The following is a 46556-nucleotide window of genomic DNA, read 5'->3' on the forward strand; positions in this document are numbered from 1 at the left end:
GTGGATGGAGTCGAGGGCCCCCTGCGGATCCCCGTAGGGGCGCGGGGCGCGGGGCGCGGGGGCGCGGGGCGGTTTGTGGTCTGTGCCTGTGTTCATCAAGTCGTGATCGTCTGGGCCGTGTAGTCGGTTTGGATTTTCGGTGGGTCGGGCAATTAACGGTCACGACAGGAAGCACACGCACCGTGTGTTAGACATTCTTTGAAGGAGGGTGGCCGTGGAGCTCACCGTGTGGGGCATCATCACTGCGATCGTTGTTGGTCTCATCGTCGGCGCGCTCGGCCGCCTGGTCGTCCCGGGTCGGCAGAACATGCCGATCTGGCTGCACCTGCTGATCGGCATCGGCGCCGCGCTGCTGGGCACCGTCCTGGCGCGGGCTATCGGCATCGCGACCGAGACGAGTGGCATCGACTGGGCCGAGCTGCTGGTGCAGGTCGTGGTTGCCGCGATCGCTGTCGCGCTGGTGGCCGGTGTGGGTGGCCGCCGCCGCGTGACCCGGTAACGACCTGGCATCATCTGGCGACACAGCACCACCGCTAGGACAGTACGACTGAAAGAGCGCCCGGCTGAGAGCCGGGCGCTCTTTCGTGCTGATAGGCCCAACTTCGGACGGATGTTGGAGTGCCGGTCGTCGGGCCGCTGCGGTACGGTCGCCACGCTTCGGCCAGTCCCGCCCACTGTCGTAAAGGAATTCGCCGTACTAGGGTGCGGCGGAGAAGGTTAGTTCCAGGCGGCGCGAGGGGAGAAGTGGCGTGAACAGGTGGAAGCGGCTGGCCCCGGTCACCGCCATGGTGGCCTCGGCCGCGATGGTGCTGACCGGCTGTGGAGGGTCCGGCGACGACGCGGCCGACGACAGCAAGCTCACGGTCTGGATGATGGGTGAGGGCGGGGACGCGCAGAACTCCTTCCTCGACGGGGTCGAGGCCGAGTTCCGCCAGAAGCACCCCGACACCGATGTGGTCGTGCAGTACATCCCCTGGCTGGAGGCGCCCAAGAAGTTCCAGGCGGCGCTCGCCGGCGGTGAGGGGCCGGACATCACCGAGCTTGGCAACACCGAGACTCAGGGTTGGGCCGCCCAGGAGGCGCTCGCCGACGTGAGTGGTCGGATGGGCGGCTGGGCCGACGGCAAGGATCTGCTGCCCGACCTGGTGCGCAACGCTCAGCTCGACGGCAAGCAGTACGGCGTGCCCTGGTACGCGGGTGTGCGCGCGATCTACTACCGCACCGACTGGTTCGCCGAGGCCGGCGTGCAGCCCCCGAAGACCTGGGACGACCTGGTCACCGTTGCCAAGGCTGTGCAGGCGAAGAAGAAGGGCACCTACGGCATCGCCCTGCCCGGCAACTCCGAGCTGCCCTTCTACTCCTTCCTCTGGGGTGCCGGCGGCGAGATCGCCAGCAACCAGGGCGGCACCTGGAAGTCCGGTTACACCACGCCCGAGGCGCAGCGGGCCGTCAAGTTCTGGACCGATCTGGTGACTGTGCACAAGGTCGCCCCGCCGGCGGCGGCGGGTTGGAACGAGATCGACGCGCGTACCCAGTTCGCCACCGGCAAGGCCGCGATGGCCTTCGCCGGTAGCTGGCAGCAGGGCGCCATCAAGAAGGACAACCCCGAGATCGAGAAGGTCTGGGGTACGTTCCCGATCCCCGGCCCGGACGGCACGGCGGCGCCCGGTTTCGCGGGCGGCTCGGACGTGGCGATCTGGAAGGACAGCGAGCGGCAGGACCTGGCCTGGGACTACCTGACCGTGCTGCTGAACAAGAAGAACGCGCAGAGCTTCGCGAGCAGCCTCGGCTTCTTCCCCGTCTACCAGGACCTGGTCTCCGGTGACGCGTACGCGAACGACAAGGTGATGGCGTCGTTCGCCACCACGATGCAGAACACCAAGCTCACGCCGCTCACCCCGAAGTGGGTGGAGGTCAGCCGGACGAAGACGGTGACCCAGGCGATGAACAGCTCGGTCATGAAGGGCCAGAAGACGGTCGAGAAGGCTACCGCCGACGCGGCCGCCGAGATGGAAGGCATCTTGAACAGCAAGTGAGCCTACAGACCAAAAACCCGGAGACGTCCGCCGCGCGGGAGACCCCCGCGCGGCGGCGTCGCCGGGTGGACCGACTGCCCTACCTGCTGCTCCTGCCCGCCCTGCTGATCATCGGAGTGCTGCTGCTCTGGCCGCTCGGCCAGGTGGTGGGGATGTCCTTCTACAGGCTGAACAGCGTCCGGCAACTGCGCGGCGATCGGGAGTGGCCGTGGGTGGGGCTCGGCAACTACGCCGACATCCTCTCCGACCCGTTCTTCCTGACCGTGCTGCGCAACACGGTCCTGTTCGCCGCGGCGAACGTGCTGCTCACCATGGTGCTCGGCACCCTGGTGGGGCTGCTGCTCAACCGGCTTGGTCGAAAGATGGCGACGTTCGTGGCCAGCTGCGTGATGCTCGCCTGGGCCACCCCGGCGCTGACCGGCACCATCGTCTGGAAATGGATCTTCGACGATACGAGCGGCCTGGTCACGTGGCTGTTCAATGCGTTGCCGGACGGGCTCTCGACCAGCCTGTTCGGGCGCAGCGACTGGACCGGTTACGGCTGGTTCAACTCGCCGCTGCTCTTCTTCGCCATCCTCACCCTGGTGGTGGTCTGGCACTCGTTCCCGTTCATCGCGGTGAGTGTGCTGGCCGGTCTCAAGAGCGTGCCGAGCGAGTTGCACGAGGCGGCCCGGGTGGATGGTGCCAGCCCGTGGCGGGTCTTCTGGAAGATCACGTTCCCGCTGCTGCGTCCGGTCTTCGGGATCCTGATCGTGCTCTCCACCATCTGGGACTTCAAGGTCTTCACCCAGCAGTTCGTGCTGGCAGGCGGCACCCAGGACCGGCCGACGTTCATGCTCGCCATCTACTCGTACGCCGAAGCCTTCTCCCCGCCGCCCAAGTACGGGCTCGGCGCTGCCATCGCGGTGATCCTCACGCTGATCCTGCTCGTGGTCACCGGCTTCTACGTACGGATGGTGCTCAGGCAGGAGGACGAGTCGTGAAGAAAATCGCCCTCAACGGCGCCGGGCTGCTGGTCGCGCTCTTCGCGGCGTTCCCGGTCTACTGGATGATCTCCACCTCGCTGAAGCCGAGCAACGAGATCTTCTCGGCCACCCCGCAACCGGTGCCGACCCATCCGACGTTGGCGCACTACCGGGAGATCCTGACCGGCAACCTGATCCCCGGCGTCAGCTTCCTGGACTTCTTCCTCAACAGCGCGCTGGTCGCCGTCTCCACTGTGGTGCTCAGCGGCCTGGTGGCGTTGCTCGCCGCGACCGCTGTGGCCCGGTTCCGCTTCAAGCTGCGGACCAGCTTCCTGATCATGCTGCTGGTGGTGCAGATGATCCCGCTGGAGGCGTTGGTCATCCCGCTGTTCCTGATGATCCAGCGGCTCGGGCTCTACAACACCCTGCCCAGCCTGATCCTCACGTACCTCGGTTTCTCGCTGCCGTTCGCGGTCTGGATGCTGCGCGGTTTCGTCGCCGCGGTGCCGAAGGAACTGGAGGAGGCGGCGGCGATCGACGGGGCCAGCCGGGCCCAGATCTTCCGCCGGGTGCTCTTCCCGCTGGTCGCGCCCGGCCTGGTGGCGACCAGCATCTTCTCCTTCATCACCGCGTGGAACGAGCTGATCTTCGCGTTGACGTTCATCAACGACCAGGGCAGTTACACCCTGCCGGTGGCGATGACCTTCTTCTTCGGTCGGGACGACACCAACTGGGGGCCGGTGATGGCCGCGTCCACCCTGTTCACCCTGCCGGTCATCATCTTCTTCCTGCTGGTGCAGCGCCGGATGGTCTCCGGCCTGGTGGCCGGCGCCGTCAAGGGCTGACCCCGCGTCGGACGGGCTGGGCGGTGCCGAACCCGTAGCCGGGCGGACTGCTCGGCGGCGAACCGCCACTAGGCTGGCCGTCATGACGGGCAGGGTGGCAGCGGTGAACCTCGGCGTGGTGACCGAGGCGGAGTGGGCCGGCGATGCGAGCGGCCGCAGCGGCATCGACAAGCGGCCGGTGGACGGCCCGGTGCCGATCCGCTTCGACGGGGTGGTCGGCGACTTCATCGGAGAGCGAGCCCATCACGGCGGCCCCGACCAGGCGGTCTACGCCTACGCGGAGGAGGACGCCGCATGGTGGGCGGCGGAGCTGGGCCGCGACGTCCGGCCGGGTGGCTTCGGGGAGAACCTGTCCACCTACGCGGTCGACGTGACCGGCGCGGTGATCGGTGAGCAGTGGCTGGTCGGTTCAGCGCTGCTCCAGGTCACCAAACCGCGTACGCCGTGCACCACCTTCGCCGGGTTCTGGGGCGTACCGGATCTGATCAAGCGGTTCACCACCCGGGCGCTGCCCGGCGCCTACCTGCGGGTGCTGCGCGAGGGGGAGGTCGGCCCGGGCGACCCGGTCGAGGTGGTGGACCGGCCGGCGCACGGTGTGACCATCGGCGAGGTGTTCCGGGCGACCAGCCTGGAGCCGGAGTTGCTGCCTCGGTTGCTCGAGGCGGAGGAGCTGCCGGAGTCGATCCGGGAGAAGGCCCGCCGCCGCCTCGCCGCCCGTGGCTAGCTGGCCGGCGTAAGCCCACGCGGCCGGCGACCACCGGCGTCGACATGTGGAACGGCCCCCCGCCATCGCTGAGCGTGACGGGGGGCCGTTCCACGAGCAGGGATCAGCGGAGCCAGGGGATGTTGCGGTCGAGCAGACCGCGCTCCTTGAGCTCCTTGCGCAGCGGGATCTCGTCGTCGACGTACCCGTCCCAGTTGATGCCCCAGTAGTTGGCGGTGTGGGTGCCCTCGCCGATCAGCTGGCGCTGCACCGGGGTGCGGTTGCGGTACCACTCGCCGTTCACGTCGGGGTGCAGCTCGTCCAGCGGACGGATCCAGCGGTAGGTGTAGCCGACGAAGAGCATCTTGCGGGTGATGGTCGACAGGTTCGTCGACCGCGAGTGCCACTGCCGGCGGTCGAAGATGAAGGCGTCGCCCGGGTTGGCGGTGATCTCCACCGTGCCCTCCGGGTCGGGGTTCTGCACGGTCAGGTCCGCCGGCCGGGGCAGCGAGTTCTTCAGGTGGCTGCCCGGGATGACCTTGGTGGCACCGCGGCCGGTCTCGGAGAGGTCCGACAGCACGTACGCGACCTTCAGCGAGAACATCGGCCGAGGCAGGTTCGGGTCCATCGTCTCCGGGTCGGAGTTCTGCCGGTACCCGTCCTGGTGCCAACCCCAGTACGGCTTCTCCGGCTCGGCGGCCGGCGGGGTGACGTCCAGGTGGTTGTGGTGGGTGTAGATGTTCCAGCCGGCCAGCCCCCACATGTACGGAAAGGCGATCGGGTGGGTCAGCAGCTCACCGAAGAGCTCGTCGCGCTCCAGGAAGCCCAGCAGGTGCAGGGTGCCGTCCTTCTTGGTGGTGCCCTTGGCCTGCTCCTCCGCGTAGACGCGGTCGACAGCCGCCTCCAGCGCCGCCCGGTGGTCCTCCGTCAGGACGTTGCGCAGCAGGAGGAAGCCCTGCTCGTGGAACTCCTTGCGGTCAGTGTCGCTGATCGGTTCGTAACCGGTCCGGTCGCCGTAATCGAACACCGCGTCGTACCCCTCCCCATGAGGTGAAACCTTTTCTGGCACAGGCCGCCGATCGTAACGCGGCTGTCCAGGCCTCGGGGAGGGCGTGGTGCGGGATTGGGCCACGGCGGGACCCCGCGCAGCGAGAGAAACGCACAGAGTGAGATCTGCGTGATCAATAGTGCGATTCAATGCGCATTGCCCGATTGTGCGGTGACTGCCGGTTAAGAGATCCGGGTCGGTCAACCCTCGTTGAACACCTCGGCGACCACCTGGCCGGCGGGGTTCTGGCGGCCGTCCACCCGGCCCCACGAGCCGCCGCGGGCGGTCCACTCCAGGTCGCCGAAGCGGACCCGCTTCACGCCGTGGTCCTGGGCGTGTGAGACCAGCCAGTGCGCGTACCGCCAGCCGTCGCGCTGGTCGCCCGGAGTCACCGCCAACCCGGTCTGGTCGGTCGGGTCGGTGCCCTTGAGCCCCCAGTCCAGCACCAGATTGCGGGTCAGTTGCGCGGCCGCGGCCGCACCGTGCATCGCCGGGGTGCGCCCCACGGTGCAGGCGACCGCGCCGCTGGCGTCGCCGAGCAGGGCCCGGCTGAGCACCTCGGAGTCGTCGGCCCACTTCTGGTACGCCTCGGGGAACGCCGAGCGCTGCACCCGCTGGGCGGCGTCGGTGACGCGCATCTTCTCCCAGCCGCGCACCTTCTTGAGGGCCGCGTAGAACCGGTTCGCCGCGTACCGCGGGTCGCGGATCTGCGCCGGGGTGCCCCAGCCCTGGCTCGGCCGCTGCTGGAACAGGCCGACCGAGTCGCGGTCGCCGTCGGCGAGGTTGCGCAGCCCGGACTCCTGGTACGCGGTGGCGAGCGCGACCACGACGGCCCGCTCGGGCATTCCGCGCTTCGCGCCGATCGCCGCGATGGTCGCCGCGTTGGCCATCTGGTCGGCGTCCAGCGCGACACGTCCGTCGGCCTGCACCGTGCACTTGCGTGCCACCAGCGGCAACCTGAGGTTGTCGCCGACCTGTCGTACGACGAGCCAGATCGCGATCACGGCGACGAGGATGAGCACCACTCCACCCGCCACGGTTGCCCGAGTTCGCACCCACACCCCCAGATCGACAGTCCGACAAGCGTACGTCCCCGCAGGCCCCTTCCGGGTCGTCCGAGCGGTTCGGGCCCGGCCTGGCCGACTCCGACCGGTTCGGGGCCGGCTCCGCTGCCGCGTACCGGTTGGCGACGTTCCCGCTCCGGTCGCGATCTCACCTGCCACGCCCCTCCGACCCGCAGGGCTGTCGTGCGCGTCACCGGGTACGCGGTATCGGGAAGCGATTGACCGGTCAAGGACTTAACTCGGTTGACATATCAATCCGACCTACCGCCGCAAAGCCGGGCGCGTTGGTCATTGAACGAGGAGGAGTTCCATGGGAACGCTTGATGGCAAGGTCGTGCTGATCACCGGCACCGGCGGGGGCCTGGGCCGCGTCGCGGCGCTGACCTTCGCCCGCGAGGGCGCGAAGGTCGTCGGGGCCGACCTCCAGGTCGCGGGTAACGACGAGACCGTCGAACTCGTCCGGCGCGCGGGCGGCGAGATGACCGGCATCGCGCCGGTCGACCTCACCGACCCCGAGCAGGTACGCAAGCTGGTGGACGACGCCGCGGCCGCCTATGGCGGGCTCGACGTGGTCTACAACAACGCCGCCGCGCTCCGCTTCGGCCCGATGCCCGACTTCTCCGTGGAGGACTGGCGCTACACCATCACCGGAGAACTCGACATTCCGTACTTCGTGTCGAAGTTCGCCTGGCCGCACCTGGTCCGACGCGGCGGCGGCGTCATCATCAGCGCCGCCTCCATGGCCGGAATGATCGGCGGCCACGTCCCGCCGATGGTCGGTCACACCGCCGCGAACGCCGGCATCATCGGCATGACGCGACAGCTCGCCCTCGAAGGTGCGCCCCACGGCATCCGCGCGGTGGCGGTCAGCCCCGGGCCCACCCTCACCCCGGCCAGCGAACGCGACCTCGGTGACAACCAGGAGGCGCGGGACGCCATCACGGCCAAGACGCTCCTCAAGCGCTTCGCGCGCCCCGAGGAGGTCGTCGAGCTGGTGGTCTTCCTCGCGTCCGACCGGGCGTCGTACATCACCGGGGCGAACTACCCGGTCGACGGCGGCGCGACCGCCTGGTGACCCGACCCGCGCTGACCGAATCGGAGTCCGGGGCGCCGCCAACCGAAGGCGGCGCCCCGGACGCCCTAGTCGGAGTCGCCGTCCAGGGCGGGCACCCATCGAGCCGGCCGACGTTCGCGGAACGCGGAGACCCCCTCGAGCCCCTCGTCGGAGAGGAAGTAGCCCGTCGAGACGGCGGAGAGTCGGGCGAGGTCGGCGCGCAACTCGGCGGTGCCCGGTCGACGCAGCAGTTCCTTCGCGCCGGCCAGCGCACCGGGGGCGCCGCGCACCAGCGAGTCGCAGTAGCCCCGTACCGCGTCGTCCAACCCGTCCGCCGGGACCGAGGCCGTCACCAGGCCGACCTCGACGGCGCGGCGGCCGTCGAAGGTGTCCCCGGTCAGGTACAGCTCGGCGGCGGCGCGCGGGTGCAGCCGGGGCAGCACGGTCGCCGAGATCACCGCCGGGATCACCCCGATGCGCACCTCGGTGAACGCGAAGGTCGCCTCGTCGGCGCAGACCGCCAGGTCGGCGGCGGCGATCAGGCCCAGCCCGCCGGCCCGCGCCGGTCCGCCGACCCGGGCCAGCACCGGCTTCGGGCACTCCCAGAGCGCCGCGAGCACGTCACCCAGCATCCCGGCCGGCACCGTCCCGCTGGCGTATGCAGCAGCGGTCTCCTTCAGGTCCGCGCCGGAGCAGAACACCGGGCCGGTGTGGTCGAGCACGATCACTCGCACCGCCTCGTCGGCGACCGCGTCCGCCAGCCCGGCCAGCAACTGGGTCATCAGGGCGGTGGAGAGGGCGTTGCGGTTGTGCGGGCTGTCGAGCGTGAGGGTGGTCACCCCACGGGCCGTGGCGACCCGCACGAGGACGTCGGGAGAGGTCATGCCGGGCACACTAGTGGCCATGCCCGGCGTCCTTCCAGATGGTGAGACCGTCCCCGTCGACGGATCGTTGCCCGCCACCGCCACCGCGGCGGTCGGCGCGCGCGGCTTCGGCGTGTACGTGCACGTGCCGTTCTGCGCCAGTCGCTGCGGATACTGCGACTTCAACACCTACACCGCGGCCGAACTGGGCGGCGGCGCGAGCCGCGAGGGGTACGCGGACACGGTGCTGGCCGAGCTGAGGCTCGCCGCCCGGGTGCTCGGCGACACTCCGCCGCCCCGGGTCGACACCGTCTTCGTCGGCGGCGGCACGCCGACCCTGCTCCCCGCCGACGACCTGGCCCGCATCCTCGACGGCATCGACAGCACGTGGGGGCTGGCTGCCGACGCCGAGGTGACCACCGAGGCCAACCCCGAATCGGTCACCCCGGAATCGTTGAAGCTGCTGCGGGCTGCCGGCTACACCCGGATCTCGCTGGGCATGCAGTCCGCCTCCCCGGGGGTGCTGGCGATCCTGGACCGCAAACACAGCGCCGGCCGGGCCACCGCCGCCGCCCTGGAGGCCCGCGACGCCGGGTTCGAGCACGTCAACCTGGACCTGATCTACGGCACCCCGGGGGAGCGTCCCGAGGACTTCGCCGCCTCGCTGGAGCAGGTCGTCGCCGCCGGGGTGGACCACGTCAGCGCGTACGCCCTGATCGTCGAGGACGGCACCCGGCTCGCCGCCCGGATGCGGCGCGGCGAGCTGGCGTACCCCAGTGACGACGTGGCCGCGGACCGCTACCTGGCCGCGGAGGCCGCGCTCGACGCGGCCGGGCTCTCCTGGTACGAGGTCTCCAACTGGGCCCGGACCGAGGAGGCCCGCTGCCGGCACAACCTGCTCTACTGGACCGGCGCGGACTGGTGGGGGCTGGGGCCGGGGGCGCACAGCCACGTCGGCGGGGTCCGCTGGTGGAACGTGAAGCACCCCTCGGCGTACGCCAAACGGTTGGCCGCCGGGGAGTCTCCCGGCCTGGCCCGGGAGGTGCTCACCGTCGACGAGGCGCACATGGAGGACGTGATGCTCCGGCTGCGGTTGGCCAGCGGTCTCCCGCTGGCGGTGCTCGACGCGGCCGGCAGGGCCGGCGCCGAGCGGGCCCTGGCCGGCGGTTTGCTGGCAGCCGACGACTACGCCGCCGGCCGGGCGGTGCTCACAGTGCGCGGGCGGCTGCTCGCCGACGCGGTCGTCCGCGATCTGCTGCCCTGAGTGGCCCACCGCTCCGGGACCGGGACGGCGGTGAATCGGGCCGGCCGGGGGAGCGGCCGGCCCGGTTCACTTGATGAAGCTGGCAGTCATCGGGTAGCGGTACGGGGTGCCCTCGTTGGCCTTCATGCCGGCGATGATCCCGAACAGGATCTGGATCACCACGACGGCGATGCTGGGCAGGAAGAGCAGGCACCAGCTCACGAAGAGCAGTACGAACGCGATGATCGACCAGAGGATCTGGAAGTTCAGGGCGGCGAGGGCGTGCGCCCGGACGGTCGGCGACTGCTGGCCACGGGCCAGGTAGGCGATCAGCGGGGCAACGAAGCCCAGCGGACCGAAACTGACCAGCGCGCCGAGCGCGCCGCCGAAGTGCGCGACCAACGCCCAGGTCTTGTCCTCGTTGTTGGCGTAGCCACCGCCGGGGCCGCCGTAGGCCCCACCGGCCGGGTAGCCACCGGGCGGGTAGCCGCCGGGCGGGGGATAGCCCCCGGGCGGGGGGTAGCCGCCTGCCGGAGGGTAGCCGCCTGACGGCGGTTGGTCACCGGTGGGCGGCGGATAGCCACCGGGCGGGGGATAGCCGGCCGGGCCGGGCGCCCCGGACAGTGGTGCGGTGGGCGGCTCGGCCGACGGGTACGGCCCGGGGGAGGTGGGCTCCGGCGGGTAGTTGCCGGGGTCGCCCGACCCGGGAGGGCGAGGAGGTTCAGTCATGGATGTCACGGTAGGTGCCGGTGGCAACGCCGCACCAGAGCGACTTCGCCTCCCAGTGCGGGCCGATCGGCCCAACAGGGTGTCGTGGGCCGCACCGAAGGGTGGCCGTTGATCATCGCGTGGGCGGGCCCGCCGACGTAGACTGGCACTCGCTACAGTCGAGTGCCAGGACGGCCCGGCCGGCCCAGAGCGCCGGCGGCCGACGTGCGACAGGAGGTGCGGAGGATGGGTCTCGACGACCGGAAACTCGCCGTGCTCCGCGCCATCGTCGAAGACTACGTCTCCACCCAGGAGCCGGTCGGCAGCAAGGCGCTGGTCGAGCGGCACCAGCTCGGGGTCTCCCCGGCCACGGTCCGCAACGACATGGCCGTGCTGGAGGAGGAGGGCTACATCCGGCAGCCGCACACCAGTGCCGGCCGGGTGCCCACCGACCGCGGCTACCGCCTCTTCGTCGACCGGTTGTCCCGGGTCAAACCGCTCAGCCCGGCCGAGCGCCGGGCCATCGAGCGCTTCCTGGTCGGCGCGGTCGACCTCGACGACGTGGTGCACCGCACGGTGCGGTTGCTCGCCCAGCTGACCCGACAGGTCGCCGTCGTGCAGTACCCGAGCCTGGCCCGCTCCTCGGTGCGTCACCTGGAGCTGGTGCCGATCTCCACCACCCGGCTGATGCTCGTCATGATCGCCGACACCGGGCGGGTGGAGCAGCGACTCGTGGAGCTGCCCGGCCCGGTGCCCGCCGACGACGTCACCGACCTGCGCCGACTGATCAACGAGAAGCTCGCCAACGCCCGGCTGTCCGAGACGCCCCCGCTGGTGCAGGCGCTGGTCGAGGAAGCGCCGCCCGGCCTGCGTCCGACCATGACCACGCTCGCCACCGTCCTGCTGGAGACGCTCGTCGAGCGGCACGAGGAGCGGATCGCCCTCGCCGGCACCGCGAACCTCACCCGGGGCGGCCTGCTCGACTTCCAGGGCTCCCTGCGGCCGATCCTCGAAGCTCTGGAGGAGGAGGTCGTGCTGCTCAAGCTCATCGGTGAGACAGAGCCGAGCACGACCCGGGTGCTGATCGGCGACGAGAACGAGTTCGACAACCTGCGAGCCGCCTCGGTGGTCAGCACCGGGTACGGCCCGGGTACCACCATCCTGGGCGGCCTGGGGGTGCTGGGGCCCACCCGGATGGACTACCCCGGCAACATCGCCACGGTCCGCGCCGTGGCACGCTACGTGGGCGAGTTGCTGGCCCAGAACTGATTGGTCAGGGCCGATGCGGCCGGCTGCGGCCGCCGACCGGCGCAACGCGAGACGAACATGAGGACACGGAACGCAGTGGCCAGGGACTACTACGGCATTCTCGGTGTGAGCCGGGAAGCCTCCGATGACGAGATCAAGCGCGCCTACCGCAAGCTGGCGCGCCAGTTCCACCCGGACGTCAATCCGGACCCGGAGGCTCAGGAGAAGTTCAAGGACATCAACGCCGCGTACGAGGTCCTCTCGGACGACCGTAAGCGGCAGATCGTCGACCTGGGTGGTGACCCGCTCGCCCCTGGTGGCGGCGGTGCCGGCGGCCCGGGTGGCCCCGGAGGCGCTGGCCCGTTCGTCGGTTTCCAGGACATCATGGACGCGTTCTTCGGCGGTGCCGGAGGTGGCGCCCGTGGCCCCCGGCCGCGTACCCGCCCTGGGGCCGACGCGATCCTGCGGCTCGAACTCGACCTGCACGAGACGGCCTTCGGCGTGGAGGCCCCGATCACCGTCGACACGGCGGTGCTCTGCACCACCTGCTCCGGCGCCGGCACGGCCGCCGGCACGCACCTGGCGACCTGCGAGGCGTGTGGTGGTCGGGGCGAGGTGCAGTCGGTGCAGCGCACCTTCCTCGGCCAGGTGGTCTCCGCCCGGCCGTGCACCGTGTGCCAGGGCTACGGCACCACCATCCCGCACCCCTGCCCCACCTGCGCCGGCGACGGCCGGGTGCGGACCCGCCGTTCGCTGACCGTCAAGATCCCGGCCGGTGTCGAGGACGGCATGCGGATCCGGCTGGCCCAGCAGGGCGAGGTGGGCCCCGGCGGCGGCACCGCCGGCGACCTCTACGTGGAGATCCACGAGCGCCCGCACGACGTGTACTCCCGCAAGGGCGACGACCTGCACTGCCGGGTCACGGTGCCGATGACGGCGGCGGCGCTGGGCACCCGGCTGACCATCAAGACGCTGGACAGCGAGGAGACCGTCGACGTCAAGGCCGGCACCCAGCCGGCCAGCACGCTGCGACTGCGCGCCCGGGGCGTGCCGCACCTGCGCGGCACCGGCCGGGGCGACCTCTACGTCCACCTGGACGTGCGGACGCCGACCAAGCTCGACCCGGACCAGGAGAAGATGCTGCGCGACTTCGCCAAGACCCGTGGTGAGGAGGTCGCCGAGCTGTCCAAGCAGGGCGGCTTCTTCTCCCGGATGCGCGACGCGTTCAACGGGCACGCCTGAGGTGTCCGCGCCGCTGTTCCTGGTGGAGGCGCTGCCCACCGGCGACGCGCTGACCCTGGACGGCCCGGAGGGGCACCACGCCGCGACAGTGCAGCGGTTGCGCGTCGGCGAGGAGCTTCTGCTCGCCGACGGCCGGGGTGGCACGGCCGCCGCCGTGGTCACGGCCGTCGGCCGGGGCAGCCTGGAGGTCACGGTCACCTCCCGGGGGTACGCGGACGCGCCAGTACCCCGACTGGTGACGGTGCAGGGCATCGCCAAGGGCGACCGGGGTGAGCTGGCCGTGCAGGCGATGACCGAGGTCGGGGTGGACGAGATCGTGCCCTGGGCGGCATCGCGTTCGGTGACCCAGTGGCGCGGCGACCGGGGCGTACGCGCCCGGGAGAAGTGGGTGGCCACCGCACGGGAGGCGGCCAAGCAGGCCCGCCGGCCGTGGCTGCCGGTGGTGGCGGGTGCGCCGGACGAGTCCACCGCCACCGTTGCCCGCCGGATCGCCGGTGCCGCCGTCGGGTTCGTGCTGCACGAGGAGGCCGACGACCGGCTCACCACCGCCGAGCTGCCCTCCACCGGCGAGATCGTGCTGGTGATCGGCCCGGAAGGTGGCATCGCCCCGGCCGAGTTGACCGCCTTCGTCGAGGCCGGCGGGCGACCCGTACGCCTCGGGCCGGCCGTGCTGCGCACCTCCACCGCCGGGGTGGCGGCCCTCAGCGTGCTCGCCGCCCGCCTCGGCCGCTGGTGACCGTTCAGGGCCTCGGGAACACCGGTACGACCTCCTCCTCCGGCCCCAGGTCCAGCCCAGCGTTTCCGATGATCTGCGGGTCCGGTGCGCCGACCACAGCGGGGTCCTTGCCGGTGTAGTCGAAGCGGTGCAGCACGTGCCGCATCGCCTCGAGCCGGGCCCGCTTCTTGTCGTTGCTCTTCACCACCGTCCACGGCGCGTCGGCCGTGTCGGTCCAGAAGAACATCGCCTCCTTGGCCTCGGTGTAGTCGTCCCACCGGTCGAGTGAGGCGATGTCCATCGGAGACAGCTTCCACTGCCGGACCGGGTCGACCTGACGGATCGCGAACCGGGTGCGCTGCTCGTTCTGGGAGACGGAGAACCAGAACTTGACCAGCCGGATGCCCGAGCGCACCAGCATCCGTTCCAGCTCCGGGGCCTGCCGCAGGAACTCCAGGTACTCCTTGCGGCTGCAGAAGCCCATCACCCGCTCCACGCCGGCCCTGTTGTACCAGGAACGGTCGAACAGCACGATCTCGCCGGCCGCCGGCAGGTGTGCCAGCCAGCGCTGGAAGTACCACTGGGCGGCTTCCCGCTCGTCCGGCTTGGCGAGCGCCACCACCGACGCGCCACGCGGGTTGAGGTGCTCCATGAAGCGTTTGATGGTGCCGCCCTTGCCGGCCGCGTCCCGGCCCTCGAAGAGGATCACCAAACGCTCGCCCGACTCCTTGATCCAATCTTGGAGCTTCAGCAGCTCGATCTGGAGCAGCCGCTTGTCACGGTCGTACTCGTCGCGGTCCAGTCGCTCGTCGTACGGGTAGTCCTCGCGCCAGGTCTCGACAGGGGTGCCGTCGGGGCGGAGCAGGACAGGGTCGTCGTCGTGGCCATCGGCCACCCGGTAGTCGGCGGTGAGGTCCAGCAGCGCGGAGTCGGCCATGTCGGTGAGACTTACCCGCCCACGAACCGTCAACCACATCCCTGGCCAGGTGATTTGCCGCTGGCGTTGACCTCAGCTGCGCAGGTAGGAGGCGCCGTTGAGGTCGACGATCGTGCCGGAGGCCCACTCGGCCTGCGGCGAGGCCAGCCAGTGCACGGCCGCGGCGATCTCCTCCGGTCGGCCCACCCGGTCGAACGGGCTCTGCGCCCGGATGGCCACGCCCTCCTCACCGCGCAGGTACTCGGTGACCATGTCGGTCGCCACGAAGCCCGGCGCGACGGTGGCGACCGCGATGCCGTACGGCGCGAGCGCCACAGCGAGGGACTGGCCCAGCGCGTTGAGCCCCGCCTTGCTGGCCCCGTACGCCGGCTGGTGCGGCTCGCCGCGGAACGCGCCACGGGACGAGATGTTGACGATCCGCCCTCCGCGTTCGCGCATGTGCTGGGCGGCGCACCAGATGGCGTTGCCGGCGCCGGTCAGGTTGGTCTCCAGCACCTGCCGCCAGCGCTGCTGCCACTCCTCGTACGAGGCACCGAAGATCGGGTGCGGGTCGTCGCGGTCGCCGTACGTCCCGGCGTTGTTGACCAGCACGTCCAACCCGCCGAGCAGTTCGGCGGCCCGGTCGACCATGACCCGGACCGCGTCCGGATCGGTGAGGTCGGCGCGAACCACCACGTGCCCGGTGCCCGGAAGCTGCGCGCGCAGCTCCTCGGCCGCCTCGGCGGAGTCCCGGTGGTGGATGGCCACCCGGTCACCGCCGGCTGCGAACGCCTCCGCCACCGCGCGGCCGATCCCGCGCGAGGCCCCGGTCACGAGTACCGCCCGATCCGTCATGCCGGCCATCCTGCCTCAGCGTGCCTTCCCCGCGAACAGGCCGGTGGCGGTCCCCGCGCCGGAGTGTCCCCGGCCCGTTGGTCCCTACACTGCTCCGATGGGATCCGACTGCCTGTTCTGCCGCATCGTCGCCGGGGAGATCCCGGCCACAGTGGTCCGGGAGACCGACACCACGCTCGCCTTCCGCGACATCGACCCGAAGGCGCCGGTGCACATCCTGGTCATTCCGAAGGAGCACTACGCCGACGTCGCCACGCTCGCCCAGGGTGACCCGGCGCTGGCCGCCGACGTGCTGGCGACGTCCGCCGCCGTGGCCGAGGACGAGGGGCTGCTCGGCGACGGTTTCCGGCTGATGTTCAACACCGGCGCGTACGGCGGACAGGAGGTGTTCCACGTGCACGCGCACCTGCTCGGTGGTGCGCCGCTCGGCCCGATGCTCGCCCGGGACCTGGCGTGACCCCAGGGGCGGTACCCGGCTCACCGGTGGATGAGCACCTGGCCCGGTTGGTCCGGCGGGTGCAGGCCGAAGCGCGGGTGCCGGCGGTCTCCGCGGCCCTGCACCGGGCCGACCGACCGCTCTGGAGCTGCACCGTCGGCGAGACCGGCACCGACAGCCCTCTGGGCGCGGGCACCCAGTTCCGGATCGGCTCGATCACCAAGACGTTCACCGCGGTGCTGGTCCTGCAGTGCCGCGACGACGGGCTGCTGGACCTGGACGACCCGGTGGGCCGGCACCTGGACCTCCCGGCGCACGGCGAGCTGACCGTACGCCGGTTGCTGTCGCACACCGGTGGCCTGCAACGCGAGCCATTCGGCGATGTGTGGGACAGCCTGCGCGCACCGGACGACGACCAACTGGTCGCCGAGCTGGACCGGGCCGAGAGGGTGCTGCCGACCGGCCGACGGTTCCACTACTCCAACCTGGGCGTGGCCGTGCTCGGCCAACTCGTCGCCCGGCTCCGGGGCGGCAGCTGGGCGCAGGCGCTCACCGAGCGGATCCTGACTCCGCTGGGGCTGACCGACACCACGGTGACCCCACGCCCGACGGCGGCCACCGGGTTCCTGGTCGACGCGTACTCCGACGAGGCGCACCCGGAACCGCCGACCGACTTCGGCGCGGTCGGCCCGGCCGCCCAGCTCTGGAGCACCGCCACCGACATGGCCCGCTGGGCGGCGTTCCTGGCCGACCCGGCGGCGCTGGACCCGGCCGGCACGGTCCTCGCCCCGGCCACCCTGGACGAGATGCGCTGGCCGCTGACCACCACCGACGAGACGCTCTGGGGCGCGGGCTTCGGGCTCGGGCTGATCCTGATCCCGCAGGGGGAGCGGGTGATGCACGTGGGGCACGACGGGGCGATGCCCGGGTTCCTCGCCGGGGCGTACGGCCGCCGCGGCGGTGACGGCACGCCCGGGGCGATGGGCGCCGCCGTGCTCGGCTCGTCCGGCACGGCGACCGATCTGTTCGATCTGTCGCACCGGCTGCTCGCCGCGGCGGTCGAGCGCGACCCGGCCGAGATCGAGCCCTGGCGACCCGGCGCACCCGCGCCGGCGGCCCTGCGGGGTGTGCTCGGCCGCTGGTGGGGCGAGGGCTCCGAGTACGTCTTCTCGTGGCACGACGGCACCCTGCGGGCGCGCGGGGTCGGTGACCCGACCGGACGTCCGCCGGCGATCTTCACCCCGCTGCCGGACCAGCCGGACGTGTTCCGGGTGGTCTCCGGTCGGGAGGTCGGGGAGCTGCTGCGGCTGACCCGGGACGAGGCCGGCGCGGTGGTCCGGATGCACTGGGCGACGTACCGGTTCACCCGCCACCAGGAGACCTTCGACCGGTACGACTTCCGGGCCGGGAGTTGATCGCGGCCAGCGGAAATGGGCGCGATGCGGCCCGCGTTGAACCGATACGATGGGTGTAACGTCCGCACGCCAGGCCAGCAGGCCGGCGCCGAGATCGAGAGCAGGTGCGCAGGGCCCTTCGGCCCAACCTATGACCGGCACCCCACCTCCCGGCCCGCCCCGGGTGCAGACCAGGATCACCGTGCCCGACCCGAAGATCATGGTCAATCTGCTCGGCGCAGGCGACGAGATCCTCAGGCTCGTCGAACGCTCGGTCACCAGTGACGTGCACGTTCGCGGCAACGAGATCACCATCACCGGTGACCCCGCGGACAACGCCCTCGCCGAGCGGGTCTTCAGCGAGCTCCTCGAACTCATCGAGAAAGGCGAGACCCTGACCAGTGACGCCGTCCGGCGTACCGTCGGCATGCTCGAGCAGGGCAGCGCCGAGCGGCCCGCCGAGGTCCTGACACTCAACATCCTCTCCCGGCGCGGGCGCACCATCCGCCCCAAGACGCTCGGGCAGAAGAAGTACGTCGACGCGATCGACACCCACACCATCGTCTTCGGCATCGGCCCCGCCGGCACCGGAAAGACCTACCTGGCGATGGCGAAGGCCGTCCAGGCGTTGCAGGCCAAGCAGGTCAACCGGATCATCCTCACCCGACCGGCGGTCGAGGCGGGTGAGCGGCTGGGCTTCCTGCCCGGCACGCTCAACGAGAAGATCGACCCGTACCTGCGCCCGCTCTACGACGCGCTGCACGACATGCTCGACCCGGAGACGATCCCGAAGCTGATGGCCGCCGGCACGATCGAGGTCGCCCCCCTCGCCTACATGCGGGGTCGGACGCTCAACGACGCGTTCATCATTCTGGACGAGGCGCAGAACACGACGCCCGAGCAGATGAAGATGTTCCTCACCCGACTCGGCTTCAACTCCAAGATCGTCGTGACCGGTGACATCACCCAGGTGGACCTTCCCGGCGGGACGAGCAGCGGGCTCCGGGTGGTCCGGGAGATCCTGGAAAACGTCGATGACGTGCACTTCTCCCAGTTGTCCAGCTCCGACGTGGTCCGCCACCAGCTGGTCGGGGAGATCGTCGACGCGTACGCCCGCTGGGACGCCGAGCGGGAGAACCAGCAGGCGCAGGGCGTTCACGCCGTGCCTGGGCGACCCGCCCAGGGCGGCCGGGCCGCCCGCCGCCGCTAAAGCAGAGGAAAGCAGTTGTCCATCGAGATCGCCAACGAGTCCGGTGTCGACGTCGACACCGACGCCGTGCTCGCCGTCGCCCGGCACGCCCTCGACGAGATGGGGGTCAACCCCCTCGCCGAGCTGTCAGTGCTGCTGGTCGACATCGACTACATGACCGAGCTGAACCACCGCTGGATGGGTGGCGACGGCCCGACCGACGTCCTCGCCTTTCCCATGGACGAGGGCAGCGTCGACCACGGCCCGGGTGAGTCCGCACCGGCCGGCGGCGAGCCCGCCCTGCTCGGCGACATCGTGCTCTGCCCGGAGGTGGCGGCCAAGCAGGCGGCGACCGCCGGGCACGCGCCCGCCGACGAGCTGCACCTGCTCACCGTGCACGGGGTGCTGCACCTGCTCGGTTACGACCACGCCGAGCCGGAGGAGGAGCGGGAAATGTTCGCACTCCAGGCTCGGCTGCTGGCGAGCTGGCGGTCGACCCGCACCCAGTGATGTCCACTCCTCCGTTACTCGCGGCCGGCGCCACCGCCGGCCTTCCCGACTTTCAGCTGATCGTCTTCGCGGCCGGTCTCGTGGTGCTGGCCGGCCTGATCGCGATGACCGAGGCGGCCCTCGCCGCGGTCTCACCGGCCCGAGCCGCCGAGCTGGCCCGCGACGGCGTGCGTGGCGCCCGTACCCTCCAGGTCGTGGCCGGCGACGTCGTCCGGCACCTCAACCTGCTCCTGCTGTTGCGGCTGCTCGCCGAGCTGACCGCCACCACACTGGTGGCGCTCGTGGCGGTGGACAGCTTCGGCGCCGGCTGGCGGGCCGCACTGGTGACCGCCGGCGCGATGACAGTGGTCAGCTTCGTGGTCGTGGGCGTCGCCCCGCGCACCATCGGCCGGCAGCACGCCTACGCCGTGGGCCGTGCGGTGGCACCGCTGGTCCGCTGGCTGGGCCGGGCGCTCAACCCGCTCGCGTCGCTGCTGATCCTGATCGGCAACGCGGTCACCCCGGGGCGTGGCTTCCGGGAAGGCCCGTTCGCCACCCAGGTGGAGCTGCGGGAGCTGGTCGACCTGGCCGAGCAGCGCGGCGTGGTCGAGCACGGCGAACGCCAGATGATCCACTCCGTCTTCGCGCTCGGCGACACCATCGCCCGTGAGGTGATGGTGCCGCGTACCGAGATGGTGTGGATCGAGGAGGGCAAGACGCTCGAGCAGGCGCTGGCGCTCTTCCTGCGCTCCGGTTTCTCCCGCATCCCGGTGATCGGCGAGAGCGTCGACGACGTGCTGGGGGTGCTCTACCTCAAGGACCTGATCCGGCGCTCCCGTGGCGGGGACCCGAGGGCCGAGCAGTTGCCGGTGGCCGAGCTGATGCGCCCGGCGACCTTCGTACCGGAGTCCAAGCCGGTCGACGACCTGCTGTCCGAGATGCAGGCGGCCCGCAACCACCTGGTCATCGTGGTCGACGAGTACGGCGGCACCGGCGGTCTGGTCACCATCGAGGACATCCTCGAGGAGATCGTCGGTGAGATCACCGACGAGTACGATGTCGAGCGCCCGCCCGTCGAACGTCTGGCGGACTCCTCGGTGCGGGTGACCGCTCGCCTGCCGGTGGAGAATCTGGGCGAGATGTTCGACACCGACCTGCCCACCGACGAGGTGGAGACGGTCGGCGGTCTGCTCGCCCAGTCGCTGGGGCGGGTGCCGATCCCGGGCGCCGAGGCCGAGGTAGCCGGTCTCCGCCTGGTCGCCGAGGGCACCACCGGCCGGCGCAACCGCATCGACACCGTCCTGGTCAGTCGGGTGGAGCCGGGCGATGAGCAGGACACCGCGGGGCGCGGCGAGCACGCCGGCCCCGGGGACGACACGGACAACTATCGAGACGACGAGAGGCAATCCGCCGATGCCTGACACACCCGCCGTGCCTGCCGCCCGGCCCACCCCCACCGCGTCGGGCGCGCTGAGCGCCGAGGACGGCAAGCTCGTCGTCCTGGCCCGGGGAGCCCGGGCGCGGGTCGGTGCCGTCGAGGGCGCTGCGGTCCGCGACCAGGACGGCCGGACGTACGCGGCGGCCAGTGTCGCGCTGCCGTCGCTGACGCTCACCGCGTTGCAGTTGGCGGTGGCGTCGGCCGTGGCGGCCGGCGCGAGTCGGTTGGAGGCGGCGGTGGTGGTGACCGAGGCGTCGACGCTGGATGGTGCCGGGCACGCGGCGGTACGGGACCTCGCGGCGGACGCACCGGTCCACGTGGCCGCTCCGGACGGCACGGTCCTCGGCACGGTGACCCAGTGAGCCCGGTGCAGGATCCGCAGGCGCGTCCGTACCGGGCCGGGTTCGGCTGTTTCGTCGGTCGCCCCAACGCCGGCAAGTCGACGCTGACCAACGCCATCGTCGGCACCAAGATCGCCATCACCTCGAACAAGCCGCAGACCACCCGGCACGTCATCCGGGCGGTGCTGCACCGACCGGAGTCGCAGCTGGTCCTCGTCGACACACCTGGCCTGCACCGCCCCCGTACGCTGCTCGGCGAACGTCTCAACGATCTGGTCCGCTCCACCTGGACCGAGGTCGACGTGATCGGCCTCTGCATCCCGGCGAACGAGCCGGTTGGGCGCGGTGACAAGTTCATCACCGGCGAGCTGGCCGAGTTGAAGGCGACAGTGCTGGCGGTGGTCACCAAGACCGACCTGGTGGACAAGCGCCAACTGGCGGAGCAGTTGCTCGCGGTCAGCAAGATGGGGGAGTTCGCCGAGATCGTGCCGGTGAGCGCCGTGTCCGGGCACCAGGTGGACACCCTCGTCGACGTGATGACCAAATACTTGCCGCCGTCGCCGCAGCTCTACCCGGACGACATGCTCACCGACGATCCCGAGCAGGTGCTTGTCGCCGAGCTGATCCGGGAAGCCGCCCTGGAGGGGGTCCGCGACGAGCTGCCGCACTCCATCGCCGTGGTGGTGGAGGAGATGATCCCCGAGGGTCAGGTCATGAAGATCTACGCCGACCTGTACGTGGAGCGGCCCAGCCAGAAGGCCATCGTGCTCGGGCACAAGGCGAGTCGGCTCAAGGAGGTCGGCACCACCGCCCGCAAGCAGATCGAGGAACTGCTCGGCGGTCGGGTCTACCTCGACCTGCACGTGCGGGTCGCGAAGGACTGGCAGCGCGACCCGAAGCAACTGCGCAAGCTGGGCTTCTGACCCGTTTCGTCGGCGGTGCCCGACCGGCGGCACCATCGCCGTCGGTCGGGCAGCCGGGGATGTTCACGCATGGCCGGGACAGCGGTCGTTTGGTGCGGGCGCCACGCAGGGTAGGAAAGTCGTGCCCCGCGTCCCCGACCGAGATGCAGGCTGATGCGCAACAGGTACCTCGACCTCCTCCGTGCCCTGGCCATCATTCGAGTGGTCGTTTACCACGTCACCGGATGGGCGACCCTCACCCTCGTCTTCCCCGCCATGTCGGTGATGTTCGCGCTGGCAGGCTCACTGATGGCCGCGTCGCTGACCCGGGTCGGCCCGGCGGCGGTCGGGCGTCGGCTGCGTCGGCTGCTGCCGTCGCTGTGGGTGCTCGCGGTGGTTTTCGTGCCGGCCATGCTGTTCAGCGGGTTGTCGGTGAGCCCTCGGGTGCTGCTGTGGCTGTTCCCGATCGCCGACCCGCCGGCCAACCACTGGGGCGCGCTGGCCCTGAGCACCATCTGGTACCTGCGCGACTATCTCTGGTTCTTGCTCGCCTCGCCTGTCGCGATCTGGCTGTTCCGGCGTGCCCCGCTGATGACGGTGCTCGCCCCGTACCTCCTGCTGGTGACCATCGAGGTGGGGATCTACCCGGCACCGCCGGTGCTGCGCGAGTTCGGGCTCTACTTCGGCGCGTGGCTGCTCGGCTTCGCCCACCACGCCGGGATGCTGCGCCGGCTCTCCGGCCGGCTGCTGTACCCGCTCGCCCTCGCCCTCGCCGTGGGCGGCGGCGCCTGGATCGTCGAGCATCCCGGTCCGCGTGGGTACGACCTGAACGACAACCCCCTGGGCAACGCCCTCTGGTCGGCCGCGTTCATCCTGATCGTGCTGGGCCGGGCGCCGGCCGGGGTGGCCTGGCTGAGCCGGAGCCGACCGGCCGACCGGGCGGTGACAATGCTCAACCGGCGGGCGCTCACCGTCTACCTCTGGCACATGCCGTTCGTGGTGGCGCTCACCCCACTGGTCGACGTGGTGGGCTGGTCCCACCAGGACCCGGTGGGCCTGGCCATCCGGGTGCTGCTGGTCTTCGCCCTGGTCGGGCTGGTCACCCTGGCCGTCGGGTGGGTCGAGGACGTCGCCGCCCGTCGCCGCCCGGAGCTGATCCCCGGTGGCCCGACGCCGTCCGTCGACGCGACGGCCCGGCCGGGTGCCGAAGCCGCGGGCGGGGCGACCGTCGGACGAGCGGTGGTGCCGGCGCAGCGGACGGCCGGGGAGCCGGCCGACGTCGAGATCAACGCTCGCTGATCGTGAGGTTGCCGCTGTTGGCCGAACCGTCGAGCACCAGGGACGCCGCCGGGTTGTCAGCGACGGTCACGGTCTCGTCGCCGGAATCGGCGTTGGACCGGACCCGGTAGCTGCCCTGCGGCACCACCAGCGTGACGTCACCGCTGGAGGCGTGGACCCGGGCCGAGGCGGGCTTGTCCAGCTCCACGTTGACATTGCCCGAGCTGGCCTCAGCATCGACAGTGCCGCCCAGCCGGCGCGCGGTGATGTCTCCCGACGAGGCGCGCAGCCGTACCGCCGCGGCGGCCTCGTTCACCTCGATGTTGCCCGACTGGGCCTCCACGCCGACCGCGCCCGACGCACCGGAGATCCGCACGTCGCCCGAGCGCACCTGTAGCTCCACGGTGCCGACCCGGCTCAGCTCGACGTTGCCGGAGCTGGTCTCGCCCTTTACCGCCACACCCTCCGGCACCGTCACCTCGTAGGAGATGCTGCATCGCGAGCCACAGTCGGTGTCCAGCACCAACTCGCTGCCCTTGATCTCGTAGCGGGTGTTGTCCGGTTCACCGCCCTGGTAGCGAACCACTCGCTTGATCCGCACCTCGGACGCCGCGCCGGTGCCGCGGATCACCACGTCGCCCGAACCCCCGGAGACCCGGACCGTGGTGATCCGGGCCGCCTCGGTGTTGTCGTAGTCGAGCCGACGGAACGACAGGTTGTCGCACCCGGCGAGCACGATGAGGGTGGTGGCGAGCCCCAGCGCGACGGGAGCGGCGACGCGACGACGGCGGGCGGTGGTGGTCAGGTGCAGGGCCATGACCAGCACGCTACGGCCGGGCACGAGGCCGACGCATCGGGGTTCAACCGCGCTTGCACCCCGAACCAACCCTGATTTCACACCCCGAGGGAGAATGGCCCGATGGCCGGGTATCGCCGACAGCTCTACCGCGACGACGCGGTGGTGCTGCGTGTGCAGAAGCTCGGCGAGTCCGACCGGATCATCACCCTGCTCACCCGCCGGCACGGCCGGCTACGCGCGGTGGCTCGAGGCATCCGCCGCACCACCAGCAAGTTCGGTGCCCGGCTTGAGCCGTTCGGCCACGTCGACCTCCAACTCGCCGGCGACCCGAAGGGCAACCACGGCAGTTCACTGCACACCGTGAGCCAGGTCGAGGGCATCGACCTGTACGGCAAACGGTTCCTGGGCGACTATCCGCGCTACACGGCGGCCAGCGCGATCGCCGAGACCGCCGAGCGGCTGACCCCGGTGGAACGGGAGCCGTCGCTGCGGCTGTTCCAGCTCACAGTCGGCGCGCTGAAGGCGCTGTCCCGGGGCGAGCACGCCACCACCCTGGTGCTCGACGCGTACCTGCTGCGCGGGATGTCCCTGGCCGGCTGGGCGCCGGCGCTGGTCGCCTGCGCGGTCTGCGGCACGCCCGGGCGGCACCGGGCGTTCTCGGTTCCGGCCGGCGGCGCTGTCTGTCCGGACTGCCGGCCCCCCGGGGCGGCTCATCCCGCCCCGGCCACCATCGACCTGATGTCCGCGCTGACCTCCGGCGACTGGGTGATCGCCGACGCCACCGACACCGCCGTACGTCGAGAGTGCAGTGGGCTGGTCGCGGCTCACCTGCAGTGGCACCTGGAGCGCGCGCTACGCTCGCTGCCGCTGGTCGACCGGGGTCCCTCGGCGGCCGGCACGGCCCCTCCGCCGGAAGGCACCGGGGCCGTGGTGCTCCGGCCACGCGGCGACGTCGAGGCCGGGGCGGACGGCGCGAACAGGGAGTGACCGAGTGATCCGATCGAAGAAGGCCGGCCGGCGCGAGCCGACCCCGCCGGTGCCACACCCGTCCGGGGCCCGACCGCCGGCGCTGCCCACCGACGCGGTGCCGAAGCACGTGGCGGTGGTGATGGATGGCAACGGCCGCTGGGCCAAGGACCGCGGGCTGCCCCGCACCAAGGGGCACGAGGCGGGGGAGCACAGCCTCTTCGACACCATCGAAGGCGCCATCGAGATGGGCATTCCGTACCTGTCGGCGTACGCGTTCTCCACCGAGAACTGGCGGCGCTCGCCCGACGAGGTCCGGTTCCTGATGGGGTTCAACCGGGACGTGATCCGTCGCCGCCGTGACCAACTGGTCGACCTGGGCGTACGGGTGGTGTGGTCGGGCCGGCCCGGTCGGCTGTGGAAGAGCGTCATCACCGAGCTGCAGACCGCCGAGGAGATGTCCCGCGACAACTCGACGCTGACCCTGCAGTTCTGCGTCAACTACGGCGGGCAGGCCGAGATCGGTGACGCCGCCGCCGCGATCGCACGGGACGTGGCGGCCGGCCGGCTGGATCCGGCGAAGGTCACCGAGAAGACCGTGGCGAAGTACCTCTACCACCCGGAGATCCCGGAGGTGGACCTGTTCCTGCGCCCTTCCGGTGAGGAACGGATCTCCAACTTCCTGCTCTGGCAGACGGCGTACGCCGAGTTGGTCTTCCTGGACACGCTCTGGCCCGACTTCGACCGCCGCCACCTCTGGTACGCGTGCGAGCTCTACGCCCAGCGGGACCGACGCTTCGGCGGCGCGTTGCCCAACCCGGTCGCCCCGGTTATCTGAGCCGACGCGCTTATCCGCACGTCACTCTGGGTATCAGAGTCGTCAGAAGCCACTGACGGAGGTGAACCCACATGATCCAGAAGCGCATTGCCCAGTGGGCGGTGATGGCTATCGCGGTGCCGCTGGCCGCGGCCGGCGCCCGCCGACTCAGCCACACCCTGGAGGCCCGGCGTGGTCCCTCCGGGGCGACCCGGCTGCTGACCAAGGGTGCGGACCTGATGCGTCCGCAGAAGGCCAAGCGCCGCCGCTTCTTCTGACCGATCCCTTAGCTGTCCTCGGCGCCGCCCGCACTCCCGTGCGGGCGGCGCCGTCGCGTCCCCACCAACTCACCCCGCCTGTGAGGGTGGGTGCGCTCGTTTCGGGGTCCTGCGCAAAGGCGGCGGGTAGGGTCCGGAGGTGGTGGGACGACGGCGGTTGGGGGCCAGATGCGGGATCTCCGCTTCAAGATGATCATGGCGTTGAACGCCGCCGACCTGGGCGACCCGATCTGCGAGCAGGTAGCCGACATCTGTGCCGAGATCGCCGAGCAGCACTGTGCCGAGTTCGGCCACACTCCCCAGTTGCGCACCGGTGAGATCGCCGAACTGGCCAGCGGCGAGCCGGCCCTGACCTGGGCGCCGTCGACCTTCGACGCCGGGCAGCGTGCCTGGTGACCGGGCCAGCGCCCGCCGTCGACATCCGTCGTGCCGATGATCGATTCGCCACCCGGATCTCCTGGCTGGACTCCAAGCACTCCTTCTCGTTCTCCCGGCACTACGACCCGGCCAACACCCACCACGGCCTGCTGCTGGTCAACAACGACGACGTGGTCCGACCGGGCGCCGGCTTCGAGACCCACCCGCACCAGGACATGGAGATCGTGACCTGGGTGCTGCGCGGTTCCCTGGTGCACCAGGACTCCACCGGGCACTCCGGGGTGATCTACCCGGGTCTGGCCCAGCGGATGAGCGCCGGCACCGGCATCCTGCACTCCGAGAAGAACGACGCCTGGCGGCTCAACAACCAGGAGCCGCACACCGACCCGGTGCACTTCGTGCAGATGTGGGTGCTCCCCGACGAGCAGGGCGTAGACCCCGGCTACGAGCAGTTGGAGATCGAGGACGAGCTGCTCCGCGGGGGCCTGGTGCCGATCGCGTCCGGGATGGACCGCTACGACGGCGCGTCCGCGATCCGGATCCGCAACCGGTACGCGACCCTGCACGCCGCCCGTCTCGCCCCCGGCGACGAGGTCACCATCCCGGACGCGCCCTACGTGCACCTCTACGTGCCCAACGGCACGGTGACCCTGGAGGGCAGTGGTCCGCTCGGCAGCGGCGACGCGGCCCGGCTCACCATGACCGGTGGCCGGCGGGTGACCGCCGACGAACCAGCCGAGATCCTCGTCTGGGAGATGTACGCCACGGTCGCCTGACCACTACCGGTTCGCACCTGCCGTCTCCCTCGATCGCGCTTGAACATGGATGTAGTGGCCTCCACGGAGAGGGAGGCCACTACATCCTGGATCAAGCACGATCTAGCAGGGCGCAGGGCGCAGGGCGCAGGGCGCAGGGCGCTGGGCGCTGCGAACCGGGCGCCGCGCCGGCTACGCCGGCGACTCGGTGCGGTCGGCGGCCCAGGTGGTGTGGAACGAGCCCTCGCGGTCCACCCGCTGGTAGGTGTGCGCGCCGAAGTTGTCCCGCAGACCCTGGATCAGCGCTGCGGGCAGCCGCTCCGCGCGCAACGCGTCGAAGTACGCCAGCGACGACGAGAACGCGGGCGTCGGCACACCGGCCCGGGTCGCGTCGGCCACCACCCGCCGCCAGCTTGGCACGCCGGCGCTGACCGCCTCGGCGAAGTACGGCGCCACCAGCAGCGTCGGCAGGTCGGGCTGCTCGTCGTACGCCTCACGGATCCGGTTGAGGAAGCGGGCCCGGATGATGCAGCCGCCCCGCCAGATCGTCGCGGTGCCGCCAAGGTCGATGTCCCAGTTGTATTCCTGGCTGCCCGCGCGGATGTGGTCGAAGCCCTGCGCGTACGCGACGATCTTGGAGGCGAGCAGCGCCCGGCGGACGTCCTCGACGAAGGTCTCCCGGTCGGTCACCTGCCACTTCTCACCCGCGTCGGGGAACGCCCGGCGGGCCGCCTCGCGCTGGTCGACGTGCCCGGAGAGCGAACGCGCGAAGGTCGCCTCGGCGATCCCGGTGATCGGGATGCCCAGGTCCAGGGCGCTCTGCACGGTCCACCGACCGGTGCCCTTCTGCTCGGCCCGGTCCTGCACGATGTCCACGAACGACCGGCCGGTCGCCGCGTCGGTGTGCGCGAGCACGTCGGCGGTGATCTCGATGAGGAACGACTCAAGCTCGCCGTTGTTCCACTCCCGGAAGATCTCCGCGATTTCGGCCGGCGTCGCGTCCAGGCCGGCCCGGAGCAGGTCGTACGCCTCGGCGATGAGCTGCATGTCGGCGTACTCGATGCCGTTGTGCACCATCTTGACGAAGTGCCCGGCGCCGTCCGGCCCGACGTGCATGCAGCACGGCACGCCGTCCACCTGGGCGGCGATCTTCTCGAACATCGGCCCGAGCTTCGCGTACGACTCGGCGGAGCCGCCCGGCATGATGCTCGGCCCGCGCAGCGCGCCCTCCTCGCCGCCGGAGACACCGGTGCCGCTGAAGTGCAGCCCCTGGGCCCGCAGCGCCTCCTCGCGGCGACGGGTGTCGGCGAAGTGGGCGTTGCCGCAGTCGACGATGATGTCGCCCTCGTCGAGCAGCGGCACCAACTCATCGATCACCGCGTCGGTGGGCGCGCCGGCCTTCACCATCACGATGACCGCGCGGGGTCGTTCCAGTGACGCCACGAAATCGGCCATCGTCTCGCCGGGCAGGAACGTGCCCTCGTCGCCGTGCTCGGCGACCAGGCTGCGGGTGCGCTCCGGCGAGCGGTTGTGCACTGCCACCGTGAAGCCGTTGCGGGCCAGGTTGCGGGCCACGTTGCGACCCATCACCGCCAGCCCGGTCACACCGATTTGTGCCCTCGCCTGATCAGCCATTCGTGCCGCCACCTCTCGTCACACCACTATCAGCGCTTGGAAACTTACCGTGATGTGAGCCGATACGGACCAGTGATCGACGTCCCGTTACTGCACGTGATGCGGACGTTGCCCCTGGCGGCTCGGGCCCTCGGCGCTGGTCGGTGAGCCCCGCGCAGGGAAACGTGTCGTCATTCCGCGCCGCGCGCGTCAGCCTTCGGCGAGACGGGCTTCGATTCGGGCGATCTTCCCGGTCAGCGCGTCGGTGACCCCGGGCCGGACATCGGCCTTGAGCACCACACTGACCCGGGGCGCCTGCGCGGCGACCACGTCGACCGCCTGCTTCACCACCGCCATCACCTCGTCCCACTCGCCCTCAATGGTGGTGAACATGGCATCGGTCCGGTTGGGCAGGCCGGACGCACGGACCACCCGCACCGCCTCGGCGACCAGGTCACCCACGGAGTCGTCACCGCCGAGCGGGGTGATCGAGAACGCGATCAGCATCTGCCGATCGTGCCAGTAAAAACGGATGCGCGTCGGTCGGGCGGTGGCTACGGTACGAACATGCGTAACTGACGCCCCAATTCCGAGCCGGCCCGCCGCCCCGCGTCGCGGTCCGTGCGCTCCCGGGCGTCCCGCATTCCCTCCCCGCCGTTCGGTGGCGATGGCCCTGCCTGGCCCGGTGAGCAGTCCCTTCCCCACTCGACCGCCGCGCAACGGCGGTTACCAGCCGATCCGACCGACCGCCGCAGCGCGGGACCGGCCGTGCCGGTCGGCATTGAAGGAGGCCCGGATGCCTGCCAGGCGTAACCCGAAGAAGACCCGTACCCCGAGAGTGACGCCGCTCGGCGTCGACCCGGCAGCCGGCCACGGCCCGCTGCCAACCACCCTCCCGGCCCTCGACCTCGCGGTCGAACCGGCCCTGCCGGCGCTGCCGGCGGCACTGGTGGAGCCTGCGCCGCGGGCAGATTTGGCACTGCCCGCGGTACTGGTGGAGCCGGCGCTGCGGGCTGAGTCGGCGTTACCTGCGGCACTGGTGGAGCCGGCGCTGCCAGCCTCCGCCCCGGGCGAGGTGGCGGTCCCGGACGAGGTGGCCGTGCCGGCAGCGGTCGATGTGCCGGCGGTTGTCGACGCGCCTTCGGTGGGTGATCTACCGAAGGCGACCGGCCGACCGAAGGCACCGACGGCAGGGCCACCACAGGGCGGCGGCAACCGCTCCGGCGGCGGCCGCAGCCAGCAGGCCGGCCAGGCCCGCCGCTACGCCTTCCGCCGCAGCTGACCAAGCCACCCCACCCCACCCACCCCACCCCACCCCACCCACCCCGCCCCCGTCCCGCCCCGTCCCACCCCGCGATCTTGCACTTTCTGCGCTCACATAACTGGCATACATGAATGAATCGACGACAGAATTCGCAAGATCGACGGGGGTGGCGCGTGTGCGCCGGATGGTGACAACAACATCAGGGATGTAGTGGCCTCCTTCGCCAGCGAAGCCACTACATCCCTGATGTTGTGCGGATCTTGCCGGCGGCGGCGGGCGGGGGCAGGCAGCGGGCGGGCCGCGGGGGCGGGGTCAGCTGATGAGAGGGCGGAAGGTGCCCAGGATGACGCTCGTGGTCAGGGCGGCTGCGGCGAGTACGGCAGCTCCGGCGACGAGGAGGACGTCGGCGCGGGTGAAGTGCTGGTGGCGGGCGACGGTACGGGGTGTGCCGGCGTCGAAGCCGCGCGCGTCCATCGCCACCGCCAGTCGGGTGCCTCGGCGGATGGCCCCGACCAGCAGCGCGAACCCGGTGGAGGCGAAGAGTCGTAGCTTGGCCACCGGATCGCGGCCGGCGTCCACCCCGCGCGCCCGGCGGGCCATGGTGATCATCTGCCACTCCTGACCGAGTAGCGGCACCAGTCGGAACGCGGCCAGCGCCCCGATGGCGAACCGGGCCGGCGCCTTCGCGTTCTGGATCAACGCGTCGGCCAGGTCGGTGGGGTCGGTGGTCGCGAAGACGATCACACCGGGCAGGGCCACCGCGAACACCCGCAGCACCAGGCCGAGCGCGGTGAGCAGGACGCCGGTGCTCACCAGCACCGGTCCCACGTCCAGCAGGACCCGGCCGGACCGGTCGGCGGCGAACAGCACCAGGGTGACCAGGATGCCGGCGGCACTGAGCAGCAGTGGCCAGGCCCGCCGGGCCAGCACCCGGTAGCGGATGCCGAACAGCGGCAGGACGGCCAGTTCGAGGGCGATGGCGATTGCCGGGGCCACCGGGTCCAGGGTCGCCAGCAGGGTGAACGAGAAGACCAGTGCGGCGGCGACCTTCGCCACCGGGTTGCGGCGGGCCAACGGCGCGTCCGGCGCGGCGACCGGCTCGATGCTGATCATCGCTGGTCGTCCGGGGTCTGGTGCAGGGTGACGGTGCGGTCGGCGAGCGCGGTGACGAAGTCCGCGTCGTGGGTGACGGTGACCACGGCGTGCCCGGCGTCGCGCAGGTCGGCGAAGAGGTCGACCAGCTCCCGCCAGGTCCGCCGGTCCTGACCGAAGGTGGGTTCGTCGCAGATCAGCAGGCGTGGCGCGGTGGCGAGGGCGGTCGCCACGCTCAGCCGCCGCGCCTCGCCACCGGAGAGGGTGTACGGGTTGGCGGCGGCGAGTCGGGCCAGCCGTAGCCGTTCCAGCAGCCCGGCCACGGTCTCCTTGACGGCTGCTTCGGGTTGACCGGTGCGGCGCGGGCCCAGCGCCAGCTCGTCGAAGACGGTGCTGGTGACGAACTGGTGCTCCGGGTCCTGGAAGACCGACCCGATGCGTCGGGCCAACGCGGGTGCCCGCCACCGGTGCGGGGGAGTGCGGTGGTCCGCGCCGGCCAACTCGGCGGTCGCGGTGACCTGCCCGCTGCCCGGCCTGAGCAGACCGCCGAGCAGCAACGCCAGGGTGGACTTGCCGGCACCGTTCGGTCCGCGTACGGCGAGTGCTTCACCGGCGCGTACCGCCAGGTCGGTGGGGCCCAGCCGGGGCGGCAGGCCGAGCCGGTCGGCGGTGAGCAACAGCTCCCCGGGGCTGGCGGTCGCCGGTCGGGGCGCGATGGGGTGACCGGGCACCCAGACCCCCTCGGCGGCCAGGGCGGCGCCGTGGGCGGCGAAGACCGCCTCGGGCGGGCCGTCCGCGCGGACGCCGCCACCCGGTTCCAGGACGACCACCCGGTCGACAAGCGGCAGTGCCTCGGCGACCCGGTGCTCGACCAGGATCAGCGTGGTGTCGGCGTCCAGTGCGCCGGCCACCGCGTGCCGGACCAGCTCGGCCCCGGCCGGGTCGAGGTTGGCCGTCGGCTCGTCGAGCAGCAGCAGGGCGGGGCGCAGGGCCAGCGCGCCGGCCAGGGCGAGGCGTTGCTGCTCGCCGCCGGAGAGCGCGGCGGTATGGCGGTCCCGGGAGTACGGGAAGCCGACCCGGTGCAGGGCCTCGTCCACCCGGGGCCAGATCTCGTCGGCCGGTACTCCCCGGTTCTCCAGCCCGAACGCGACGTCGTCGCCGCAGCGCGCCATCACCAGTTGGGTCTCCGGGTCCTGGAAGACGATGCCGACCCGTTCCCGCCCCTTGCGGGGGTCGAGCCCGTCGATCTCGACGGTGCCCTCCTGCTCGCCGGAGTCCTCGGGCAGCAGTCCCGCCAGGGCGCTGAGCAGTGTGCTCTTACCGGCCCCGGACGGCCCAAGAAGCAAAACCCGTTCCCCAGCCTCAACCCGCAGATCAACCCCGCGCAGAGCCCAGGCCCGCCGCCCAGCGTGCCGCCACCCGAACCCCCGCAGCAGTACCCCGCCCACCAAACCCACCCCCTCCCACCCACCTCGCCTACCCCTGTTGATCAAGAGGTTTGCGTCAGGAAATGGGCTTCTGTTGACGCAAACCTCTTGATCAACGCCGTTGGGTGGGGGTTAGATCAGGGCTCGGTTTCGGCCTGCCGGGAAGCGGTCCAGGACGCCGGTGTTGGCCAGGGCGTTCGTCAGCAGCCAACCGCCCAGGCCGGCGATCACTGTGGCGCTGACGATGGTGAGCAGCGCGTACGGGATGCGGTAGTCGGTCAGCGCGTAGTCGACGTTCCAGACGAAGAAGTCGAACAGCGCGGCGCTGAGGCCGGTGAGCGCGCCCGCGAACACCGCGGTCGGCAGGCGGAACGACCGGTACCGGAAGGCGGCGAAGGCCAGCTCGGCGCCGATGCCCTGCACGATGCCCTGCGGAATGACAGTGCCGGCCCACTGGCTGCCCAGCAGCGCGGACAGGACCGCGGCCACGGTCTCGCAGTAGAGCGCGGCGCCGGGCTTGCGGATGACCAGCCCACCGATCACCGCCGGCATCAGCCAGACGCCGTAGAGCAGCGTCTGCGCCGGCGGGAAGAAGGCGAACGCGCCCTCGGTGGCGCTCCAGACCAGGCCCCAGGCCCAGAAGATGACGCCGAAGGCGACCGCGATCACCGAGGCGACCACGATGTCGATGGTGCGCCAACGGTGTGTGTCGGTGGTGGATGTCATGTGGTGCTCCCAGTTCGTGAGTGCGAACCAGGAGAAGACGCACGCCGCGTCCGGTGGCACCGGACTGCGGCGCGGCTGGAGGTCGACCGAACTCCCTGCGCTGGCATTACCCAGATCAGGTTCGAGGGTCTGCGGGCGTGCCCGCACTCTCAGCGCTGTGCGCTCCCCTGTCGGATATGAAGTTGTCTCGCTGACGCTAACACCGACCAGGGGCGCGGGCCCAGCAGGGCATCCGCGTGACCTGCGGGAGCGAGCGGCCGACCGCCGTCTGGGTACGCTTCCGATCATGCGGGTTGACGCGCGAGGCTTCACGTTCGAGGTGACCGTTGGCGGTCCGACGGACGGCGTACCCGTCCTGCTGCTGCACGGTTTCCCCCAGCACAGCGGCGAGTGGGACGACGTGGTGCCGGCGCTGCACGCCGCCGGGCTGCGGACGTACGCGCTGGACCAGCGCGGTTACTCACCCGGCGCCCGGCCCACGGTGGTGGCCGACTACCGGATCCCGGAACTGGTCGCCGATGTGGTGGCGGTGCTCGACGCCCTCGGGTTGGACGCCGTGCACCTGGTCGGACACGACTGGGGCGCGATAGTGGCCTGGGCGGTCGCCGCCGGGCACCCCGAGCGGGTCCACACGCTGACCGCCGTGTCCGTACCGCATCCGGCGGCCATGGCGTACGCCCTGAGCAACGACGCCCAACAGAAGGCCCGCTCGTCGTACATCGCCCTGTTCCGCAAGCCCGAAAAAGCGGAGAAGGTCCTGCTGGCGTGGCACGCCACCGCGCTGCGCAAGATGCTCGGCGGGGTGGGCGACACCTCCCGGGTGAACCGGTACGCCGACCCGATGCGTGAGCCGGGTGCGCTGACGGCCGCGCTGAACTGGTACCGGGCGATGTCCCGCGCCGACCTGGCCGGCGTCGGCCCGGTCGCGGTGCCCACCACGTACGTCTGGAGTGACCGGGACGTCGCCATCGGCCGGACCGCCGCCGAGGCGTGCGCGGAGAACGTCACCGGCGACTACCGCTTCGTGCAGCTGCCCGGGGTGAGTCACTGGATCCCGGACGCGGCACCGGCCCCGCTCGCCGAGGCGATCCTGGCCCGAGCCGGCGGGACAGCCTGAGCAGCAGTGGACACCAACGGGCTGCTGGCCCGCAATCGAACGACGGAGGACGTATGACGGTGAGTGCCGAGGACTACCTGGCCGTGGTGACCGAGACGATCGGCCGGGTGGCCGCCAGTCAGCGGGAGGCGGTGGGGCGGGCCGCCGACCTGATCGCCGAGGCCGTCCGAGCCGACGGCGTGGTGCACGCGTTCGGCACCGGGCACTCGGAGGCCCTCGCCATGGAGATCGCCGGACGGGCGGGTGGTCTGGTGCCGACCAACCGGATCGCGCTACGCGACCTGGTGCTGCTCGGCGGCGAACCGGCCGACCGGTTGGGTCCGCTGCTGGAACGGGACCCGGCCGTCGCGCACCGCCTCTACGAGCTGGCCCCGGTGCGCCCCACCGATGTCTTCGTGCTCGCCTCGAACTCCGGCGTCAACGGCGCGATGGTGGAGTTCGCCACGCTGGTGAAGGAGCACGGTCACGGGCTGGTGGCGATCACCTCGGCGCGGCACTCCGGCCGAATGGCCTCCCGGCACCCGTCCGGGCGCAAGCTGAGCGACCTCGCCGACGTGGTGCTCGACAACGGTGCGCCGTACGGCGACGCGACGCTGCCCCTGCCCGGTGGTGGCGCGGTCGGCGCGGTCTCCTCGATCACCGCGGCGCTGCTGGCGCAGCAGGTGACAGTGGAGGTGGTGGCGCGGTTGCTGGCGGCGGGGGAGCGGCCCCCGGTCTACCTGTCGGCGAACATCCCGAACGGCGACGCGCACAACAACGCGCTGGAAGCGCGGTACGCCGGCCGGATCCGACGCGGGTCCTGACGCCGCCGGCGGCCGACGTGCGTCGCCGAGATGAACGGCAGGTGTCGTGAACCTGTTTCGCGCTCGGCCGGGTGGGGCATTGGCGTTGCTGCCGGCGGGCGGGACCGCCGGCAGTAGCGTCTCACCGGAGGTAGCGCGTGTCCAAGGAGACCGAGAAGCAGCGCTGGCAGCGCAACTTCGCCGACCTGCTGCAGGAGTTGCGGGTCGCCCAGACCGGCGTGCAGATCCTCTTCGCCTTCCTGCTCACCCTGCCGTTCAGTAACGGGTTCAACGAGACCACTGAGTTCCAGCGCGACGTCTACATCGTGGCGTTGCTCGCGGCGGCCGCCGCCACCGCGATGATCATCTCGCCGGTGGCGTTCCACCGGGCGCTGTTCCGGCAGGGGCGTAAACCGGAGCTGGTCCGTTTCGCGCACCGGATGGCGACCGGCGGCCTCGCCTTCATGCTGATCGCGATGGTCAGCGCGGTCCTGCTGATCACCGACTTCGTGCTGGACCGGCCGATCGCCTTCCTGCTCAGCGCCCTGACCGGGCTGTGGTTCCTCACCTTCTGGATGGTGCTGCCGTTCGCCCGGCGCAGCTGGGGTGAGGACGACATCGACGACGATGACGACGACCCGGACACCATCGAGGAACGCTGACCGCGTCGATCTACACGCAGCGCTACCCCTGGGTAACAACCGGGGGTAGCGTGACGGTAGCCGCATCGAGCTTCGAGGGGGCAGCCGTGACCACGACGCAGAACGGCCGACCGGCACCGGACGGCCCCGACTCCGAACCCACGGCCGGTGCCGCCGCGCCGCTGCCCGCCGAAGCCGGGCAGGTCACCGAGAAGGAAGCCCGGCAGGTCGCCGAGGCCGCCCGCGAATCCACCTGGGACCGGCCCAGCTTCGGCAAGGAGCTGTTCCTCGGCCGGTTCCGGCTCGACCTGATCGACCCGTGGCCCCGATCCGACCCGGACGACGTGGCTCGCGCGGAGGAGTTCCTTGGTCGGTTCCGCGCCTTCCTGACCTCCGAGGTGGATGGTGAGGCCATCGAGCGGGACGCGTCCATACCCGACTCGGTGTTCCACGGCCTGGCCGACCTCGGCGCGTTCGGCATGAAGATCGACCGGAAGTACGGCGGGCTCGGGCTGAGCAACCTGCACTACTGCCGAGCGCTCATGCTGGCCGGCTCGGTCAGCCCGGCCATCGGCGCGCTGCTCTCGGCGCACCAGTCGATCGGGGTGCCGCAGCCACTGAAGATGTTCGGCACCCCCGAGCAGAAGCAACGCTTCCTGCCCCGGCTCGCCGCCGGTGAGGTGTCCGCGTTCCTGCTCACCGAGCCGGACGTCGGCTCCGACCCGGCCCGGCTGGCCACCATCGCGGAGCCGACCGAGGACGGCACCGGTTACCGGCTCAACGGGGTGAAGCTCTGGGCCACCAACGGCATCGTGGCCACCCTGCTGGTGGTGATGGCCCGGGTGCCGGCCACGCAGGGACGTCGGGGCGGCATCACCGCGTTCGTGGTGGACGGCGACAGCCCCGGCATCACCGTCGAGCGGCGCAACGAGTTCATCGGCCTGCGCGGGCTGGAGAACAGCCTGACCCGGTTCCACGACGTGATCGTCCCCGCCGAGAACGTCATCGGCGGCGAGGGCAAGGGGCTGAAAATCGCCCTGACCACTCTGAACACCGGCCGGCTCTCACTGCCGGCCATGTGTGTGGGCGCCGGCAAGTGGGCATTGAACGTGGCCCGAGGGTGGGCCGCCGACCGGGTCCAGTGGGGACGGCCGGTGGGCGAGCACGAGGCGGTCGCGCAGAAACTCTCCTTCATCGCCGCCACCACGTACGGCATGGAGACGATGCTCGACCTCTGCTGCCTGCTCGCCGACGACGACCGCAACGACATCCGGATCGAGGCGGCACTCGTCAAGCTGTACGCCAGCGAGATGGCCTGGAAGATCGCCGACGAGCTGATCCAGATCCGAGGTGGTCGCGGCTACGAGACGGCCGACTCACTGGCCGCCCGCGGCGAACGCCCGGCCGCCGTCGAGCAGATGCTGCGCGACCTGCGGATCAACCGGATCTTCGAGGGTTCCACCGAGATCATGCACCTGCTGATCGCGCGGGAGGCGGTCGACGCCCACCTGTCGGTGGCCGGCGACATCATCGACCCGGACGCGGGGCTTGGCCGCAAGGCCCGAGCCGGCGCACGAGCGGGCGCCTTCTACGCGAAGTGGCTGCCCACGCTCGCCGTCGGTCGAGGGCAGAGCCCTTCGGCGTACGCCGAGTTCGGCCCGCTCGCCGCGCACCTGCGCCAGGTGGAGCGTTCGTCGCGCAAGCTGGCCCGGTCGACGTTCTACGCGATGTCCCGCTGGCAGGGAAAGATGGAGCGTAAGCAGGCGTTCCTCGGCCGGGTGGTGGACATCGGCGCCGAGTTGTTCGCCATGTCCGCGGTCTGCGTCCGGGCCTCCGCCGAACGGGACAGCCGCCCGGAGAACGTCGAGCTGGCCGACCTGTTCTGCCGGCAGGCGCGGGTGCGGGTGGACGCCCTGTTCGCCGCCCTCTGGGACAACACCGACTCGGTCGACACCGCTGCCGCGAAGCGCATCCTCGCCGGCCGCTACGCGAGCCTGGAGGAGGGCGTGCTCACCCCGTCCGAGGAGCTGCCCTGGGTGGCCCGCTGGTCGCCCGGTCCGTCCACCTCCGAGGACGTCCGCCGCCGCATCCCGCCAAAGCCGTAAACCCCGCCGCGGGTCGGCCGGGGTGCGGGTCGGCAGGGGTTGACCGGGGTACGGGTCGGCAGGGGTTGACCGCGGCGCGGGTCGGCGGCTTCGGTCAGCGGGCGACCGCCCAGGCCAGCACCCCCGCCAGGATCAGACCGTTGAGCCCGGCCAGGGCCAGGTACGCCGCAGGTGGAATCTTCTTGCCCCGGCGCAGGAAGGAGACCAGGACAGCGGCGTAGCCGAGCAGCAGGACGGCGATGACGACGAGGAAGTAGAACACCCGACGACTTTAGCGGCCCCGGCTGCGTAGACCGAGTTGGCGCAGCTCCAGAGCGGCCAGGGCGTCGACTGTCGCGTCGTCGCCGCGCCGCCACGCCTCAGCGACGTCCGGGCCGATCCGGGTCAGTTGGCCCAGCGGCTGGGTGGCCAGGGCGCGCAGGGCGAGCAGATCCCGACCGGCCGGCCCGACGGCCAGCTTCGCGGCCGACCCGGCTCGGCGCATCCAGCGCAGCCGCAGCGGCAACCAACCGAAGAGCACGATGCCGAGCGGGAAGATCAGCACCGCGACGGCGAGGGCGAGGGCGAGCTGATCGACCAGGTGCTGCTGGTCGCGGCCGGCGTCGGCCAGCCCACGGGCCGCGTCGGCGGCCTGCCGGAACGGAGCGGTCAGCTCGTCGCCGACCAGTGGCACCCGGCCGACCTTGCCGCCGGCTTCGGCGAGGTTGTCGGCGAGGCCGCTGCCCGCGCCCTCCAGCTTCTGTCCGGGTACGGCGAGCGTCTGCACCAGGTCGTGCAGCCACAGCGCGCCGCGGATCGCCACGTACACCCAGGCGACGACGAGCAGGTCGGTGAGCAACTGACGGGCGGCTGTCGGAAACCGATCGGCATAGATCTTCACGCCGGACAGCGTGTCACGAACGGCCTTGGCGGGGCACCCGTGAAGTGAGCCCGGATCGCGACCGACCGGGCCGGTGGTCAGCGCGGGCAGGTCGGGCAGGTGCCGAAGATTTCCAGGGTGTGGCTGACGTCGGCGTAGCCGTGCTGCGCGGCGACCCGGTCCGCCCAGCTTTCCACGGCCGGGCCGGCCACCTCGACCGTACGCCCGCACACCCGGCAGACCAGGTGGTGGTGGTGCCCCTCGCTGCACCGGCGGTAGAGGTGCTCGCCGCCCGGCGGACGCATCACGTCGATCTCACCGGCGTCGGCGAGCCCCTGGAGGGTGCGGTAGACGGTGGTCAGGCCGACCCGCTCGCCGCGCTGCCGCAGCATCGCGTGCAGGTCCTGGGCGCTGTGGAAGCCCTCCATCTCGCCCAGCAGCGCGCTCACCGCCGAACGCTGCCGGGTGTTGCGCACCGCGGCGGTGCTCTCGCTCATGATCCCTCCCCGGCGTGGCTGACCGCGTCCGCCACGATGTGCGCGACGTGCTCGTCGACCAGGCTGTAGGCGATCTCCCGGCCTCGGCGGGAGCCGCGCACCACGCCCGCTCCGCGCAACACCCGCAGGTGCTGGGAGACCAGCGGTTGCGCCGCGCCGAGCTTCTCCACCAACTCGTGCACGCACCGCTCGCCGTCGGCCAGCTCGCTGACGATGGCCAGCCGAATGGGAGCGGACAGGGCGCGGAGCAGTTCGCTGGCCCCGTCGAACCCGTCGTAGCCCGTCGCGCTGGTCATCCTGCAACGGTAACCAATACCACCGACGTCGCGCTGACCAGGCTCAGCTCAGCACGACCTCGTGAGGTTCCGGTGTCGGTACGGCGGTCGGCGTCGTCCGGCGGCGCACGACCCGCCAGACAGCGCCGGCCACGGCCACCACCAGGAACGAGGCGATCGCCACCAGCACCACCGAGGCGCCCGGCGCGGTGTCCGCCGTGGCCGCCACCCAGACACCCGAGCCGGCGGCGAAGAGCCCGAGCGCCATCGCGGCGGCCATCGTGCTGCGGAAACCCCGGGTGACCTGCTGGGCGGTGGCAACCGGCACCACCATCAGCGCGCTGATCAGCAGCACGCCGACGGCCCGCATGGCGATGGTCACGGTGACCGCTGTGGCGACCGCGATCAGCAGGTTCAGCGTGCGGACCGGCAGACCGGAGACCCGGGCGTACTCCTCGTCGTGACTGACCGCGAAGAGCGCCGGCCGCAACGCGATCATCGTGACCAGGATCGCCGCGCCGAGCACCGCGATGGTGGTCAGGTCGGCGGGCGAGATGGTGGTCAGCGACCCGAACAGGTAGGCGTTGAGGTTCGCGCTGGTCGCGTCGGAGAGGCCGACCAGGAGTACGCCACCCGCGATGCCGCCGTAGAAGAGCAGAGCCAGAGCCAGATCACCGGAGGTACGCCCACGGGCCCGGACGATCTCGATGGCGATCGCGCCGATGGTGGCGGCGATCACCGCGACCAGCACCGGGGAGCGGTTGAGCAGCAACCCCGCGCCGACGCCGGTCAGCGCCACGTGCCCCACACCATCGCCGATCAACGCCAGCCGGCGCTGCACCAGGTAGATGCCGAGCGCCGGCGCGGCCAGGCCGATCACCAGCGCGCCGATCAGGGCGCGCTGCATGTAGGGGTACTGGAAGAGTTCCATGGGTCAGTTGCTCCACAGCCCGGCGGGCTCGTCGTAGCAGTGCGGGTGCACGTGGTCGTGGTCGGGTTCCGCGTGATGGCCGGCCGGGTCGGGCACCGCGCCGTCGTGGGCGATGCGACCCTCGTGGACGACCACAGCCCGGCTGATCACCGGTCGCAGCGGGCCCAACTCGTGGGCGACCAGCAGCACCGTTCCGCCGTCGGCGACGAAGTCGCGCAGCGCGCCGGCGAACGCCTCCTGGCTGGCCGCGTCCACCCCGGCGGTGGGCTCGTCGAGCACCAGCAGCTCCGGCTGGCCGGCCAGGGCACGGGCGATCAGGGTGCGCTGCTGCTGGCCGCCGGAGAGCGTGGACACCGGGTCACCGGCCCGGTCGGCGAGCCCGACCGCGCCCAGCGCCGCGTCGACGGCGGTCCGGTCGGCTCGACCCGGCGGACGAAGCACCCCCCGACGGGCCAGCCGGCCGGAGGCCACCACCTCCCGGACGGTCGCCGGTACGCCGCCGCCGGCGCCCAGGCGCTGTGGGACGTACCCGATGCGTGCCCACTGCCGGAACCGGCGCAACGGCCGGTCGAAGAGGGTGACCGAGCCGGCGCTGATCGGCACCAGCCCGAGCACGGCGCGGATCAGGGTGGACTTGCCCGAGCCGTTGGCGCCGAGGATCGCGACCACCTCGCCGGCGGTCACGGTGAGCGAGATGTCCCGGAGCACGGGGCGACCGTCGTAGCCGACCACCCCGTGCTCGACGGTGATGACAGGTGAGGTCACGAGCAGCTCAAGGCCGTCTGCAGGGTCCGCAGGTTGGTGCGCATCACCGAAAGGTAGTCCCCGTTGCTGCCGGCGGCGAGCCCTTCGATCGGGTCGAGCACGGCGGTCTTCGCGCCGACCTGACCGGCGATGGTCTCGGCCACCTTGGGGCTGACCAGGGTCTCGAAGAAGATCGTGGTGGCCTGGTGCTCCTTGGCCTCCTCGATCACGTGCGCGAGGCGCTGCGGCGAGGGCTCGACGTCCGGGCTCAGCCCGGTGATGCCGACCTGGTCGAGCTGGTAGCGGTCGGCGAGGTACCCGAACGCGGCGTGGCTGGTCACGATCTCCCGCCGCTGGCAGGTCGCCAGACCGTGCTTGAACTCGCCGTCCAGTGTCGTCAGGTCGGCGCGCAGGGCAGTCGCCCGGGCGGTGTAGTCGGCGGCGTGGTCCGGGTCGGCCTTGCCGAGCCGCTGGGCGAGCTGGTCGCCGATGCCGGCCAGCCGGGTCGGGTCGAGCCAGACGTGCGGGTCCTTGCCGCCGCTTTCTTCGGCGTGCCCCTCTTCGCCCTCGTGGTCGTGCCCGCCGGCGGACGCGTCCAACAGCGGTTGCACGCTCGTCACGTCGAACGCCCGGTCGCCGCCGTTCTGGGCCACGGCGTCGTCCACGGCCGGCTGGAACCCCTTGAGGTAGACGATCAGCTCCGCGTCGCTGACCTCTCCGACCTGGCTCGGGTTGAGCTCCAGGTCGTGCGGCTCGGCGCCGGGCTTGGCCAGGTTGGTGACCCGGACGGCGTCGCCGCCGATCCGTTCGGCCAGGAACTGGAGGGGGTAGAACGCGGCCACCACGTCGACTCGCTGAGGGTCGGCGCCGGCGGCACCGCCGGTGGAGCAGCCGGCTCCAGCGCCCAGGGCAAGGAGGGCGGTCGCGGCGGCCAGGACACGGTACGTGGCGCGGTTGGTCATGTCGTCAACTGTCCGTGGCAACGATAATGATTGTCAAAAACGCATGATTGCATGTCAGAGGAGCTTCGCGAGACCCACAGCCACCAGCAGGGTGAGCATCACCAGCCGGATCAGCCGGGTCTGCGGCGCCTGAACCGCCCAGGTCGTCGCCAACAGGGCGATCAGGACCCCGGCGAGCGCGAGCGTGAGCAGCCCGCCGATCACCCCGGGCGTGAAGAACGCCACCAGCACCACCACCAGGGTGAGCAGGAACACCGACGTCGGGTTCGCCCCGGCCAACCGGGCGAGCAGAGGGCGCTGCGTACGCTGCATCCCACAGACTCTACGAGGAGGAACCCCCGGTGCTGGTGACCAACCGGTTCGTGGTCGACGTCGATGCCGCCGACGGCTTCACCGAACGGGCGCACGCCGCCCTCACCGCGCTGGCCGCCCGGCCCGGCTACCTGCGCGGCCAACTGGTCCGGGCGTTGGACGACCCCCGGCACTGGTCACTGGTCACCGAATGGGAGTCGGTCGGCACGTACCGGCGGGCGCTGGGCGCCTTCGAGGTCAAGGTCAGCGCCGTGCCGCTGCTCGCCGAGTCCATCGACGAGCCCTCCGCGTACGAGGCGCTGGCCACCGCCGCCCCCGGCGGGGCCGTGGTCGTCGCCGAGAGTGATCGGGCTGCGGGTCCTTACCGCTGAGCCGCCGGACACTACGCTGCTCCTATGACCGCACCCGCCCCGCCACCCGGTCCCGGGGTGGCTCCGCCGTTCGCCGCGCCGCCCACCGAGGGCCGCCGGACTCGGCTCTGGATCGGCCTCGGCGTCGGCGCGCTCGCCGTGGTGCTCTGCTGCGGCGGCGGTGGCACCGCCGTCGTCGGCCTGGCCGTCAGCGGAGTCCAGGCCATTCGGGAACAGGCCCGCACCGTGACCGGCGACTACTACCAGGCGCTCGTCGAGCGGAACTACGGGCGGGCGTACGACCAGCTCTGCGACGACGCGCAGCGGCGTGAGTCCCGGCCGGAGTTCGAACGGCGCGCCGCCGCCGAACCGCAGGTGACAGCGTTCCGGGTGGGCGAGGTGGACACCACCTACCTGACCGTGCCGGTCGACGTGACCCTCGACGGCGGCGACCGGGAGCGGCAACAGGTCAGCCTCGGGCAGGACGGGCAGACCGGCGGCGTGGAGGTCTGCGAGGTCAGCTGACCCGTCCCCGGTATTCTGCTGGGCTCGGGGGGACGGTGGTCGTACCGTTGTCCCGAACCGACCGTTCCATCCACATCTCGCCCCCGCCGACCGCCAGCCGGCGTAGGAGGAAACATGCCAGCCGACCGTATCGACGCCGTCGTCAGCCTCGCCAAGCGCCGAGGCTTCGTCTTCCCCTCCAGTGAGATCTACGGAGGCACCCGATCGGCGTGGGACTACGGTCCGCTCGGCGTGGAGCTCAAGGAGAACGTCCGCCGGCAGTGGTGGAAGACGATGGTCCAGCAGCGCGACGACGTCGTCGGCCTGGACTCCGCGGTGATCCTGTCCCGCAAGGTGTGGGAGGCGTCCGGCCACATCGCCGAGTTCGTCGACCCGCTCACCGAGTGCCAGTTCTGTCACAAGCGGTTCCGGGCGGACCACCTGGAAGAGGCGTACGCCGAGAAGCACGGCAAGCCGCTTACCTCGCTGGCCGAGCTGAACTGCCCCAACTGCGGCAACAAGGGCACCTTCACCGAGCCGAAGATGTTCAACGGCCTGATGAAGACCTACCTGGGCCCGGTGGAGAGCGACGAGGGGCTGCACTACCTGCGCCCGGAAACCGCGCAGGGCATCTTCGTCAACTACAAGAACGTCGAGACGGTCGCCCGCAAGAAGCCCCCGTTCGGCATCGCGCAGACCGGCAAGTCGTTCCGCAACGAGATCACCCCGGGCAACTTCATCTTCCGGACCCGCGAGTTCGAGCAGATGGAGATGGAGTTCTTCGTCGAGCCGGGCACCGACGAGCAGTGGCACGAGTACTGGCTCCAGGAGCGCTGGAACTGGTACCTCGACCTCGGCCTCTCGGCGGACAATCTGCGGCTGTTCGAGCACCCCAAGGAGAAGCTGTCGCACTACTCGAAGCGGACCGTGGACATCGAGTACCGCTTCCAGTTCGGTGGCACCGAGTTCGCCGAGCTTGAGGGTGTCGCCAACCGCACCGACTTCGACCTCTCCACGCACAGCAAGCACTCCGGCGTCGACCTGTCGTACTTCGACCAGAGCAAGAGTGAGCGCTGGATGCCGTACGTCATCGAGCCGGCCGCGGGTCTGACCCGCGCGGTGCTGGCCTTCCTGCTGGAGGCGTACGACGAGGACGAGGCGCCGAACACCAAGGGCGGCGTGGACAAGCGCACCGTGATGCGGTTCGACCCGAGGCTCGCCCCGGTCAAGGTGGCGGTGCTGCCGCTGTCCCGCAACGAGGCGCTGTCGCCCAAGGCCAAGGATCTCGCGACCCTGCTGCGCAAGCGCTGGGTGGTGGAGTTCGACGACTCGCAGGCGATCGGGCGTCGCTACCGGCGGCAGGACGAGATCGGCACCCCGTTCTGCGTCACCGTCGACTTCGACACCCTTGACGACAACGCGGTGACGGTGCGCAACCGGGACACCATGGCCCAGGAGCGCGTCTCCCTGGACCAGGTCGAGCGCTACCTGATCGAGCGTCTCCCGGGCTGCTGAGACTCTGCGTACGGGGCCTCGGCCGACGCGATGAGCGCCGGTCGGGGCCCCGTACACTTGTCCGGTGACTGCCTCGACCGTGCCCGCGCTGCGCCCGCTGACTCTCGGCCAGCACCAGGTGTGGCCGCCGGTCGTGCTCGCGCCGATGGCTGGGATCACCAACATCGGGTTCCGTCGGCTCTGTCGCGAGCAGGGCGGCGGCATCTACGTCTGCGAGATGATCACCACTCGAGCGCTTGTCGAGCGCAACCCGAAGACGCTGCGCATGATCGCGTTCGGCGACGACGAGAAGCCCCGCAGTCTCCAGCTCTACGGCACCGATCCGGAGATCACCGCCGCCGCCGTGCGGATCGTCGTCGAGCGCAACCTGGCCGATCACATCGACCTCAACTTCGGCTGCCCGGTCCCGAAGGTCACCCGGCGCGGTGGCGGCGCGGCGCTGCCGTGGCGGCGGCGGCTCTTCGCGCGACTCGTGCGGGCCGCGGTGGCCGCCGCGGCACCGTCCGGCGTGCCGGTCACTGTCAAGATGCGCAAGGGCATCGACGACGACCACCTGACGTACGTCGAAGCCGGGCTCGCCGCCCAGGAGGCCGGCGTGGCAGCGGTGGCCCTGCACGGGCGCACGGCCTCGCAGCGCTACTCGGGCACCGCCGACTGGGACGCGATCGCCACCCTGAAGCAGGCCCTCGATGTGCCGGTGCTCGGTAACGGCGACATCTGGGAAGCCGACGACGCGCTGCGCATGGTGGCCCACACCGGCGTCGACGGCGTGGTCATCGGGCGCGGCTGCCTGGGCCGGCCGTGGCTCTTCGCCGACCTGGAGGCCGCCTTCAACGGTCGGCCGGAGCGGCGGCTACCCACCCTCGGCGAGGTGGCCGTGACCATGCGCCGGCACGCCGAGCTGCTGGTCGACCAGTTCACTGCCGGCGCCCGCAACCCGGCCCGAGGTGAACGCGACGGCTGCACTGACTTCCGCAAGCACGTCGCCTGGTACCTCAAGGGCTTCCCCGTCGGCGGTGAGCTGCGGCGCTCGCTGGCGATGATCGAAAGCCTGGCCCAGCTCGACGACCTGCTCGGCAAGCTCGACCCGGCGGAGCCGTTCCCGATGACCGCCCTCGGGCAGCCGCGCGGGCGTACCAACTCGCCCGGCAAGGTCTTCCTGCCGGAGGGTTGGCTGGCCAGCCGGGACGACGACACGGTCCCCGAGGGTGCCGAGATGGACGACTCCGGCGGCTGAGTCCTCGACCCTCGTGGGGTCGTCGCCGTCGGATCTTCTTCGCAGGCTCCCGGCCCGGTTCCGGCCGGGAGCAGGGGTGGACGTAGGGGTGCGGCACGCTATCGAGCTGATGTCGTAAACGAGTCATGACCTGGGCTCGGCCGTGCACCGTCCGGCGGTGCCACTGACTCGCGCTGCCCTGCGGCTGCCGCGACCGCTTGTTGCTCTGTGGCTGCCGCGACCGCTTGTTGCTCTGTGGCTGCCGCGACCGCTTGTTGCTCTGTGGCTGCCGCGACCGCTTGTTGCTCTGCGGCTACCACCACAGTGTTGCCGTCACCGTGATGCCCTGCGATTGCCGTGGTGACTTGCGCTACGGTGCCGTCACCGTGTTGCCCTGTAAGTTCCGTTGCGACGTTGCTTCGCGGCTGCCCTGGCGACGCTGATTCGTCTACGACATCAGCTCCAAAGGACCCGTGACGCAACCAACGGACCCGCGCCGGGTACTCGTCGCCGAGATCCGCGCAATATCAGGGATCTTGCGGTCTCCGGCGAGTCGGAGGCAGCAACATTGGGGATCCTGCTCGGATCTTGGGCGCGGGGCGCGGGGCGACCACGAACCCGACCCGGAGATCCCACCCCCGCACCCACCGGAGGAAGG

At 71.1% G+C, this 46556-nt stretch carries 52 protein-coding genes and 1 riboswitch; of the genes, 32 read left to right on the forward strand and 20 right to left on the reverse strand.

The window, feature by feature from the left end:
* Window positions 1–214 precede the first annotated feature (214 nt).
* From AB0B68_RS29265 to AB0B68_RS29285, 5 genes are all read left to right on the forward strand, one after another.
* On the forward strand, window positions 215–499 hold the full coding sequence (locus tag AB0B68_RS29265) for a GlsB/YeaQ/YmgE family stress response membrane protein (protein WP_357208614.1): 285 nt from the start codon (window positions 215–217) through the stop codon (window positions 497–499).
* Between the two features lie 250 nt (window positions 500–749).
* Window positions 750–2036 (forward strand): sugar ABC transporter substrate-binding protein, encoded by a 1287-nt coding sequence (locus AB0B68_RS29270; RefSeq protein WP_357264127.1) that lies wholly within the window; start codon window positions 750–752, stop codon window positions 2034–2036.
* A complete protein-coding gene (locus AB0B68_RS29275) occupies window positions 2033–3019 on the forward strand; it encodes a sugar ABC transporter permease (protein ID WP_357207702.1) in 987 nt (328 codons plus the stop codon). Before AB0B68_RS29270 ends, AB0B68_RS29275 begins: the two co-directional genes overlap by 4 nt.
* Window positions 3016–3846: a carbohydrate ABC transporter permease gene (locus tag AB0B68_RS29280; protein WP_238678492.1), complete on the forward strand. Its 831-nt coding sequence runs from the start codon at window positions 3016–3018 to the stop codon at window positions 3844–3846. Before AB0B68_RS29275 ends, AB0B68_RS29280 begins: the two co-directional genes overlap by 4 nt.
* Before the next feature lie 82 nt (window positions 3847–3928).
* On the forward strand, window positions 3929–4570 hold the full coding sequence (locus AB0B68_RS29285; protein ID WP_357207705.1) for an MOSC domain-containing protein: 642 nt from the start codon (window positions 3929–3931) through the stop codon (window positions 4568–4570).
* A gap of 103 nt (window positions 4571–4673) precedes the next feature.
* Here AB0B68_RS29285 and AB0B68_RS29290 read toward each other — a convergent pair whose 3' ends face one another.
* Both AB0B68_RS29290 and AB0B68_RS29295 read right to left on the reverse strand, forming a co-directional pair.
* Complete coding sequence (locus tag AB0B68_RS29290; protein ID WP_091409805.1) at window positions 4674–5576, reverse strand: phytanoyl-CoA dioxygenase family protein; 903 nt, start codon at window positions 5574–5576, stop codon at window positions 4674–4676.
* 221 nt (window positions 5577–5797) lie between these two features.
* A complete protein-coding gene (locus AB0B68_RS29295) occupies window positions 5798–6658 on the reverse strand; it encodes a hypothetical protein (protein ID WP_357207708.1) in 861 nt (286 codons plus the stop codon).
* A 313-nt stretch (window positions 6659–6971) separates the two neighbouring features.
* Between AB0B68_RS29295 and AB0B68_RS29300 the strand changes: the two genes are divergently transcribed.
* On the forward strand, window positions 6972–7736 hold the full coding sequence (locus AB0B68_RS29300; RefSeq protein WP_355009284.1) for an SDR family NAD(P)-dependent oxidoreductase: 765 nt from the start codon (window positions 6972–6974) through the stop codon (window positions 7734–7736).
* Window positions 7737–7801: 65 nt separating this feature from the next.
* On the opposite strand, the gene AB0B68_RS29305 is transcribed toward AB0B68_RS29300, so the two are convergent.
* The gene (locus AB0B68_RS29305) at window positions 7802–8599 is read right to left on the reverse strand and encodes an enoyl-CoA hydratase-related protein (RefSeq protein ID WP_357204769.1); all 798 of its coding nucleotides are present in this window, start codon (window positions 8597–8599) and stop codon (window positions 7802–7804) included.
* Between the two features lie 19 nt (window positions 8600–8618).
* Between AB0B68_RS29305 and hemW the strand changes: the two genes are divergently transcribed.
* Window positions 8619–9842: a radical SAM family heme chaperone HemW gene (gene hemW / locus AB0B68_RS29310; RefSeq protein WP_357264163.1), complete on the forward strand. Its 1224-nt coding sequence runs from the start codon at window positions 8619–8621 to the stop codon at window positions 9840–9842.
* Between the two features lie 66 nt (window positions 9843–9908).
* On the opposite strand, the gene AB0B68_RS29315 is transcribed toward hemW, so the two are convergent.
* On the reverse strand, window positions 9909–10550 hold the full coding sequence (locus AB0B68_RS29315; protein WP_357204767.1) for a DUF4870 domain-containing protein: 642 nt from the start codon (window positions 10548–10550) through the stop codon (window positions 9909–9911).
* Between the two features lie 225 nt (window positions 10551–10775).
* Here AB0B68_RS29315 and hrcA point away from each other — a divergent pair, with 225 nt between their 5' ends.
* The 3 genes from hrcA (at window position 10776) to AB0B68_RS29330 (ending at window position 13755) form a co-directional block, all read left to right on the forward strand.
* Entirely contained in the window at window positions 10776–11798 is a 1023-nt protein-coding gene (gene hrcA / locus AB0B68_RS29320; RefSeq protein ID WP_355009281.1) for a heat-inducible transcriptional repressor HrcA, read from the forward strand.
* A 75-nt stretch (window positions 11799–11873) separates the two neighbouring features.
* On the forward strand, window positions 11874–13019 hold the full coding sequence (dnaJ, locus tag AB0B68_RS29325; RefSeq protein ID WP_181518639.1) for a molecular chaperone DnaJ: 1146 nt from the start codon (window positions 11874–11876) through the stop codon (window positions 13017–13019).
* 1 nt (window position 13020) lies between these two features.
* The gene (locus tag AB0B68_RS29330; protein WP_357264131.1) at window positions 13021–13755 is read left to right on the forward strand and encodes a 16S rRNA (uracil(1498)-N(3))-methyltransferase; all 735 of its coding nucleotides are present in this window, start codon (window positions 13021–13023) and stop codon (window positions 13753–13755) included.
* 4 nt (window positions 13756–13759) lie between these two features.
* Here AB0B68_RS29330 and ppk2 read toward each other — a convergent pair whose 3' ends face one another.
* The gene (gene ppk2, locus AB0B68_RS29335; RefSeq protein ID WP_357204762.1) at window positions 13760–14671 is read right to left on the reverse strand and encodes a polyphosphate kinase 2; all 912 of its coding nucleotides are present in this window, start codon (window positions 14669–14671) and stop codon (window positions 13760–13762) included.
* 72 nt (window positions 14672–14743) lie between these two features.
* Window positions 14744–15505 (reverse strand): SDR family oxidoreductase, encoded by a 762-nt coding sequence (locus tag AB0B68_RS29340; RefSeq protein WP_357264135.1) that lies wholly within the window; start codon window positions 15503–15505, stop codon window positions 14744–14746.
* A gap of 97 nt (window positions 15506–15602) precedes the next feature.
* Between AB0B68_RS29340 and AB0B68_RS29345 the strand changes: the two genes are divergently transcribed.
* The 8 genes from AB0B68_RS29345 to AB0B68_RS29380 all read left to right on the forward strand — a co-directional run bounded on the left by AB0B68_RS29345 (window position 15603) and on the right by AB0B68_RS29380 (window position 22993).
* Window positions 15603–15962, forward strand: coding sequence for a histidine triad nucleotide-binding protein (locus AB0B68_RS29345; RefSeq protein WP_357204758.1), 360 nt, complete (start codon window positions 15603–15605; stop codon window positions 15960–15962).
* A 26-nt stretch (window positions 15963–15988) separates the two neighbouring features.
* Window positions 15989–17356: a serine hydrolase domain-containing protein gene (locus AB0B68_RS29350; RefSeq protein WP_357204757.1), complete on the forward strand. Its 1368-nt coding sequence runs from the start codon at window positions 15989–15991 to the stop codon at window positions 17354–17356.
* Window positions 17357–17486: 130 nt separating this feature from the next.
* A complete protein-coding gene (locus AB0B68_RS29355; RefSeq protein ID WP_145792520.1) occupies window positions 17487–18545 on the forward strand; it encodes a PhoH family protein in 1059 nt (352 codons plus the stop codon).
* A 15-nt stretch (window positions 18546–18560) separates the two neighbouring features.
* The gene (gene ybeY, locus AB0B68_RS29360) at window positions 18561–19034 is read left to right on the forward strand and encodes an rRNA maturation RNase YbeY (protein ID WP_030491788.1); all 474 of its coding nucleotides are present in this window, start codon (window positions 18561–18563) and stop codon (window positions 19032–19034) included.
* Complete coding sequence (locus tag AB0B68_RS29365) at window positions 19010–20434, forward strand: hemolysin family protein (RefSeq protein WP_357204771.1); 1425 nt, start codon at window positions 19010–19012, stop codon at window positions 20432–20434. Before ybeY ends, AB0B68_RS29365 begins: the two co-directional genes overlap by 25 nt.
* On the forward strand, window positions 20427–20813 hold the full coding sequence (locus AB0B68_RS29370; RefSeq protein WP_357204754.1) for a cytidine deaminase: 387 nt from the start codon (window positions 20427–20429) through the stop codon (window positions 20811–20813). The genes AB0B68_RS29365 and AB0B68_RS29370 overlap by 8 nt, the downstream gene beginning before the upstream one ends.
* Window positions 20810–21715 (forward strand): GTPase Era, encoded by a 906-nt coding sequence (gene era / locus AB0B68_RS29375; RefSeq protein ID WP_355009274.1) that lies wholly within the window; start codon window positions 20810–20812, stop codon window positions 21713–21715. Before AB0B68_RS29370 ends, era begins: the two co-directional genes overlap by 4 nt.
* Before the next feature lie 153 nt (window positions 21716–21868).
* Window positions 21869–22993: an acyltransferase gene (locus AB0B68_RS29380; protein ID WP_357204752.1), complete on the forward strand. Its 1125-nt coding sequence runs from the start codon at window positions 21869–21871 to the stop codon at window positions 22991–22993.
* On the opposite strand, the gene AB0B68_RS29385 is transcribed toward AB0B68_RS29380, so the two are convergent.
* Complete coding sequence (locus tag AB0B68_RS29385; RefSeq protein WP_357204750.1) at window positions 22980–23789, reverse strand: DUF4097 family beta strand repeat-containing protein; 810 nt, start codon at window positions 23787–23789, stop codon at window positions 22980–22982. The genes AB0B68_RS29380 and AB0B68_RS29385 overlap by 14 nt on opposite strands.
* 102 nt (window positions 23790–23891) lie before the next feature.
* Here AB0B68_RS29385 and recO point away from each other — a divergent pair, with 102 nt between their 5' ends.
* The 5 genes from recO (at window position 23892) to AB0B68_RS29410 (ending at window position 26986) form a co-directional block, all read left to right on the forward strand.
* A complete protein-coding gene (gene recO / locus AB0B68_RS29390; RefSeq protein ID WP_357204748.1) occupies window positions 23892–24758 on the forward strand; it encodes a DNA repair protein RecO in 867 nt (288 codons plus the stop codon).
* 4 nt (window positions 24759–24762) lie between these two features.
* Window positions 24763–25575 (forward strand): isoprenyl transferase, encoded by an 813-nt coding sequence (locus AB0B68_RS29395; RefSeq protein ID WP_355009270.1) that lies wholly within the window; start codon window positions 24763–24765, stop codon window positions 25573–25575.
* Between the two features lie 71 nt (window positions 25576–25646).
* Window positions 25647–25832: a hypothetical protein gene (locus AB0B68_RS29400; RefSeq protein ID WP_238660698.1), complete on the forward strand. Its 186-nt coding sequence runs from the start codon at window positions 25647–25649 to the stop codon at window positions 25830–25832.
* A gap of 168 nt (window positions 25833–26000) precedes the next feature.
* Window positions 26001–26228: a thioredoxin reductase gene (locus AB0B68_RS29405; RefSeq protein ID WP_357264139.1), complete on the forward strand. Its 228-nt coding sequence runs from the start codon at window positions 26001–26003 to the stop codon at window positions 26226–26228.
* A complete protein-coding gene (locus tag AB0B68_RS29410) occupies window positions 26225–26986 on the forward strand; it encodes a pirin family protein (RefSeq protein ID WP_357264142.1) in 762 nt (253 codons plus the stop codon). The genes AB0B68_RS29405 and AB0B68_RS29410 overlap by 4 nt, the downstream gene beginning before the upstream one ends.
* Window positions 26987–27157: 171 nt before the next feature.
* Here the strand turns inward: AB0B68_RS29410 and gndA are convergent, their stop codons facing one another.
* Window positions 27158–28600, reverse strand: a complete 1443-nt coding sequence (gene gndA / locus AB0B68_RS29415) for an NADP-dependent phosphogluconate dehydrogenase (protein ID WP_357207810.1) — start codon at window positions 28598–28600, stop codon at window positions 27158–27160.
* 189 nt (window positions 28601–28789) lie between these two features.
* Window positions 28790–29086, reverse strand: a complete 297-nt coding sequence (locus AB0B68_RS29420; RefSeq protein WP_357207813.1) for a thiamine-binding protein — start codon at window positions 29084–29086, stop codon at window positions 28790–28792.
* A gap of 289 nt (window positions 29087–29375) precedes the next feature.
* Here AB0B68_RS29420 and AB0B68_RS29425 point away from each other — a divergent pair, with 289 nt between their 5' ends.
* Window positions 29376–29861, forward strand: a complete 486-nt coding sequence (locus AB0B68_RS29425) for a hypothetical protein (protein WP_357207816.1) — start codon at window positions 29376–29378, stop codon at window positions 29859–29861.
* A 294-nt stretch (window positions 29862–30155) separates the two neighbouring features.
* Here AB0B68_RS29425 and AB0B68_RS29430 read toward each other — a convergent pair whose 3' ends face one another.
* The 3 genes from AB0B68_RS29430 to AB0B68_RS29440 all read right to left on the reverse strand — a co-directional run bounded on the left by AB0B68_RS29430 (window position 30156) and on the right by AB0B68_RS29440 (window position 33088).
* Window positions 30156–30956, reverse strand: coding sequence for an energy-coupling factor transporter transmembrane component T (locus AB0B68_RS29430; RefSeq protein WP_357264145.1), 801 nt, complete (start codon window positions 30954–30956; stop codon window positions 30156–30158).
* Complete coding sequence (locus AB0B68_RS29435) at window positions 30953–32383, reverse strand: ABC transporter ATP-binding protein (RefSeq protein WP_357207822.1); 1431 nt, start codon at window positions 32381–32383, stop codon at window positions 30953–30955. Before AB0B68_RS29435 ends, AB0B68_RS29430 begins: the two co-directional genes overlap by 4 nt.
* A 111-nt stretch (window positions 32384–32494) precedes the next feature.
* Window positions 32495–33088, reverse strand: coding sequence for an ECF transporter S component (locus AB0B68_RS29440; RefSeq protein ID WP_210786970.1), 594 nt, complete (start codon window positions 33086–33088; stop codon window positions 32495–32497).
* A 74-nt stretch (window positions 33089–33162) separates the two neighbouring features.
* A riboswitch (TPP riboswitch) is annotated at window positions 33163–33267 on the reverse strand.
* 107 nt (window positions 33268–33374) lie between these two features.
* Here AB0B68_RS29440 and AB0B68_RS29445 point away from each other — a divergent pair.
* From AB0B68_RS29445 to AB0B68_RS29460, 4 genes are all read left to right on the forward strand, one after another.
* Window positions 33375–34205, forward strand: a complete 831-nt coding sequence (locus AB0B68_RS29445) for an alpha/beta fold hydrolase (RefSeq protein ID WP_357264148.1) — start codon at window positions 33375–33377, stop codon at window positions 34203–34205.
* Window positions 34206–34258: 53 nt separating this feature from the next.
* Window positions 34259–35008: an SIS domain-containing protein gene (locus AB0B68_RS29450; protein ID WP_357264151.1), complete on the forward strand. Its 750-nt coding sequence runs from the start codon at window positions 34259–34261 to the stop codon at window positions 35006–35008.
* A gap of 137 nt (window positions 35009–35145) precedes the next feature.
* Window positions 35146–35649 carry a DUF6328 family protein gene (locus AB0B68_RS29455; protein ID WP_357206252.1) on the forward strand — a complete coding sequence of 168 codons (504 nt, stop codon included), beginning with the start codon at window positions 35146–35148 and terminating at the stop codon, window positions 35647–35649.
* 86 nt (window positions 35650–35735) lie between these two features.
* Window positions 35736–37733, forward strand: a complete 1998-nt coding sequence (locus tag AB0B68_RS29460; protein WP_357264154.1) for an acyl-CoA dehydrogenase family protein — start codon at window positions 35736–35738, stop codon at window positions 37731–37733.
* A gap of 94 nt (window positions 37734–37827) precedes the next feature.
* On the opposite strand, the gene AB0B68_RS29465 is transcribed toward AB0B68_RS29460, so the two are convergent.
* The 8 genes from AB0B68_RS29465 to AB0B68_RS29500 all read right to left on the reverse strand — a co-directional run bounded on the left by AB0B68_RS29465 (window position 37828) and on the right by AB0B68_RS29500 (window position 42313).
* On the reverse strand, window positions 37828–37995 hold the full coding sequence (locus AB0B68_RS29465; RefSeq protein ID WP_355009250.1) for a hypothetical protein: 168 nt from the start codon (window positions 37993–37995) through the stop codon (window positions 37828–37830).
* Between the two features lie 9 nt (window positions 37996–38004).
* Entirely contained in the window at window positions 38005–38613 is a 609-nt protein-coding gene (locus AB0B68_RS29470) for a hypothetical protein (RefSeq protein ID WP_357264157.1), read from the reverse strand.
* A gap of 77 nt (window positions 38614–38690) precedes the next feature.
* Window positions 38691–39089, reverse strand: coding sequence for a Fur family transcriptional regulator (locus AB0B68_RS29475; protein WP_357206256.1), 399 nt, complete (start codon window positions 39087–39089; stop codon window positions 38691–38693).
* Window positions 39086–39385, reverse strand: coding sequence for a metalloregulator ArsR/SmtB family transcription factor (locus AB0B68_RS29480; RefSeq protein WP_088988100.1), 300 nt, complete (start codon window positions 39383–39385; stop codon window positions 39086–39088). Before AB0B68_RS29480 ends, AB0B68_RS29475 begins: the two co-directional genes overlap by 4 nt.
* A 43-nt stretch (window positions 39386–39428) precedes the next feature.
* Window positions 39429–40295 carry a metal ABC transporter permease gene (locus AB0B68_RS29485; protein WP_357206258.1) on the reverse strand — a complete coding sequence of 289 codons (867 nt, stop codon included), beginning with the start codon at window positions 40293–40295 and terminating at the stop codon, window positions 39429–39431.
* A gap of 3 nt (window positions 40296–40298) precedes the next feature.
* Window positions 40299–41060: an ABC transporter ATP-binding protein gene (locus tag AB0B68_RS29490; protein WP_357206260.1), complete on the reverse strand. Its 762-nt coding sequence runs from the start codon at window positions 41058–41060 to the stop codon at window positions 40299–40301.
* Window positions 41057–42001 carry a metal ABC transporter substrate-binding protein gene (locus AB0B68_RS29495; RefSeq protein ID WP_357206262.1) on the reverse strand — a complete coding sequence of 315 codons (945 nt, stop codon included), beginning with the start codon at window positions 41999–42001 and terminating at the stop codon, window positions 41057–41059. Before AB0B68_RS29495 ends, AB0B68_RS29490 begins: the two co-directional genes overlap by 4 nt.
* A gap of 54 nt (window positions 42002–42055) precedes the next feature.
* Complete coding sequence (locus AB0B68_RS29500) at window positions 42056–42313, reverse strand: hypothetical protein (protein WP_355009246.1); 258 nt, start codon at window positions 42311–42313, stop codon at window positions 42056–42058.
* Window positions 42314–42342: 29 nt separating this feature from the next.
* Between AB0B68_RS29500 and AB0B68_RS29505 the strand changes: the two genes are divergently transcribed.
* The 4 genes from AB0B68_RS29505 to dusB all read left to right on the forward strand — a co-directional run bounded on the left by AB0B68_RS29505 (window position 42343) and on the right by dusB (window position 45919).
* On the forward strand, window positions 42343–42684 hold the full coding sequence (locus tag AB0B68_RS29505) for an antibiotic biosynthesis monooxygenase (RefSeq protein WP_357206266.1): 342 nt from the start codon (window positions 42343–42345) through the stop codon (window positions 42682–42684).
* A 24-nt stretch (window positions 42685–42708) separates the two neighbouring features.
* Window positions 42709–43188 carry a hypothetical protein gene (locus AB0B68_RS29510; protein ID WP_112589144.1) on the forward strand — a complete coding sequence of 160 codons (480 nt, stop codon included), beginning with the start codon at window positions 42709–42711 and terminating at the stop codon, window positions 43186–43188.
* 114 nt (window positions 43189–43302) lie between these two features.
* Window positions 43303–44682 carry a glycine--tRNA ligase gene (locus AB0B68_RS29515; protein ID WP_091409675.1) on the forward strand — a complete coding sequence of 460 codons (1380 nt, stop codon included), beginning with the start codon at window positions 43303–43305 and terminating at the stop codon, window positions 44680–44682.
* Window positions 44683–44746: 64 nt separating this feature from the next.
* Window positions 44747–45919 (forward strand): tRNA dihydrouridine synthase DusB, encoded by a 1173-nt coding sequence (dusB, locus tag AB0B68_RS29520; protein WP_357264160.1) that lies wholly within the window; start codon window positions 44747–44749, stop codon window positions 45917–45919.
* Window positions 45920–46556: the final 637 nt, after the last annotated feature.

The sequence above is a fragment of the Micromonospora sp. NPDC049049 genome (genome assembly GCF_040649115.1).
Classification (GTDB): domain Bacteria; phylum Actinomycetota; class Actinomycetes; order Mycobacteriales; family Micromonosporaceae; genus Micromonospora.

Excerpts from the sequence above, each read along its gene's own strand:
- AB0B68_RS29285 (WP_357207705.1), top strand. The coding sequence starts at position 3,929 with ATGACGGGCAGGGTGGCAGCGGTGAACCTCGGCGTGGTGACCGAGGCG.
- AB0B68_RS29300 (WP_355009284.1), top strand. The coding sequence starts at position 6,972 with ATGGGAACGCTTGATGGCAAGGTCGTGCTGATCACCGGCACCGGCGGG.
- AB0B68_RS29305 (WP_357204769.1), bottom strand. The coding sequence starts at position 8,599 with ATGACCTCTCCCGACGTCCTCGTGCGGGTCGCCACGGCCCGTGGGGTG.
- hemW (WP_357264163.1), top strand. The coding sequence starts at position 8,619 with ATGCCCGGCGTCCTTCCAGATGGTGAGACCGTCCCCGTCGACGGATCG.
- AB0B68_RS29315 (WP_357204767.1), bottom strand. The coding sequence starts at position 10,550 with ATGACTGAACCTCCTCGCCCTCCCGGGTCGGGCGACCCCGGCAACTAC.
- hrcA (WP_355009281.1), top strand. The coding sequence starts at position 10,776 with ATGGGTCTCGACGACCGGAAACTCGCCGTGCTCCGCGCCATCGTCGAA.
- ppk2 (WP_357204762.1), bottom strand. The coding sequence starts at position 14,671 with ATGGCCGACTCCGCGCTGCTGGACCTCACCGCCGACTACCGGGTGGCC.
- AB0B68_RS29340 (WP_357264135.1), bottom strand. The coding sequence starts at position 15,505 with ATGACGGATCGGGCGGTACTCGTGACCGGGGCCTCGCGCGGGATCGGC.
- AB0B68_RS29345 (WP_357204758.1), top strand. The coding sequence starts at position 15,603 with ATGGGATCCGACTGCCTGTTCTGCCGCATCGTCGCCGGGGAGATCCCG.
- AB0B68_RS29355 (WP_145792520.1), top strand. The coding sequence starts at position 17,487 with ATGACCGGCACCCCACCTCCCGGCCCGCCCCGGGTGCAGACCAGGATC.
- AB0B68_RS29370 (WP_357204754.1), top strand. The coding sequence starts at position 20,427 with ATGCCTGACACACCCGCCGTGCCTGCCGCCCGGCCCACCCCCACCGCG.
- AB0B68_RS29380 (WP_357204752.1), top strand. The coding sequence starts at position 21,869 with ATGCGCAACAGGTACCTCGACCTCCTCCGTGCCCTGGCCATCATTCGA.
- AB0B68_RS29385 (WP_357204750.1), bottom strand. The coding sequence starts at position 23,789 with ATGGCCCTGCACCTGACCACCACCGCCCGCCGTCGTCGCGTCGCCGCT.
- recO (WP_357204748.1), top strand. The coding sequence starts at position 23,892 with ATGGCCGGGTATCGCCGACAGCTCTACCGCGACGACGCGGTGGTGCTG.
- AB0B68_RS29400 (WP_238660698.1), top strand. The coding sequence starts at position 25,647 with ATGATCCAGAAGCGCATTGCCCAGTGGGCGGTGATGGCTATCGCGGTG.
- AB0B68_RS29405 (WP_357264139.1), top strand. The coding sequence starts at position 26,001 with ATGCGGGATCTCCGCTTCAAGATGATCATGGCGTTGAACGCCGCCGAC.
- gndA (WP_357207810.1), bottom strand. The coding sequence starts at position 28,600 with ATGGCTGATCAGGCGAGGGCACAAATCGGTGTGACCGGGCTGGCGGTG.
- AB0B68_RS29420 (WP_357207813.1), bottom strand. The coding sequence starts at position 29,086 with ATGCTGATCGCGTTCTCGATCACCCCGCTCGGCGGTGACGACTCCGTG.
- AB0B68_RS29425 (WP_357207816.1), top strand. The coding sequence starts at position 29,376 with ATGCCTGCCAGGCGTAACCCGAAGAAGACCCGTACCCCGAGAGTGACG.
- AB0B68_RS29430 (WP_357264145.1), bottom strand. The coding sequence starts at position 30,956 with ATGATCAGCATCGAGCCGGTCGCCGCGCCGGACGCGCCGTTGGCCCGC.
- AB0B68_RS29440 (WP_210786970.1), bottom strand. The coding sequence starts at position 33,088 with ATGACATCCACCACCGACACACACCGTTGGCGCACCATCGACATCGTG.
- AB0B68_RS29445 (WP_357264148.1), top strand. The coding sequence starts at position 33,375 with ATGCGGGTTGACGCGCGAGGCTTCACGTTCGAGGTGACCGTTGGCGGT.
- AB0B68_RS29450 (WP_357264151.1), top strand. The coding sequence starts at position 34,259 with ATGACGGTGAGTGCCGAGGACTACCTGGCCGTGGTGACCGAGACGATC.
- AB0B68_RS29475 (WP_357206256.1), bottom strand. The coding sequence starts at position 39,089 with ATGAGCGAGAGCACCGCCGCGGTGCGCAACACCCGGCAGCGTTCGGCG.
- AB0B68_RS29480 (WP_088988100.1), bottom strand. The coding sequence starts at position 39,385 with ATGACCAGCGCGACGGGCTACGACGGGTTCGACGGGGCCAGCGAACTG.
- AB0B68_RS29485 (WP_357206258.1), bottom strand. The coding sequence starts at position 40,295 with ATGGAACTCTTCCAGTACCCCTACATGCAGCGCGCCCTGATCGGCGCG.
- AB0B68_RS29495 (WP_357206262.1), bottom strand. The coding sequence starts at position 42,001 with ATGACCAACCGCGCCACGTACCGTGTCCTGGCCGCCGCGACCGCCCTC.
- AB0B68_RS29500 (WP_355009246.1), bottom strand. The coding sequence starts at position 42,313 with ATGCAGCGTACGCAGCGCCCTCTGCTCGCCCGGTTGGCCGGGGCGAAC.
- AB0B68_RS29510 (WP_112589144.1), top strand. The coding sequence starts at position 42,709 with ATGACCGCACCCGCCCCGCCACCCGGTCCCGGGGTGGCTCCGCCGTTC.
- AB0B68_RS29515 (WP_091409675.1), top strand. The coding sequence starts at position 43,303 with ATGCCAGCCGACCGTATCGACGCCGTCGTCAGCCTCGCCAAGCGCCGA.